The 57,671-nt window shown below is 62.0% G+C and carries 41 protein-coding genes and 1 pseudogene (1 of these 42 running past the window's edge); 24 read left to right on the plus strand and 18 right to left on the minus strand.

Annotation, left to right across the window (positions count from 1 at the left end; genetic code table 11):
* Positions 1–119: 119 nt before the first annotated feature.
* The 5 genes from LCH64_RS27540 to pvdM form a co-directional block, all read right to left on the minus strand.
* On the minus strand, positions 120–2,600 hold the full coding sequence (locus LCH64_RS27540) for a TonB-dependent receptor (protein WP_226501897.1): 2,481 nt from the start codon (positions 2,598–2,600) through the stop codon (positions 120–122).
* A 114-nt stretch (positions 2,601–2,714) separates the two neighbouring features.
* On the minus strand, positions 2,715–4,364 hold the full coding sequence (locus LCH64_RS27545; RefSeq protein WP_226501898.1) for a cyclic peptide export ABC transporter: 1,650 nt from the start codon (positions 4,362–4,364) through the stop codon (positions 2,715–2,717).
* A 108-nt stretch (positions 4,365–4,472) separates the two neighbouring features.
* Entirely contained in the window at positions 4,473–5,360 is an 888-nt protein-coding gene (locus tag LCH64_RS27550) for a formylglycine-generating enzyme family protein (RefSeq protein ID WP_226501899.1), read from the minus strand.
* A 36-nt stretch (positions 5,361–5,396) separates the two neighbouring features.
* A complete protein-coding gene (locus LCH64_RS27555; RefSeq protein WP_226501900.1) occupies positions 5,397–6,683 on the minus strand; it encodes an aminotransferase class V-fold PLP-dependent enzyme in 1,287 nt (428 codons plus the stop codon).
* Positions 6,680–8,050, minus strand: a complete 1,371-nt coding sequence (pvdM, locus tag LCH64_RS27560; protein ID WP_226501901.1) for a pyoverdine-tailoring dipeptidase-like protein PvdM — start codon at positions 8,048–8,050, stop codon at positions 6,680–6,682. The genes LCH64_RS27555 and pvdM overlap by 4 nt, the downstream gene beginning before the upstream one ends.
* Positions 8,051–8,257: 207 nt before the next feature.
* Here pvdM and LCH64_RS27565 point away from each other — a divergent pair, with 207 nt between their 5' ends.
* The gene (locus tag LCH64_RS27565; RefSeq protein WP_226501902.1) at positions 8,258–9,883 is read left to right on the plus strand and encodes a PvdJ/PvdD/PvdP-like protein; all 1,626 of its coding nucleotides are present in this window, start codon (positions 8,258–8,260) and stop codon (positions 9,881–9,883) included.
* Positions 9,884–10,002: 119 nt separating this feature from the next.
* Here LCH64_RS27565 and LCH64_RS27570 read toward each other — a convergent pair whose 3' ends face one another.
* From LCH64_RS27570 to LCH64_RS27580, 3 genes are read right to left on the minus strand one after another with little or no spacing between them, the layout of a single operon-like run.
* Positions 10,003–11,397, minus strand: coding sequence for an efflux transporter outer membrane subunit (locus LCH64_RS27570; protein WP_226501903.1), 1,395 nt, complete (start codon positions 11,395–11,397; stop codon positions 10,003–10,005).
* Between the two features lie 7 nt (positions 11,398–11,404).
* Positions 11,405–13,378 carry a MacB family efflux pump subunit gene (locus LCH64_RS27575; RefSeq protein ID WP_226501904.1) on the minus strand — a complete coding sequence of 658 codons (1,974 nt, stop codon included), beginning with the start codon at positions 13,376–13,378 and terminating at the stop codon, positions 11,405–11,407.
* A complete protein-coding gene (locus tag LCH64_RS27580) occupies positions 13,379–14,542 on the minus strand; it encodes an efflux RND transporter periplasmic adaptor subunit (RefSeq protein ID WP_003223449.1) in 1,164 nt (387 codons plus the stop codon). It abuts the gene before it with no gap.
* A 324-nt stretch (positions 14,543–14,866) separates the two neighbouring features.
* Between LCH64_RS27580 and LCH64_RS27585 the strand changes: the two genes are divergently transcribed.
* From LCH64_RS27585 to LCH64_RS27625, 9 genes are all read left to right on the plus strand, one after another.
* Positions 14,867–15,349: a sigma-70 family RNA polymerase sigma factor gene (locus tag LCH64_RS27585; protein ID WP_045122362.1), complete on the plus strand. Its 483-nt coding sequence runs from the start codon at positions 14,867–14,869 to the stop codon at positions 15,347–15,349.
* A 131-nt stretch (positions 15,350–15,480) separates the two neighbouring features.
* Positions 15,481–16,815, plus strand: a complete 1,335-nt coding sequence (locus tag LCH64_RS27590; RefSeq protein WP_226501905.1) for a SidA/IucD/PvdA family monooxygenase — start codon at positions 15,481–15,483, stop codon at positions 16,813–16,815.
* A gap of 581 nt (positions 16,816–17,396) precedes the next feature.
* Positions 17,397–20,096: a magnesium-translocating P-type ATPase gene (mgtA, locus tag LCH64_RS27595; RefSeq protein WP_103484486.1), complete on the plus strand. Its 2,700-nt coding sequence runs from the start codon at positions 17,397–17,399 to the stop codon at positions 20,094–20,096.
* Positions 20,097–20,237: 141 nt separating this feature from the next.
* Positions 20,238–20,954: an MgtC/SapB family protein gene (locus LCH64_RS27600; RefSeq protein WP_103484485.1), complete on the plus strand. Its 717-nt coding sequence runs from the start codon at positions 20,238–20,240 to the stop codon at positions 20,952–20,954.
* A 229-nt stretch (positions 20,955–21,183) separates the two neighbouring features.
* Positions 21,184–21,549: a hypothetical protein gene (locus LCH64_RS27605; protein ID WP_103484484.1), complete on the plus strand. Its 366-nt coding sequence runs from the start codon at positions 21,184–21,186 to the stop codon at positions 21,547–21,549.
* A 67-nt stretch (positions 21,550–21,616) separates the two neighbouring features.
* Entirely contained in the window at positions 21,617–22,825 is a 1,209-nt protein-coding gene (locus tag LCH64_RS27610; RefSeq protein ID WP_177434676.1) for an EAL domain-containing response regulator, read from the plus strand.
* An 87-nt stretch (positions 22,826–22,912) separates the two neighbouring features.
* On the plus strand, positions 22,913–23,347 hold the full coding sequence (locus tag LCH64_RS27615; protein WP_226501906.1) for a chemotaxis protein CheY: 435 nt from the start codon (positions 22,913–22,915) through the stop codon (positions 23,345–23,347).
* Positions 23,348–23,490: 143 nt separating this feature from the next.
* On the plus strand, positions 23,491–24,117 hold the full coding sequence (locus LCH64_RS27620) for a response regulator transcription factor (protein WP_226501907.1): 627 nt from the start codon (positions 23,491–23,493) through the stop codon (positions 24,115–24,117).
* A gap of 8 nt (positions 24,118–24,125) precedes the next feature.
* Positions 24,126–27,344, plus strand: coding sequence for a transporter substrate-binding domain-containing protein (locus tag LCH64_RS27625; protein ID WP_226501908.1), 3,219 nt, complete (start codon positions 24,126–24,128; stop codon positions 27,342–27,344).
* 4 nt (positions 27,345–27,348) lie between these two features.
* Here LCH64_RS27625 and dkgB read toward each other — a convergent pair whose 3' ends face one another.
* Positions 27,349–28,152 carry a 2,5-didehydrogluconate reductase DkgB gene (dkgB, locus tag LCH64_RS27630; RefSeq protein WP_103484479.1) on the minus strand — a complete coding sequence of 268 codons (804 nt, stop codon included), beginning with the start codon at positions 28,150–28,152 and terminating at the stop codon, positions 27,349–27,351.
* A gap of 289 nt (positions 28,153–28,441) precedes the next feature.
* On the opposite strand from dkgB, the gene LCH64_RS27635 reads away from it, so the two are divergent.
* From LCH64_RS27635 to LCH64_RS27645, 3 genes are all read left to right on the plus strand, one after another.
* On the plus strand, positions 28,442–29,308 hold the full coding sequence (locus tag LCH64_RS27635; protein WP_226501909.1) for a pirin family protein: 867 nt from the start codon (positions 28,442–28,444) through the stop codon (positions 29,306–29,308).
* A 208-nt stretch (positions 29,309–29,516) separates the two neighbouring features.
* Positions 29,517–30,959, plus strand: a complete 1,443-nt coding sequence (locus LCH64_RS27640) for a mechanosensitive ion channel domain-containing protein (RefSeq protein WP_226501910.1) — start codon at positions 29,517–29,519, stop codon at positions 30,957–30,959.
* 97 nt (positions 30,960–31,056) lie between these two features.
* Complete coding sequence (locus tag LCH64_RS27645; protein ID WP_003223476.1) at positions 31,057–31,497, plus strand: carboxymuconolactone decarboxylase family protein; 441 nt, start codon at positions 31,057–31,059, stop codon at positions 31,495–31,497.
* A gap of 132 nt (positions 31,498–31,629) precedes the next feature.
* Here LCH64_RS27645 and LCH64_RS27650 read toward each other — a convergent pair whose 3' ends face one another.
* The gene (locus LCH64_RS27650; RefSeq protein ID WP_003223479.1) at positions 31,630–33,222 is read right to left on the minus strand and encodes a DHA2 family efflux MFS transporter permease subunit; all 1,593 of its coding nucleotides are present in this window, start codon (positions 33,220–33,222) and stop codon (positions 31,630–31,632) included.
* On the minus strand, positions 33,219–34,340 hold the full coding sequence (locus tag LCH64_RS27655) for an HlyD family secretion protein (protein WP_226501911.1): 1,122 nt from the start codon (positions 34,338–34,340) through the stop codon (positions 33,219–33,221). The genes LCH64_RS27650 and LCH64_RS27655 overlap by 4 nt, the downstream gene beginning before the upstream one ends.
* Positions 34,341–34,694: 354 nt before the next feature.
* Here LCH64_RS27655 and LCH64_RS27660 point away from each other — a divergent pair, with 354 nt between their 5' ends.
* Together LCH64_RS27660 and LCH64_RS27665 are read left to right on the plus strand one after the other, a co-directional pair.
* Positions 34,695–36,422: a ShlB/FhaC/HecB family hemolysin secretion/activation protein gene (locus tag LCH64_RS27660; protein ID WP_226501912.1), complete on the plus strand. Its 1,728-nt coding sequence runs from the start codon at positions 34,695–34,697 to the stop codon at positions 36,420–36,422.
* A 113-nt stretch (positions 36,423–36,535) separates the two neighbouring features.
* Positions 36,536–41,005 (plus strand): hemagglutinin repeat-containing protein, encoded by a 4,470-nt coding sequence (locus LCH64_RS27665; RefSeq protein ID WP_226501913.1) that lies wholly within the window; start codon positions 36,536–36,538, stop codon positions 41,003–41,005.
* Positions 41,006–41,143: 138 nt separating this feature from the next.
* Here LCH64_RS27665 and nhaA read toward each other — a convergent pair whose 3' ends face one another.
* The gene (nhaA, locus tag LCH64_RS27670) at positions 41,144–42,352 is read right to left on the minus strand and encodes a Na+/H+ antiporter NhaA (RefSeq protein ID WP_226501923.1); all 1,209 of its coding nucleotides are present in this window, start codon (positions 42,350–42,352) and stop codon (positions 41,144–41,146) included.
* 225 nt (positions 42,353–42,577) lie between these two features.
* Here nhaA and LCH64_RS27675 point away from each other — a divergent pair, with 225 nt between their 5' ends.
* The 3 genes from LCH64_RS27675 (at position 42,578) to LCH64_RS27685 (ending at position 46,624) form a co-directional block, all read left to right on the plus strand.
* Entirely contained in the window at positions 42,578–43,078 is a 501-nt protein-coding gene (locus LCH64_RS27675; protein ID WP_003223490.1) for a sigma-70 family RNA polymerase sigma factor, read from the plus strand.
* Between the two features lie 40 nt (positions 43,079–43,118).
* Positions 43,119–44,102, plus strand: coding sequence for a FecR family protein (locus LCH64_RS27680; protein WP_226501914.1), 984 nt, complete (start codon positions 43,119–43,121; stop codon positions 44,100–44,102).
* A 98-nt stretch (positions 44,103–44,200) separates the two neighbouring features.
* Positions 44,201–46,624 carry a TonB-dependent receptor gene (locus LCH64_RS27685; protein WP_226501915.1) on the plus strand — a complete coding sequence of 808 codons (2,424 nt, stop codon included), beginning with the start codon at positions 44,201–44,203 and terminating at the stop codon, positions 46,622–46,624.
* Between the two features lie 117 nt (positions 46,625–46,741).
* On the opposite strand, the gene LCH64_RS27690 is transcribed toward LCH64_RS27685, so the two are convergent.
* A complete protein-coding gene (locus tag LCH64_RS27690) occupies positions 46,742–47,893 on the minus strand; it encodes an MFS transporter (protein WP_226501916.1) in 1,152 nt (383 codons plus the stop codon).
* A gap of 372 nt (positions 47,894–48,265) precedes the next feature.
* On the opposite strand from LCH64_RS27690, the gene LCH64_RS27695 reads away from it, so the two are divergent.
* Complete coding sequence (locus LCH64_RS27695) at positions 48,266–49,246, plus strand: diaminopimelate epimerase (RefSeq protein WP_226501917.1); 981 nt, start codon at positions 48,266–48,268, stop codon at positions 49,244–49,246.
* 128 nt (positions 49,247–49,374) lie between these two features.
* On the opposite strand, the gene codA is transcribed toward LCH64_RS27695, so the two are convergent.
* From codA to LCH64_RS27715, 4 genes are all read right to left on the minus strand, one after another.
* Positions 49,375–50,622, minus strand: coding sequence for a cytosine deaminase (codA, locus tag LCH64_RS27700; RefSeq protein WP_226501918.1), 1,248 nt, complete (start codon positions 50,620–50,622; stop codon positions 49,375–49,377).
* A gap of 14 nt (positions 50,623–50,636) precedes the next feature.
* Positions 50,637–51,908: a cytosine permease gene (gene codB, locus LCH64_RS27705; protein WP_226501919.1), complete on the minus strand. Its 1,272-nt coding sequence runs from the start codon at positions 51,906–51,908 to the stop codon at positions 50,637–50,639.
* A gap of 446 nt (positions 51,909–52,354) precedes the next feature.
* Positions 52,355–52,711, minus strand: coding sequence for a 6-carboxytetrahydropterin synthase QueD (queD, locus tag LCH64_RS27710; RefSeq protein ID WP_003223505.1), 357 nt, complete (start codon positions 52,709–52,711; stop codon positions 52,355–52,357).
* 95 nt (positions 52,712–52,806) lie between these two features.
* On the minus strand, positions 52,807–53,886 hold the full coding sequence (locus tag LCH64_RS27715) for a patatin-like phospholipase family protein (RefSeq protein WP_003223508.1): 1,080 nt from the start codon (positions 53,884–53,886) through the stop codon (positions 52,807–52,809).
* Positions 53,887–54,147: 261 nt separating this feature from the next.
* Here LCH64_RS27715 and LCH64_RS27720 point away from each other — a divergent pair, with 261 nt between their 5' ends.
* The 5 genes and pseudogenes from LCH64_RS27720 to LCH64_RS27740 all read left to right on the plus strand — a co-directional run.
* Complete coding sequence (locus LCH64_RS27720) at positions 54,148–54,456, plus strand: PepSY domain-containing protein (protein ID WP_003223509.1); 309 nt, start codon at positions 54,148–54,150, stop codon at positions 54,454–54,456.
* On the plus strand, positions 54,456–54,776 hold the full coding sequence (locus LCH64_RS27725; RefSeq protein WP_003223510.1) for a PepSY domain-containing protein: 321 nt from the start codon (positions 54,456–54,458) through the stop codon (positions 54,774–54,776). Before LCH64_RS27720 ends, LCH64_RS27725 begins: the two co-directional genes overlap by 1 nt.
* Before the next feature lie 3 nt (positions 54,777–54,779).
* Positions 54,780–55,448, plus strand: a complete 669-nt coding sequence (locus LCH64_RS27730; protein WP_003223514.1) for a response regulator transcription factor — start codon at positions 54,780–54,782, stop codon at positions 55,446–55,448.
* Positions 55,445–56,758: a sensor histidine kinase gene (locus LCH64_RS27735; protein WP_226501920.1), complete on the plus strand. Its 1,314-nt coding sequence runs from the start codon at positions 55,445–55,447 to the stop codon at positions 56,756–56,758. Before LCH64_RS27730 ends, LCH64_RS27735 begins: the two co-directional genes overlap by 4 nt.
* A pseudogene (locus tag LCH64_RS27740) lies at positions 56,755–56,871 on the plus strand (metal ABC transporter ATP-binding protein); the annotation flags it as partial. The gene LCH64_RS27735 and the pseudogene LCH64_RS27740, both read left to right, overlap by 4 nt.
* 30 nt (positions 56,872–56,901) lie before the next feature.
* Here LCH64_RS27740 and LCH64_RS27745 read toward each other — a convergent pair.
* Positions 56,902–57,671, minus strand: the 3' portion of a protein-coding gene (locus LCH64_RS27745; RefSeq protein WP_226501921.1) for a methyl-accepting chemotaxis protein. Its footprint extends 1,378 nt past the window's final position; the window shows 770 of its 2,148 coding nt (coding positions 1,379–2,148); its start codon lies beyond the right edge, outside the window; the stop codon is at positions 56,902–56,904.

Genomic DNA, 57,671 nt, shown 5'->3' on the forward strand with positions numbered 1-57,671 from the left:
GGCAACACCCGCAGCAACGGATATGCCCCCAATCCCAACCCCCATTAATCCCAACACCCCAACACCAGACAGACAAAAAAAAGCCCCGCCAAAGCGGGGCTTTCTCACAACCGAAGCAATCAGAAAACAGCCTTGACCGACATCACGAAATTACGCGGATCACCATAAAAGTTACCGAAACCTTCGGTACCAATGGTCGAGTAATAACGCTTGTCGAACAGGTTGTTACCGTTGAGCGCGACAGACCAGGTGTCGTCGATCTTGTAGCCGATGCGACCGTTCCACACCGCATAACCGGCACCGTTGATGTTGCCACCGCCAATCGGCGAGACGCGATAGTTGCCGCTCTGCGCGTTGACGCCGGCACCGACGGTGACGCGATCCAGCGGGCCGGTCAGGCTGTAGTCACCCCAGACACGCAACAGGTGACGTGGCACATAAGAGTTGTAGGCGGTGCCGTCCAGCGTGGTGTCGGCATCTTCCAGCACTTTGGTCTGGGTGTAGGTGTAGCCGGCCAGCAGTTGCAGGCGGTCAATCACTTCACCGCTGACTTCCGCTTCGAAGCCCTGAGCGCGGACCTTGCCGGAGTTGATCGAGCAAGAGCCGTCTTCGCAGCGCGGATCATCCTGTTGTGCATCTTTCTGAATGGTGCGGAACAGGCTGAAGGAGCTGTTCAGACGACCGTCGAACCACTCACCCTTGATCCCCAACTCGTAGCTCTGGCCGATCAATGGCTTGAGGGTGCTGCCATCGATGGTCTTGTAAGCGCCTTGCGGGGTGAAGATGTCGGTGTAGCTGGCGTAGGCGGTCAGGTTGTCGTTGAGGTCGAACAGCAGACCGGCGAACGGCGTGACTTGCCCGGTCTCGGTGGACTTGGTGTTGACCGGTGTGCCTTCGCCGCGGAAGTACTGCACCGAGTCGGTGTCGGACTTGTACCAGCTCACCCGGCTGCCCAGTACGAGGGTCAGCGGATCGGCCAGTTTGAAGCGGCCGATGGAGTAAGCGCCGTATTGCTTGATGTGCATGTCCACCGGGCCGCCACGGGATGCATTGGCCAGGTAATAGCTTTCATCCGGTTGCGGGATGTGGTGGTTCGGATCCAGCACGTTCTGACGTTGTGGCAACGCGGCCACTGCGTAGAAGTCGTCCTTGTTCGAACGGCTGGCGTTTACGCCGACGGTCAGTTCATGTTGCTGGCCGAACGCGTCGAATTTGCCGTCAACGTAGGTATCGAAGCCGTAGTCGACCTGGTCGTAATCGTAGGTGCTGCCCAGCATCAAGGTGCTGGACGAAGTGGCGCCGACCGGTACGGCGCCGCTCGGGAATGCGTATTCCATGTCCTGGGTGTTGCGCGAGTAGACGCCCGCGACCTTGAGCGACCAGTCATCATTGAACTGGTGCTTGAGGTCAGTGAAGTAGGTGGCGCGTTTGCTGCGCTGGTTGTTCCAGGATGTGTTCAGGCAGGTCGAGCGCTTGAGGTGCAGGTCGGAGCCGTCGGCGTAACGCGGCAGGCCGCCCCAGCAAGGCGTGGCGTCGACGTCTTCCCAGGCGACGCCCACACCCAGTGTGGTGTCGGGGCTGAGGTCGAAGTCCAGGGCGCCGTAGTAGATCTGATCCTTGCGGCTGGCGACGTCATAGAAATATTGACGGGTCTGCTCAGTGACCACGGCGCGACCACGGATGGTGCCCGAGTCGTTCAGCGGGCCACCGGTATCGACCTGACCGCGATAGTTGTCCCAGGTGCCTGCCGACAGCGAGAGTTCAGTGTGGGCGGTATCGCCGCCGCGCTTGCGCACGAAGTTGACGCCACCGGCGGTGCCGCCGGCGCCTTTCATCATGCCGGCGGCGCCACGCAGTACTTCCACGCGGTCGTAGATGGCCATGTCGCTGTTGAAGCTGTCGGCCTGCACGTAGCTGCTGCCGATATCCAGCGGTACGCCGTCGTACTGATACTGGCCGCTCATGCGGAAACCGCGGGAGTAGAAATACTTGCCGCCCATTGGCGAGTCGTAAACGGTGATGCCCGGGGTCTTCTCCATCACTTGTTCGATGGTGTTGAGGTTCTGGTCATCGAGCATCTTGCGCGTCATGACGGTGATCGACTGCGGTGTTTCTTTCAGCGAATGCGTGCCCTTGCCAATGGTCACGCCACCGGTGGTGTAGGAGTTGCTGCCTTCGGTGGTGGCGCTCATGCGTTGCGCGTTGACGTTGGTCGGCGCCAGTTCCATGGTATCGCCGGTGGCCGGGCCGAGCACGGTCACGGTGTTGCCGTCACGCTGATAGCGAATGCCGGTGCCTTTGAGGATCGCGTTAAGCGAATCATCACCCTGATAGCGCCCGCTGAGTGCGCTGGAGCGCAGACCTTGCAGACTTTCCGGGCTGTAGATGATTTGCAGGCTGGTCTGTTGGCTGAGGGTCTGCAGAGCCTGTGCCAGTGGCTGGGCCGGAATGTTCAGTGTCCATTCCTGCGCCTGGACATACGGGGTGGCAGCGACGGTCAGTGCCAGACCGAGACCGGTGCCGGCCAGTCGCGAACGTGTGACGCCCTGCATCAACAGGGCTCGAGTCAGGGGGCGAAGCATGAAACGGGATGCGGACATGAGGTTAAGACCTTGGCAGGTATAGTTGTTAATGGTTCTTATTCATCTCATTAAGACGAGGAAGCCGCGGCAAACCGGAAAACTATTTTTCCGGCCTGGCCGCGGCCCCGTGTTTCAAGCGGTCTGCAGTTCGCTTTTGACCTTTCCGGCCTCCATGCGCACCAGTTGGTCGGCAACGTCGAAGTAACGGTCATCGTGGGAAATCACGATGATGGTCTTGCCCAGGCGTTTGAGGTCGGGCAGCAACTCGGTGTAGAAAATCCGCCGGAACGTCGGATCCTGATCCGCCGCCCATTCATCGAACACCAGCACCGGGCGCTCTTCGAGCCAGGCGTTGACCAGCGCCAGGCGTTTGCGCTGGCCGGTGGACAGATCGGTGGTGCTGAAGGCGCCGTCGCGCACGCTGACCTTGTGCGCAATTTCCAGACGCTCGAGGTAGCGGGTGGCGTCCTGCGGCACCTGACGATCGCCCTGGATCAGGTCGTCGAACAGGTAGTAGTCGGCAAAGATCGTGGTGAAGTTCTGTCGGTAGTCATCGCGGTTGAGCGCAGTGATCGCTTGATCGTTGACGCGGATTTCACCCTCGGTCGGTGCGTACAGGCCGAGCAGCAATTTGATCAGCGTGGTTTTGCCACAACCGTTTTCACCGACGATGAACACGATGTCGCCTTGTTCGATGCGCAGGTTGACCGGCCCCAGACGGAACGGTTCGCTGCCTTCCACCGCCGGGAACGCGTAGCGCACGTTGCGCAGCTCCAGGCTGTTGACGGCTGCCGCTTTGCTGCCCGTGTCTTCCAGTAGCAGGTGCGGTTCCGGCGAGGAAAACTGTTCGCTCAGCTCGGCAATCCGGCGGAACGCAATCTGTGCGCGGCTGATGATCGGCAAGGTGCTGACCAGATGCTCCAGCGGGCCTTTCATGTACAGCAGCACCAGTACAAATCCACTCATGACCGCTTTGTCGGCGCTCGGCCAGAAGGATTGCAGCGCCAGAGCCATGCCGATCACCACGAAGAACAGCATCGAGCCGAACGACTTGGCGATCACGAAGGTGTTGATGGATTTGATCTGGGTGTCGCAGATTTTTTCCGCGGTTTTCTGAATGCCGGCGACAAACATGCGCTGGCGCCGCGGGCGGTGGATACGCAGCTCCTTGGCCCCTTCGGCAATCGCGTTGTAGTGCTTTTGCAGTTCGTCTTCGGAGTCGCGCGCGGCGTAGAACCCGCGCATGCCCTTGGCCCGGGCAATCGCCTGAATCGTGGTGCCGATGGCGATGGCCACCAGCATCATCAGGAACATCGGCCAGGACAGCATCGCCAGGTAACCGAGGCAGCCCAGGGTGACGGTCATGGAGATCGCCAGCGGCGCAAAGGCGAAGGCGAAGTCGCTGATGGTGTCGACGTCGTGGGTCAGCACCGGGATCAAGCGGTGACTGCGATAGCGTTCGATCTGGTCGATCGGCGCCGACAGCACCTTCTCCCCCAGTTCCTTGCGCAGCCTGGCAATGATGTGCTGGCCGACATAGTTGGTGCCGATGTCCGACAGAATCGTCGTCAGCAACGCCACGGCGCAGAGGCCGGCGAAGATCATGACCACCGTGCGGGTCAGGCCGTCATCGGAGTGCAAGGCATTGTTGATGGTCGCCAGCAGCACGGTGACGCTCAGGCCACCGATCATGCCGAGCACGATGGACACAGAGACGATCAGGCGGAAGGGCTTGAGCAGGGCGAACAATTCGTTGATCGCCCCACGCGTAGGCTTGGTCATGGAGGATTCCTGCTTCGGTGCGGAGGGAGTGCCGGTACTTAAGGAAAACGAATGGTCACGGAGTTTCTTTAAACGACCGCAGACGGGCTGCGGTCGTGGCGGGCAGGATCAGAGGTCACGCACTACGCGGAAACCGAGCCAGTCACCCTTGCTGGTCGGCCAGCTGCTGTTGCGGTTGCCGGAGCGGGAGAACACCGGCGCTTCGCCCCAGTCGTTGCCGCGCATGACCTGGCGTTCACAGTGTTCCTGCACCCACGGGCGCCCGTCGTCGGGTACCCCGGAATAGTCCTTGTGATAGCAATCGGCGGTCCACTCATAGACGTTGCCGTGGGCGTCGTAGACGCCGAAAGCGTTGGCCGGGAAGGTGCCGGCCGGCGAGGTGAAGTTGTAGCCGTCGGCGGCGCCATAGGTGTTGGCGTGTTTGGAAATCTGGTAGTTGTTGCCTTCATCGAACGGGAACGGGAAGGGCCCGGTGCTGCCGCCACGGGCGGCGTATTCGCGGATCGATTCGCTTTGCAGGCGATAGCTGTGGCCGGTCTTTTTCGACAGCCAATCGATATAGCCCTGAGCTTCGGCCACGTTCATGCACACCGCCGGGTCGCGCGCGGTCTGCTTGAACTCCGGTTTGCCGGCGGTGCAGCGGCGGCCCGGGCGATCATCGAAGTCGTAGGGCTTGTTGCCGGTATCGCGCACATACGCGTCCCATTCGCCGACCAGTACCTGGAAACGGCTGATGGCGAACGGTTTGCTGAAGGTCACCACGTGGCGCGGACCTTCATCCGGCTCGCGGCCGACTTCGTCCTCCGGGGTGCCCATGGTGAAGCTGCCAGTGGGCAGCACCACCATTTCCGGGCAGTCCTTGCAGTCCTTGAACACTTTGCCCGGAGCGGGCGGGGTCGCAGCCTGGGCGGCACCGGGCAACAGGCCGACGCAGAGCGCGGTCAGGACCAGTGCGGGGAGGGCCTTGAAGATGAATGAGGCGTGAGGCTTTTTCATGAGTCGTCTCTGTGAAAGGAAACCGGGGGCGAGCGCTCAGGCGCGCAGTTTTTTGCCGAGGATGTCCATGAACCGGTCGACTTCGGCTTCGCTGTTGAGCAGCCCGGGGGCGGTGCGGATCACCGGGCCGACATCGCGGCTGACGGCGTCGCAGATCACCCGCTGGTTCATCAGGTAGGCGGCGACCTCGTCGCTGTCCTGGCCCTTGACCCGGAAGAACGTGAAACCGGCAGAAAACTGCGGATCGAGCGGGGTCACCAGTTCGATGTTCGCGTGTTCCCGCAAGCGCTCTTTCAAATAACTGTTGAGCTGATGAATGCGTGCCTGAACGTCGGCCTTGCCCAGTTGCAGATGCAGTTTGAAGGCCTCGTCCAGTGCCCAGCGGTGTTCGAAAGCGTGGTAGCCGCCCGGGGTCATGGTGGTGGCGAACGTCGTGGCTTCGGAGAACGTTGGCACGCTCGGGCTGACGTATTTCACTTCTTCACTGCGGCTGCAGACGATGCCGGTGCCGCGCGGGCCGAACATCCATTTGTGGGTGCCGGCAATGAAAAAGTCGCAGTTCATCTGCGGGAAACTCAGGTCATCGACGCCGAAGCCGTGCACACCGTCGACCACGTAAATCAATCGGTCCTGATCTTCGCGCTGACGGTTGTGCTCATCGACCAGCCGCGAAATGTCGCCGATCGGCAACTTCACGCCACTGCCCGAATGCACCCAGGTCATCCCCAGCACGCGGGTTTCAGGGCGGATGTTGCGGTTGATGGTGTCGAGCACCTGATCCAGCGAAATGCTTTGCGGGGTTTCGAACAGTTTGAGTTTTCGCACCCGGGTGCCATCGCGGCGGGTGCGAAAATCGAGGATGTTGCGGGTCGAATAGTGCTCGTGCTCGGTGGTGAGGATTTCCTGATCCGGGCGCACATGCACGCCACCGTAAATCATCGCCAGGCCTTCGGTGGTGCTGCCGGTGAGGGCGATCTGGCTCGGTTTGGCCTGCAGGTATTTGCCGGCCCAGACCCGCACATTGTCTTCGCGCTTTTCGGTGACGCCCAAATCCCAGTCCATGGCCAGGCCCGGGTTCAGATCCAGCGCTGCACGATGGCGTGCGATGGCCTCGCGCACGGGTTTGGGGTGGGAGGTGACCAGAAAGTTGGCGAAGTGAATCGCCTGCGGATCCTGCTCGAACAACTGGCGCAGCTGCGTCCATTTGCTCCCGGAAGGCACGGCGGCGGGCGCGGCCATTGCTGGCGCAGCGAGCGTAGTGCCAAACGGCAGGGCGGCGGCGACCACGCCTGCCTGTTTCAGAAACGTACGGCGGTCGGTCATGGCTGGGCGCTGTCCTGGCGGGAGATCAACGCAGGTTTGGCGGCTTTCTGCACCTGATCCCAGACGCGCATGAAGTTGCCGCCCCACAGTTTGGCGATGTCTGCTTCGGAGTAGCCGCGCTGGATCAGTTCGGCGGTGACGTTGCGGATCTCCCCGACGTTTTCCCAACCCTTGATACCGCCGCCGTCGTTGAAGTCCGAAGCGATACCGACATGGTCGATGCCGATTTTGCGCACGGTGTAATCGATGGCGTCACCGAGGTCCTTGAGGGTCGCTTTCGGTTCTTCTTCAAGGATCGCGTAGAGGCCGCTGGCGTACTGGCCGAGTTTCTGTTCGGACCAGGCAGTGATGATCGGATCGCCGGGCATCAGCGCCATGGCCAGGTTCGGCAACGGCGGCAGGTCGAAGCGCGCGCGCAGTACGTTGAGTTTGTCCTGGGTGCCTTGGGTCAGCGGTTTGAGGTATTGCGAGAACCCGACCACCTGCACCACGCCGCCGCTGTTCTTGATCAGCTGCAATTCCTTGTCGCTGAGGTTGCGCGGAATATCCACCGCCGCCCGTGGCGCCGAGTGCGAAGCCACCAGCGGTGTGCGGCTCAGTTGTGCGACCTGCTCCAGGCCCTTGGTCGACATCTGCGAGACGTCGATGATCACGCCCAGATCGTTCAAGCGGTGCACCGCTTGCTTGCCGATGTCCGAAAGACCGTCGAGGGCATCGGGGGAATCATTGAAAAACGGTAGCGGGCGCGACGAGTCGGCCCAGCTGTTGTTGCCGATGTAGCTGAAGCCGAACATGCGCATGCCGCGCCCGGCCCACAGGTCCAGTTTGCTCAGGTCGTTGCCCAGCGGGTAGGCGTTGAGCATGCTGATGAAAATCGCAAACTTGCCTTCGCCATGCAGGCGGCGGAAATCATCCGGGGTGTAGGCGATGCCAACCTGATTGGGAAAATCGCGGACCATCCCGGAAATGATTTTGTAGCGCACTTCCTGCTGGTTGCGCGCTTCCTCGACATAGCCCTCGGTCGGGCGATGCGGCGCATTCGGGCCGTTCCACATTTCCGGCCAGCCGAACACGGTCAGTGCCGCGCCGGACAAGCGACCGCGATTGGCCTTGATCAGGTCGAACTGGCCCGAGCCGTCCTTGTCGGCTTCGTTGCCGTGCGCGCCGAAACTCAGGGGCACGGTGATGTGGCTGTCGAACGAGAGGATGCGATCCTGCAGCTCGGTTGCCTGTTTCATCACTTTGACCGGATAGCCGGGGTTGTCCCGAAACCAGTAATCCCAGGCCAGAAACCCTGCGCCGGCGCTGATCGCCAAGGCCAGCGGCAGGCCGATAAATAGAGCCTTTTTCGAACGCGGTTTTGTCATTGCCATCTCATTCAGGTTCGCCGTCGAAGTGCAGGCGCAGGGGCCTTTGCTATCTGGGAGGAACGAGTGACCGGACGGGTAATTTAGTGGTGCGGGTGAAAAGCGTTCACGGCGTGTAGTGATCTTTTGCCGGGGCCATAAATTTCCTCGGCGAGCAAACGTTCTAGCTTGGATAAAGCCTGCTTCATGGCTGACACAGGTAGGGCAATGACGATCTCTCGACGCTGGTTCATGGCGGGCATGGCACTTACGGGCGCCGCGCTGCCTGCCGCTTTTTATGCACATCGTGAGCTGACCCGTGAGGAGTTTCCGATCACACCGGGAGAGGCCACAGTGGATCTGGCCGATACGGCCGGTCAGCAGTTGGCGGACAACCTGCGCGGCGTGTGGGATATCCGTTTCAGCGGAGCCGCCGCAGGGCTGGACGGCCTGCCACACGAAGGTCTGGAATTGTTTCTCGACATTGCCCGTCGTGGCCGCGGCTTGCGCGGATTCCTCGATACCGGGGCCAATCTGCGTTCTGACGCGCCGGCACGCTATCAGGTGGTTGGCGATCTGGCGCCGGGCAATGGCGCCGAGATGTACTGGCGGCTGCTGCGCACCGACGCGCCGCAAGCACCGCCAGTCTATGAATTCAAAGTCAAACTGGACGAAGTCTGGGCGGCGTTCGGCAATGCCGGCAGCGGCACGCTTACCGGGCAGGTGTTGCGCCTGGATCGACCGTTGGGCTTGCCGGAACTCGACAACCATTTCATCGCCATCAAACGACGTTTTCCCGAGGCTCGCGAGCGCACTGGATTGAACCCGACACTGTTGGCGTGGCTGGTCGCTCCGGAACATCGCCTGTTCCACCAGCTCTGGCATGCGACCCGTGACAAGTGGCACAAACTCTCGGAGAAAAAACGCGAGGCCCTGCGCGGAATCGGCTGGCAACCCGGGCCGCGCGACAAGGAACGGGATGCCCGCGGGCCACGCAAGGATCGCAATGGTTCGGGCATCGACTTTTTCTTCATGCACCGGCACATGCTGGGCAAGGCCCGCTCGATGCAGGACTTGCCGTCGTGGCCGACGTTCCCCATGCCGCAACCGGAACTGGAACGCGACCGTCAGGGCTTCGCCCGCTACTTCGACAACCACGACGGCAACGCCTTGCCGCCGACCTGGGTGACCGACGGCGATGATGAGTACACCCAGTGGGTCAGCGACATCAAGGCGGCCGAGACTTACCACAGCAATTTCCAGGTCTGGGAATCGCAGTACCGCGACCCGCGATACTTGTCGAAACTCACCCTTGGCCAGTTCGGCTCAGAAGTAGAGCTGGGCCTGCACGATTGGTTGCATATGCGCTGGGCGTCGGTGGCACGCGACCCGTCCAACGATATTCCGGTGCCGATGGCGCGCGATCAGGCGGATTTTGCCGCGCGTTGGTACGCCCCGGAAAACGACTTTCTCGGCGACCCGTTTTCCTCCCATGTGAACCCGGTGTTCTGGCGTTTTCACGGCTGGATCGATGATCGCCTCGAAGACTGGTTTAGCGCCCATGAGCGTTTTCACCCGGGCGAAGTCAGTCGTCTTGAAGTCAATGGCGTGCCGTGGTTTGCCCCGGGGCGCTGGGTTGAAGTCGACGATCCGTGGCTGGGGCCGGACACCCATGGCTGCAGTACCGTGCCGGGCCTGCAAATCGGCCGCTCGGTGGAGATGGACCCGGAAACCATGAAGCTCGCGCTGCGCATCACCTTTGGCGATGAAGACCACATGGCCGACCTGTTCCGCAAGGTGCCGCAGCGACCGTGGTACGCCCGACATTTGAAGGTGAAGGGGCGGCAACTCTAAGCACAAAAAAATCGCAGCCCGGAGCTGCGATTTTTTTTGCCCTGAGGGATTGGTTTCGCCTGACCTGGCGCTTTCGCGAGCAGGCTCGCGAAGGCGTCGGGACAGTCGATAATGAACGGTCAGATGACTTGCCAGCCGCCGCCCAATGCCTTGTACAAGGCAATGCTGGCCTGCAAGCGCGACAGGCGCAGTTGCACGTTCATGTCCTGCGCCGCATACAGCGTGCGCTGGGTTTGCAGCACGGTGAGCAAGTCTTCGGCACCGGCCTGATAGCGACTTTGGGCGATGTCGAAAGCGGTTTGGGCCTGGCTCAGCTCTTCGCTTTGCCATTGCCGTTGTTCGTCGAGGCCGCGAATGCTGCTGAGGGCTTTTTCGACGTCGGCGAAGCCATTGATGATTGCCCCGCGATACGTCTCCAGCAGTTCGTCCTGACGGGCCTTGGCCTTGTCGCGTTCAGCGCTCAGACGGCCATTGTTGAAGATCGGCGCGGTCAACCCGGATGACAGGTTATAGAACGTCGTGCGCAGCAGATCCGCCGCCAGATCGGCGCCGGTGCCGAGGCTGGCGGTGATGGTGACTTTGGGTAGCATGGCCGCCCGGGCCACGGTGACATCGGCTTGCGCGGCCGCGAGTCTGGCTTCGGCGCTGGCGATGTCCGGGCGCCGGCTCAGCAGATCGCTGGGCACGCCACTGGCGATGTTCGGCCACTGCAATTGTTCGAATGACTGTTGAGGTGACGACAGCGTCTGCACCGGTTGGCCGAGCAGGGCGGCAAGGCTGATCAGTGCTTCGCGTGCCTGTTGCTGCACCAGCGGCAACTTGCGCTGTTGTTCGGCCACCAGGCTTTTCTGCTGGGCCAGTTCCAGTGCGGTGGCGCTGCCGGCGTCGAAGCGGGTTTGCACCAGGTGCAATACGTTTTGCGCATTGGCCAGATTGAGTTCGGCGATGCGCGCCTGCTCACGCAAAGCCAGGGCCTGGGTGTAGCTGGTGGCAACGCCGCTTTGCAGGGTCAGTTCGACGGTGGCGCGATCGAATTCGCTGGCCTGCACGCCGAACACCGCGCTGTCGCGGGCGGCGCGTTTGCCACCCCAGAAATCGATTTCGTAACTGGCGCTCAGCTCCGCGTCGTAGTAATCCAGCGAACGCTTGTCGGGGTTCACGTCCAGTTGGCTGTAGCCCTTGCCGTGCAACAGTTTCTGCCGATTGGCATTCAGTCCGGCCTTGATTTCCGGCAGTAGCGGGGCGCCGGCAATCGTCGCGCTGGCCTGCGCCTGCCTGACTCGGGCCACCGCGGCGCCGAGGTCATGGCTGCCCAGGCGTGCCTGTTCGACCAGTCGATCGAGTTCGGGGCTGCCGAACTGCGTCCACCATTGGCGGTTGCTTTGCACCGCACCGGGATGATCCGGCGACTGCCAGGCGGGCGGTGGCTGCACGCCGCTGTCGGGGCGTGGCGCAGGGCTGCTGCAGGCCGCCAGCATCAGGCTGGCGGCGAGGAGGGTCAGTGGCGCTTTCATAGATCGATCATTCACTGGTAAGGGCCGTGACCGGATCGAGCCGGGCGGCCTTGCGGGCAGGCATGAAGCCGAAGATGACACCGGTGATCAGTGCGCAGGCAAAGGCGCCGAGCACAGCCAACCATTGAAACGCGATCGCTACGCCACTGAACATCAGGACGCCGCCGACCAGCATTGCCAGGCTGATGCCGGCAATGCCACCGACCACCGAAAGCATCACCGCTTCGGTGAGAAACTGGCGCAGGATGTCGCGCTGACGGGCGCCGGTGGCCATACGAATGCCGATTTCCCGGGTGCGTTCGCGCACGGTCATGAGCATGATGTTCATCACGCCGATACCGCCCACCAGCAGCGAAATGGCAGCAATGGCGCCGAGCATCAGCGACAGCGTGCCCTGGGTGCGCGCCTCGGCCTGGATCATCGCGGCGTTGTTGGTGAGTTCGAAGTCCTTCTTGCCGTTGTGCCGGCGCAGCATCGCTTGTTCGATGGCCTGTTCGGCGTCCTTGACCTTGCGCGCATCCCTGGCGGCGATCACCACGTATTCCGGATTGCGGCTGCCGAACAGACGCATGCTGGCCGCGGAGTAGGGCACGGCGATGCGATTGTCGCTGTCCGAGTCGCCCGAGCTTGAGCCTTTTTCGGCGAGAACGCCGAGGATCTGGAACGGCACGTTTTCGATCAGGATGTACTGGCCGATCGGATCGGCGACATCCTTGAGCAACTTGTCGCGCACTTTGGTACCGATTACCGCCACAGCGGCGGCACTGTCTTCGTCGGCCTGGGTGAAGTAACTGCCCTGGACCACCGGCCAGTTGAAGATGATCGGGAAGTTGGTGTCGTTGCCACCGACATAACTGCTGTGATCGGCGTTGCCGAAACGCACGCCGGCGGTCGAGCCGTTGACCGGCATGATGCGTTCGACCTGGGGCAGGGCGGCCAGCTCGGCGACGTCATCGAGCGTGATGATCCCCGGTGGCGTGCGCGGGTTGGGCGCGGCGCCGCTCAGATAAATGATGTTGGAGCCGAAGGCGCCCATCTGCGCCATCACCTGGCGTTTGCTGCCTTCGCCAACCGCCAGCATCACCACCACCGAAGCCACGCCGATGACGATGCCGAGCAGCGTCAGCGCGGTGCGAAACCGATTGATCCACATGACTCGCCAGGCGGCTTGCACCGCATCCACCAGTTCGCCTTTCCAGGCGCCGGTCCGGGTACTGCCGGCGCTCAGGCGCTGGCGCAGATCGACCGCTTGCAGGGCGCCGGGGTTGGCGGTACGGGGCGCGGCTGACGGATGCTCGGCGGTGTCGCTGATGATCAGGCCGTCGCGGATTTCGATGATGCGTTTGGCGCGTTGCGCCACTTCGCGGTCGTGGGTGATGAGAATCACCACATGGCCCTGACTGGCGAGTTCGTCGAGCAAGGTCATGACCTCGGCGCCGCTGTGGCTGTCGAGGGCGCCGGTGGGTTCGTCGGCGAGAATGATGTGGCCGCCGTTCATCAGCGCCCGGGCAATTGACACGCGCTGCTGCTGACCGCCGGAAAGCTGATGCGGGCGGTTGCCGGTGCGACTGGCCAGGCCGAGGCGCTCCAGCAATGCGCTGGCCCGCGCGTGGCGCTCCGCTGCCGGAGTGCCGGCGTAGATGGCCGGCATCTCGACGTTTTCCTGGGCGGAGCCGGACGGAATCAGGTGATAGCCCTGGAACACGAAACCGAACGCCTCGCGGCGCAGCCACGCCAGTTCGTCGGTGTCCAGTTGCGCGACATCTTCACCGGCAAAACGATATTCGCCGCTGGTAGGGCGATCGAGGCAGCCAAGGATGTTCATCAGCGTCGATTTGCCGGAACCGGACGCGCCGACGATGGCCACGAACTCGCCGGCATGAATCGACAGATCGATGCCGCGCAACACCTCCACCAGCGGACTGTCATTGCCGCCGTAGGATTTGCGGATCTGCCGCAGGTCAATCAGGGGCGTTTGCATTCAGCCTCCGCTGCCGGTGGCCGGAGCGCTGAGGACGTGATCGCCCTCGACCAGACCTTCGAGCACTTGCGTGCGCAGGCGATCGCTGATGCCGGTTCGCACGTCGCGGGACTGGATTTCGCCGTTGGCGGCAACGACCTGCGCCCGTTGCCACTGCGCCCGCGTGCCCGGCTGCAGGGCGGCGCTTGGTACGGTCAGGGTGTCCCTGGCCTGTTGCGCGACAAAGAACACCTGCGCAGTCATGTCGGTCATCAGGCTGTTGTCAGCGTTGTCGACATCGAGCAGCACGGTGTACAGCACCACCCGTTCGCTGCCGCTGCGCCCGCTGGTGGGGCTGCCGCCCTGATTCTGTTCGAGGGGGCGCGGTGGCACCGGCAGAATCTGCCGCACAGTGCTGTTCCAGCGCCGGCTGCCACCACTGAGGGTGGTGAAGTAGGCGGTCATGCCGGGTTTGACGTGGCCAATGTCCGCTTCGGAAACCTCGGCCCAGACCGTCATTGGCGATAGCCGCGCGATGCGCAGGATCAACGGTGTCTGTTGCTGCGCATTGAGTGTCTGGCCTTCCCGCGCGCCGACGGCCACCACCGTGCCGCTCATCGGTGCATAAATGCGGGTGTAGCCGAGCTCGGCCTCGTCGCTGCGCAGGCTCGCCTGGGCCTGGCGGATCTGCGCCTGGAACATGTCGATGCGCGCCTGCGTCGCGCGAACTTCGGCGCGTGCGGTCTGCACATCTTCTTCACGGGTCGCGCCACCGGCGGCGAGCTTCTGCTGGCGCTGGTATTTCTGCTGTGCGAGATCGTGCTGGGCGCGCTGCTCCTGCAGTTGCGCCTTGAGGTTTTCGATCGAGAAACGCCCGGCATCGAGTTTGGCTTTTTGCGTGGAGGGGTCGATCTCCACCAGCAACTGGCCTTCCTTGACCGTATCGCCAGCCTCGACATGGATCTTCTGGATCTGCCCGGAAGCCTGCGCGCCGACATCCACATAACGACGCGGCTGCAAAGTGCCCAATGCGGTCACGCTGTTTTCGATATTGCTGCGGGTCACCTGAACGGTGGCGAGGGCGTCCCGCCCGGGCGGCAAAACCTGCCACGCGGCAACCGCGATCACGGGAATCAGACAAAGGGCGGCAAACAGGGCGCGTCGGGCGGAGCGGGGACGTTTCATGCAGGGTTCCGGCCAGTAGGTTCGGCCCGTCGTTCAACCGCGGCGGCGCAGTGCGCGGGGGGTTGAACGCTGTCGCAAGGCGCGACAGATACGGGGAGCTGTCCTGTAAACGATGAGTGCGCAAGGGAATTTAAGTGCGCACACATCAAGTAACAGGTAGCCGCAGAGGACTATTTGGCCCGGATGTGGAAACAGCTCTTTAAATCTATATGAGAATTACTATAAATTACGCAACTCAAGTTGCCACCATCTTGCTACTGCGGATCGCGGGCGGCGGAATCCGTGTGCTCAAGGACAGGAACTGCATCGATGCGGTCGGGAGTCATGTTGGAAAACTACTATCGGGAGCTGGTGTGTTTCCTGAACGCCAGGCTGGGCAACCGTCAGGTTGCCGAAGATGTGGTGCATGACGCTTATTTGCGGGTGCTGGAGCGTTCCAGTGACACGCCCATCGAGCAACCCCGGGCGTTTCTCTATCGCACCGCCCTGAACCTGGTCATCGATGATCATCGGCGCAATGCCTTGCGTCAGGTCGAGTCGCTTGATGTGCTCGACAGCGAAGAGCGATATTTCACCCCGTCACCCCATGGCACCCTCGATCACGGCCAGCGTCTGGAAATGCTCCAGCGTGCGCTGGCGGAGTTGCCGCCGTTGTGCCGCGACAGCTTTTTGCTGCGCAAGATCGAAGGCCTGTCCCACCCCGAAATTGCCGCGACCCTCGGGATCTCCAAGGCGTTGGTGGAAAAACACATCGTCAATGCCATGAAGCATTGCCGGTTGCGAATCAAACAATGGGATGCCCATTGATCCTGGCTGGTTAAATTTCCTTTCATCGTCCTCGTTCCTACTCAACAGACGACCTGCTGACCTGTTTCAGGCCGGTCAGGCCACCCAGGCTTTATCCCCGTGTTGAGGGGTTCATCCAGAGGACACTGGAAATGACACAGGCAATTGCATCGCCCATCGTTCACGACCTGATCGGCGTCGGTTTCGGCCCTTCCAACCTGGCCCTGGCCATCGCTCTGCAAGAGCGCGGCCCGACCCACGGCGAGCTGGATGTGCTGTTCCTCGACAAGCAGGCCGACTACAGCTGGCACGGCAACACCCTGTCGACCCAGAGCGAGTTGCAGATTTCCTTCCTCAAGGATCTGGTGACCCTGCGCAACCCGACCAGTCCGTACTCGTTCGTCAACTACCTCAAGCACCACGGGCGTCTGGTGGACTTCATCAATCTCGGCACCTTCTACCCGTGCCGCATGGAGTACAACGACTACCTGCGCTGGGTCGCCGGGCAGTTCACCGAGCAGAGCCGCTACGGCGAAGAAGTGCTGACCATCGAACCGGTGCTGCACAACCATCAGGTTGAAGCGTTGCGCGTGATCTCCCGCGACACCGAAGGCCAGCAGTTCGTGCGCACCGCGCGTTCGGTGGTGGTCAGCGCCGGCGGCACGCCGCGTATTCCCGAAGCGTTCAAGGCGCTCAAGGGCGACAGCCGCGTGTTCCACCACTCGCAGTACCTGTCGCAGATGGCCAGACAGCCGTGTGTGAACAATCAACCGATGAGCATCGCGATCATCGGTGGCGGGCAGAGCGCGGCGGAAGCCTTCATCGATCTGAACGATTCGTTCCCGTCGGTGCAGGTCGACATGATCCTGCGCGGTTCGGCCCTCAAGCCTGCGGACGACAGCCCGTTCGTCAACGAAGTGTTTTCGCCGGAGTTCACCGATCTGGTGTTCCAGCAAAACAGTGCCGAGCGCGAGCGCCTGGTCAACGAGTACCACAACACCAACTACTCAGTGGTGGACATCGACCTGATCGAACGCATCTACGGCATCTTCTATCGGCAGAAAGTCTCGGGCATCGCCCGTCATGCATTCCGCACCCTGACCACCGTTGAAAGCGCCACCGCCACCGAGCGCGGCATTGAACTGGCGGTGCGCAACAACGCCACCGGCGAAGTTACCGTGCGTGTCTATGACGCCGTGGTCCTGGCCACCGGTTACGAGCGGCAGATGCACCGCAAACTGCTGGCTCCGCTGGAGGAGTACCTCGGTGATTTCGAGGTCGATCGCAACTACAGACTGATCACCGACGAGCGCTGCAAGGCCGGCCTGTACATGCAGGGCTTCTGCCAGGCCAGCCATGGTCTGAGCGACACCTTATTGTCGGTGCTGCCGGTGCGCGCTGATGAGATTGCCGGCTCGCTGTACGAGCATGGCAAGCACCGTGGGCATCGTTCGATGGCGGATCTGTTGTTGGCAGCTGCCAGCTGACTCATCGGTGCCTGATACACCGCCTTCGCGAGCAGGCTCGCTCCCACAAGGGATCTCCAGCGAACACAGAAGTTGTGTTGAATGAAGATCCAGTGTGGGAGCGAGCCTGCTCGCGAAGGGGCCATTTGAAACACCACAAATCCTCAATCCTGAACCCTTCCTGAACATCCCCGACACACCACCTTTCACGGGTTTACTCATCCATCATCGAGGCGTAAGCTTCGCGCGTTTTCATCAATAGCGGAGACCCACAGTGGGTACTTGTTCGAGTGACAGTTGTCGGCCGGTCTCGGTAACCGGCAGATTCTCGGCAAGATAACGCGCAGCCTTTCTCTGCCGTTGTCTCGCCGTAAAAGCGAGCAGCGGCATCCCGATCATGGTCAGTTGAGACCATGTCCCGACGTCCTTCTCATCGACACTGAACGTGTGTGGTTCCGACCGTGTGGTCGTGATCGCAAACCTATCGACACGCCTGTCTTTTCTGACCGGCGCGCCAAGCCTTGCCGTGCCGGATTTTCCGGCGCACGAGGCATGGTCGTACCTGCTCGACGGTTTCCCGGCTGACCATAGGGGCAACAGCCATGAAACTTACGCTCAAGGAATTTTTCGCAGGCTTCCTGCGCACACGCCACATCGCCCGGCACTTCCGCCGTCTGGCGTTGCTGGAATCGATCAACGACACCACGGTCAGCCGTGAAGTGCCGCCCACCCTGGCCAACACCCTGGTCGATGCGGCCCATCGCGACAGCAGCGAACTGCTGTCTTCGCTGGGCACCCACACTGACGGTTTGACCGATTTTGAAGTCGACGCACTGCGCGCGCAGTACGGCCTCAACGAAGTCGAACACGAGCAGCCGCTGCCATGGTGGACCCACTTGTGGCACTGCTACAAAAACCCGTTCAACCTGCTGCTGACCCTGTTGGCGGTGATCTCGTGGCTGACCGAAGACCTCAAAGCCGCCACGGTGATTTTCTCCATGGTGGTGCTGTCGACGCTGCTGCGCTTCTGGCAGGAAAGCAAATCCAACCGGGCCGCCGACGCGCTCAAGGCCATGGTCAGCAACACCGCCACAGTGATGCGCCGCGATGAGCCACGGATCGAACTGCCGATCAAGCAACTGGTGCCGGGCGACCTGATCGTACTGTCTGCCGGCGACATGATTCCTGCCGATTGCCGGGTGCTCAGCGCCAAGGATCTGTTCGTCAGCCAGGCGGCGATGACCGGTGAATCGATGCCGGTGGAAAAATTTGCCCGCCAGGCCGACCGCGACACGCGCAATCCGCTGGAGCTGGAGAACATCCTGTTCATGGGCACCAACGTGGTGTCCGGCACGGCGATGGCGGTGATTCTCACCACCGGCAACAGCACCTATTTTGGTGCGCTGGCGCAACGGGTCGGCGCGACTGACCGTGCGGTGACCTCGTTCCAGCTCGGTGTGAACAAAGTCAGCTGGCTGCTGATCCGCTTCATGTTCGTCATGGCGCCGCTGGTGCTGTTCATCAACGGTTTCACCAAGGGCGACTGGACTGAAGCCCTGTTGTTCGCGCTGTCGATCGCTGTTGGCCTGACTCCGGAAATGTTGCCGATGATCGTCACCTCGACCCTGGCCAAAGGTGCGGTGTTCCTGTCGCGCAAGAAAGTCATCGTCAAGCGTCTGGATGCGATCCAGAACTTCGGTGCCATGGACGTGCTGTGCACCGACAAGACCGGCACCCTGACCCAGGACAAGATCTTCCTCGCGCGCAATGTCGACGTCTGGGGTGAAGACTCGGATGACGTGCTGGAAATGGCCTACCTGAACAGCTATTACCAGACCGGGCTGAAAAACCTGCTCGACGTGGCGGTGCTCGAACACGTGGAAATCAACCGTGAGCTGAAGGTCGGCACGGCGTTTCGCAAGGTCGATGAGATCCCGTTCGACTTCAATCGCCGGCGCATGTCGGTGGTGGTCGAAGGGCGTGGTGAACCGCATCTGCTGATCTGCAAAGGCGCGGTAGAGGAAGTGCTGGCGGTGTGCACCCGTGTGCAGCACGGCGAAGTCGAAGAAGCCTTGAGCGATGAATTGCTGACCCGGATTCGTCAGGTCACCGCAGCATTCAACGCTGAAGGCTTGCGCGTGGTGGCGGTGGCTGCCCGCTCGATGCCGGAAGGTCGCGACACTTACAGCCTGGCGGATGAGCAGGAATTGACGCTGATCGGTTATGTGGCGTTCCTCGATCCACCGAAGGAAAGCACCGCGCCGGCGCTCAAGGCTTTGGCCGAACACGGTGTCGCCGTCAAAGTGCTGACCGGTGACAACGAACTGGTGACTGCGAAGATTTGCCGCGAAGTCGGTCTGGCCCAACAGGGCCTGCTGATGGGCAATGACATCGAGCGCATGAGTGATGCCCAACTGGCAATCGCCGTGGAGAAGACCAATGTCTTCGCCAAGCTGACCCCGTCGCACAAGGAGCGCATCGTGCGCATTCTCAAGGGCAACGGGCATGTGGTCGGCTTCATGGGCGACGGCATCAACGATGCGCCGGCACTGCGCACGGCCGACATCGGTATTTCGGTGGACAGCGCGGTGGACATCGCCAAGGAAGCCGCCGACATCATCCTCCTGGAAAAGAGCCTGATGGTGCTGGAGGAGGGCGTGCTCGAAGGGCGCCGCACCTTCGCCAACATGCTCAAGTACATCAAGATGACCGCCAGCTCCAACTTCGGCAACGTGTTCTCGGTACTGGTCGCCAGTGCGTTCATTCCGTTCCTGCCGATGCTGCCGATGCACCTGCTGGTACAGAACCTGCTCTACGACATTTCGCAGATCGCCATTCCGTTCGACAACGTCGATGACGAGATGCTGAAAAAGCCGCAACGCTGGCAGCCGGCTGATGTTGGACGCTTCATGCTGTTCTTCGGTCCGATCAGTTCGATCTTTGACATCCTGACGTTCGCCTTGATGTGGTATGTGTTCGATGCCAACACCCCGGATCACCAGACCCTGTTCCAGTCCGGCTGGTTCGTGGTGGGCTTGCTGACCCAGACGCTGATCGTGCACATGATCCGCACGCCGAAGATTCCATTCCTGCAAAGCCGTGCAGCCATGCCGCTGTTGGTGATGACCGGGATCATCATGGCGGTCGGGATCTTCCTGCCGATGGGGCCGCTGGCCGACTACTTCAAACTGCAGGCGCTGCCGTCGATGTACTTCGTGTTCCTGCCGATGATCCTGTTGGCGTACATGGCGCTGACCCAGGCGGTGAAAGGCTTCTACATCCGCCGGTTCGGCTGGCAATAACAGCAGGGGCAACACTGTTCCCTGTAGGAGTGAGCCTGCTCGCGATAGCAATCTGTCAGTCAAAATTTCAGCGACTGACACACCGCTATCGCGAGCAGGCTCACTCCTACAGGGGATTCGGGTGTTTTCAAGGACAAGACTATGCAAGCCATCAACAACCTCAACCTCACCTCGCTGCTCGACACTCTCGTCAGCCTCAGCGCAGCGTTCATCCTCGGTGGCCTGATCGGTTTCGAGCGCCAGTACCGGCAACGCACGGCGGGTCTGCGCACCAACGTATTGGTGGCGGTCGGCGCGGCGATTTTCGTCGACATGGCCAACCGCCTCGGCGGTGCTGATGGCGCGGTGCGCGTGGTCGCCTACGTGGTCTCCGGCATCGGCTTTCTCGGCGCCGGCGTGATCATGCGCGAGGAGGGCAACGTCCGTGGCCTCAACACCGCCGCGACCCTGTGGACCTCCGCCGCCGTCGGTGCCTGCGCCGGTGCCGACCTGCTGGCCGAAGCGGTGCTCGGCACGCTGTTCATCCTCGCCGCCAACACCTTGCTGCGGCCGATCGTCAACAACATCAACCGCCAGCCACTGGATGTTGTCTCGGCCGAAGTCACCAACATCGTTTACGTGATCGCCCGACGCTCGCAACAGAAAGCCGTGTTCGCCCTGCTCGAAGCCGAGCTGGAGCGCAGCAACTACCCGGCCAGCGATGTCGATGTACACGCCTTCGGCGCCGACGAAATCGAGATCGAAGCGACGCTGGCGACCACCTCGGTGGACGGTGACGAACTTGATGCACTGGTGGCGCGGATCTCGACCTCGGCGCTGGTGGTGCAGGCGTTCTGGAGTCCGAGTACCACGGAATAAGGCAACAACTCGAGCCGCCATTCGGCGTGGCTCTCGGCGATCGCTATCGCCGCCTCTGGCAAGAAAATCGCCGCTTTGGCCAGTGTCCAGGCGGCGTCCTGTCGGTTTTCGAGAGGTTTCCTCCTGCTTTTAGGACTTTTCCTACATAGGTTCTGACGACTTCTGGTTAGCGTGTTCAGCACATTTTCTTACGCCGTTAAACCTTATGTCCTACAAGTGCAGGCGAATCGTGATTGTCGAAGAGCAGCAGGCTCTGCAATCCAGAATCGCCAGAGTCTTCAACGAGCTGGGCTACCGCCACCTCACGCCAGTGCGTTCGTTTCGTGAACTGTTGGCGTTGACGCATTACTCCCATGAGCCGTTCGAGCAATTCGACCTGATGATCATCAATGGCGAACTGATTGCTGCTGCGGGTGTTGATCCGGTGCGGTTCTTTCAGGGCAATCCACAGATTCGCCACGGTGTGATCCACGATGTCCGGCGTGGTCAGCCGCAGGCCGAGGCGATTTATGCCACCCAGCGCCGGCAGCTGTTCATGCTCCATACGCCGGACCGGCAGACCCTTGGCACCGTGCTGGAGCATCTCGATGGTTAAGCAATCGCAGACGCCCCCTCGCGAGCTCCACACTCATCCGCATTTCACCCACAGCGAGCCAACCCTCATGCCCGATCTGCCGCTCCGTATCCTGGTGCTTGAAGACCACGCTTTCCAGCGCTCCGTAGCGGTGAACATGCTGCAAGGGCTGGGGTGTCGGGAGGTGCTGGAAGCCAGCGATGGCGCGCAGGCGCTGGCGTTGCTCGATGAAGTCGGCTCGGTGGACATCGCCCTGTGCGACTTGCAGATGGAGGGCATGGACGGCCTGGAGTTTCTGCAGCGGGTCGGCGCGTCGGGGCAGGTCAGGTCGGTGATCATCAGCAGTTCGCTGTCGGCGGATCTGCGGCGGGCAGTGCATCAGATGGTTGCGCTGCTTGGGCTGCACCTGCTCGGTGATGTCGGCAAACCGCTGCACGCCCAAGTGTTGGCCGAGTTGCTGGAGAAATTCGTCAATCGGCAGATCAGCCCGGCGCAGCCGGTTCGCACCACAACGCTGGCCAGTGAAGCGGCGGTACGCCATGCGCTGGCCGAGGGCCAATTGCATGCCTGGTATCAACCCAAGTTCAACCTGCAGAGCGGCGAAGTCTGTGGCGTTGAAGTGCTGTGCCGCTGGCTGCATCCGACACGCGGGCTGATTTCGCCGGCGCTGTTTGTGCCGGTACTTGAACGTTGCGGACTGCTCGACGAGATGCTGTTCGCGCAGATCGATCAGGCCTTGCGGGTACAGCACAGTGCCCGGGCTCAGGGCTTTGTCTTGAACATGGCCTTCAACCTGCAAACCGTGCAATTGGCCAATGCGCAACTGACGTCCACTTTGAAAAGCCTTTTGGCTGAACATAAAACCTGCGGTTCGAGCCTGACGTTCGAGCTGACCGAAAGCGGTCTGCTCGAAGCGCCGGCCACCAGCCTCGAGAGTCTGGTGCGGTTGCGCATTATGGGTTGTCGCTTGTCGATCGATGACTTCGGCGCGGGGTTCTCCTCATTGCAGCGCCTGTGTCAGCTGCCATTCAACGAGATCAAGCTCGACGCCGATTTCATTCGCAACCTTGCGCACGAACCCCGTTGCCGCGCCGCCATCAGCAGCACCCTGGCACTGGGCGAAGCCCTGGGCATGAGCGTAGTCATCGAGGGCATCGAAACCGATGCGCAACGTCGTGAACTGCTGGCACTGGGCTGCACGCAAGGGCAGGGCTACTGGTACGCACGACCGATGGCCGGGGCCGATTTGCTCAACTGGCTGCAACGGCGCAACCACGGGAAAAACGCGGATGAATGAGCGGATTTTTAGGAAAGATCCTACAGAGTTGTTCCTGCGGCTTGCGTAGCCTTGGCGCATCCACCCGTGACCTCCAGGAGATCGAGCATGATCAATAAAACCCTGCGCATCCTGATTGCCGATCCGCAGCATTTTCACCGGATGAAAATCGAGCGCCTGTTCAATGGCCTTGAATACTTCCGCATCGCTCCGGTACAGAGTCTGCTTGAGCTGCTGACCCTGGTCGAGTACGGCTGTGAACCCTTCGATGCGGTGGTCATCAACGCCGAGCTGGCGGCCGGATCGCTGGACCTGCCGGGGTTTTTCCTCAACAACCCGCATGTGCGCCACGCGCTGATCTATAACGAGCCCTCGGCGCCTGCGCTGACACCCGCCGGCTTCGCTCAGGAAAACCTGCAGATCAGCCATGTCGCCTTGCCCAATGCGGCCGCGATCAAGCATCTGATGGCGCGCGTCGATGTTGCCCCGGTGTGTGCGGCTGACACCTGGAGCCCGCTATCAGCCCTGCAGCGTCGGGCTTGAGCACGGATTCCCCTTTGGCGCAACTGTCAGATCTGACAGGTAGATACGGTTTGACTCCCGTGTAACAGTCTTTGCGCAGCCACTGCGGCAGGAACAGCCGATGCCAGTGGCGCCATCGTCATGTTTTTGCACTGGGAGCGGTCATGAAGTCAGCGCTGATCGTCGATGATCATCCGGTGGTACGGGCGGCCGTGAAACTCGTCCTCGAAGCCGAACGGTTCAAGGTTATTCACGAAGCATCGAGCGCCAGTGAAGTCATGGCGCTGCTCCGCAAGCACCAACCCAAACTGGTGATACTCGATCTCAAGTTACCGGGGCTCGGCGGGCTGGAGGTGTTGGAGCGGCTGAAGTCCGCCAACCCCGAGTGCAAGGTGTTGATCTTCTCCTCCCAGGACCCGCTGCATTATCAAAATCGATGCCTGCGGGGCGGGGCCATGGGCTACGTGACCAAAACCAACCAGTTGCTGCAATTGCACAAGGCAATCCAGGCACTGATGTCGGGCTACTCATACTTTGCAGCGTTGCCCGACACCACCCATACATCGTCCCCGCTGGGCCACAGTGAAAAACAGCTGATCGATCAGCTCTCCAACCGCGAACTGAGCATTCTCGAGCAATTGGCACTGGGCAAATCGAACAAGGCGATCGCCGAAGACATGCACCTGAGCCATAAGACCGTCAGTACCTACAAGACCCGCCTGATGAAAAAACTCGCGATCAATTCCACGGTGCACTTGCGCGAATTCGCCAAGCGCAATCATTTGATCTGAGTGGCAAAGTGAGTCGGCAACGCGGGTGGTGGGTTCTGTGGTTGAGTATCACGGCCACCTGCTGCGCCAGCGAGCCGCCACAACCCCTGGAATTGTTGAGCCAGGCAGCACTGGAAAATATTCAGGTCGCGCTCGACGAGCAGGACCGCCAATGGCTGCGCCAGCACCCGGTGTTGCGCATGGGTATTTCCGGAGCCGATTACCCGCCGTTCGAAATCACCCGCAATCGGCAGGAGCTGGAAGGCCTCACCGCCGATTACGCCGAGCTTCTGGCGCAACTGCTCAATGTGCGGATCGACGTTCGACGCTTCACCCATCGCGCCCAGGTGATGGCCGCACTCAAACGCGGTGAACTGGACCTGCTGGGGACCTCGAACAATTTCGAGCTGGCCGACCCGGATTTCATGCTGTCGCGCCCCTACGCCGAAGACCAGCCGATGCTGGTGACCCGGCTTGACGAAACTCTGCCGGCGGATCTGGCGGGCCGACGCATCGCCATGGTCGAGGACTATCTGCCGTTGGCCAGCGTGCAGGCGTTCTATCCCGGGGCGGACTTGCAGCGTTACCCCTCGGCGATGGATGCGTTGGGTGCGGTGGCATTCGGTGTCGATGACGGCTATCTCGGCGATCTGATCAGCGCCAATTACCTGATCAACACCAACTACCGTAATGACTTGCAACTGGCCGGTCCGTCGGGCCTGGATGCCAGCCCCTTCGGTTTCGCCATGCTGCGCAGCGAAGTTCGCCTCAAACGCATCATCGACAAGGCGCTGGCGGTGATTCCCCTGGAGCGTCGTCAGCTTATCGAGCAGCGCTGGAGCGCGGGGCGTGCGCAAATGGCCGCGCAGTCACGGGTGCGCCTCAGTGCCGGCGAGCAGGAGTGGCTGGAGCAACATCCGCTGGTGCGGGTCGGTGTGATCGAGGATTTCGCACCGCTGACTTTTTTTGACGCCAGCGGGCGATTCAACGGTCTGTCAGCGCAATTGCTTACCCTGATCAGTCAGCGCACCGGGCTGCATTTCGAGGTGGTCCGGGGGCGTTCGCTGGATCGCCAGATCGAACAGCTCAAGGCCGGTGAGCTCGACGTGTTGCCGGTGGTGACCCCGAGCAGCGAGCGGGAAGCAGAGCTGCAATTCACCCGTGCGTACCTGAACAATCCGTTTGTACTGGTCAGTGCAATAACGGCGGGCAGTCCGCGCAGCCTTGCCGATCTGCCGGGCAAGCGTCTGGCGATTTATCGCGGTCATCCGTTACGCGGTTACATCCTGCAGCGGGTGCCGGGGGTACGTCTGGTGGACGTCAGCAGCCCGGCCGAGGGCATGGAGCTGATCGCCAAGGGGCAGGCCGACGCGACCGTCAGCTCGTTGCTGGTCGCGCGTTTTCTGATAGCCCGCCATTACCGTGAGCGCCTGCGCATCACCAATACCATCGGCGATCAACCGGCGCGCATCGCCTTGGCCACCGCACCGCAGGATACGGCGCTGCACACGATTCTGAACAAGGCGCTGCTGAGCATCGCGCCGCAACAGATGGACGAGCTGGTCGAGCGCTGGAGCCATGATGTGTTGGTCGAGGAGAGCTATTGGCAGCGCTATCGCCGGGAGATTCTCCTGGCTTTTGCCGCTGCCGCGAGCCTGCTGTTGTTGGCCTTGGCCTGGATCGGTTTGCAGCGCTGGCAGTTGCGCCAGCGTCAGCAATGGCTGCGGCAGTTGCAGCAGGCCAAGGAGGCCGCCGACGACGCCAACCGGGCCAAGACCACGTTTCTGGCGACCATGAGCCATGAAATCCGCACCCCGATGAATGCCTTGATCGGCATGCTTGAACTGGCCCTGAAGCGGGCCGAGGAGGGTGTCACCGACAAGCTGGCGATCGAAGTCGCATCCGGCGCTGGCCAGCAACTGCTCGCGCTGATCGGCGACATTCTCGACATCGCACGCATCGAGTCCGGGCATCTGTCCCTCGCACCGGAACGGGCCAATCTGCGCGAACTGGTGATCTCGGTGTGCCGGGTGTTCGAGGCACTGGCGCGGCAGAAGCGCCTGTTGTGGCATGTCGAACTGGATGCACAGAGTGGCGTTGACGTCATGGTCGACCCGACACGCTTCAAGCAAGTGCTGTCGAACCTGTTGAGCAACGCGATCAAGTTCACCGAGCACGGCCAGGTGAGCGTGCAACTGGTTGTGACCAGGACGGCTCCCGATCAATTGGCCGTGAAAGTCGTGATTGAAGACAGTGGCATCGGCATCAGCGCCGATGACCGGCAACGCCTGTTCAGCCCGTTTGTCCAGGCCGGCAACCATGGTCAGTCGGCGCGCAGCGGCTCGGGGCTGGGACTGGTGATCAGCCGCAACCTCTGCGAAATGATGGGCGGAACGCTGCACCTCGACAGCGAGCCGGGGCTTGGAACGCGGGTCGACATCAATCTGCAGTTGCCGTTGTTGGCCGCGCTCGCCCCCGAACCGGCAAGCCCTGAAGTGGTAGACACGCCGGCGCGTTCATTGAGTGTTCTGGTGGTGGACGATCATCCGGTCAACCGCTTGCTGTTGTGCTGGCAACTGAGCGAACTCGGCCACCGTACGGTCGACATCGAAGACGGTGAACAGGGGCTGCAACGCTGGCGAGCACAAGCATTCGATGTGCTGATCACCGACTGCAACATGCCGCAGCGCAACGGTTACGAACTCGCCCGGACGATCCGTGACGAAGAAGCAGCGAGCGGCCGGGCGCGTTGCCTGATCCTCGGTTTTACCGCCAACGCGCAAGTCGAGGAGAGGGTTCGTTGCCTTGAGGCCGGCATGGACGATTGTCTGTTCAAGCCGATTCGCTTGCACGATCTGCAGCAGGCGTTGAAGGCGGCCAGTCACGGCGAAAGCGATCACTTGCCGACCCCGGCTCTGACGTTGACCGAGATCGACCTGAGCGCGCTGGAGCAGATGGCTGGAGACGATCACTCGGTGATGCAACGCCTGCGCGAACAAGTATTGCGCAGTCTGCAGGACGATCTGCAACGGCTGGATGCGGCGCGCCAGCCCCAGGATCTGGACGGGTTGCGGACGCTGGCGCATCACATCAAGGGCGGTGCGCAAATGGTCGGTGCCGCGCGGGTGGCGGCGGCGTGCGCGGATCTCGAACAGGCGTGTCGAGACGCCGAAACACTGGCTGTCCACCGCTCGGCGGATGCGCTGCGCACGGCCATGCTCGGCCTTGCGCAGCATCTTCAGGGCTGAGCGCTCAATCCCACTGCGGGGCAATGCCTTTCGGGCTGGTCAGGCGATGGCCGCGCTCCAGACCGGCGATCAGCGCCATGTCTGCTTCGCTCAACGTCAGCGCGGTGGCGCCGAGGTTGCTTTGCAGGTTGGCGCGCTTGGTCGACGATGGAATCACCGCGTAACCCGACTGCATCGCCCAGGCCAGAGTGACTTGCGCCGGGGTCGCTTGCAGGCGTTCAGCAATCTGCTGGATCACCGGATCCTTCAGCACTTCGCCATAGGCGAGGGTCATGTAGGAGGTGATCTGGATGCCCTGGCTGCGGGCGAACTCGACCACTTTGCGATTTTGCAGGTACGGGTGCAGCTCGATCTGGTTGGTGGCGATGTTTTCCGCGCCGACCGCTGCGATGGCTTGTTGCATCAAGTCGATGGTGAAGTTGGACACCCCGATCTGCCGGGTCAGACCCAGACGCTTGGCTTCGAGCAGCGCGCCCATGAATTCGGCGACCGGCACCTGATCTTCCGGCGACGGCCAGTGGATCAGCGTCAGGTCGAGATAGTCGGTCTGCAACTTCTGCAGGCTTTCCTTGAGGCTGTCGATCAGACGGTCCTTGGCGAAGTTGGCGATCCAGATCTTGCTGGTGATGAACAGCTCTTCGCGAGCAATGCCGCTGGCGGCGATGGCCTGGCCGACCTCGGCTTCGTTCTCGTAGATCTGCGCGGTGTCGATGGCGCGATAGCCAAGTTCAAGGCCGGTGCGCACCGAATCGATGACCACCTGACCTTGCAGGCGAAACGTACCCAGACCAAAAGCGGGAACAGACATTGATGACTCCAGGGTTGCAGTGGGAATGGGCAGGAGTATCCGTGTCTGCGTCCTTGAGAAAAACCGCTGGTGGGGCAAAGCACTGTTGAGCAGAAGTCATGAATCTTTTCCAATAGTCGTGTTGTCTGGACTGGCCTCTTCGCGAGCAAGCCCGCTCCCACAAGGGACGAGATTCAAAGGTGGGACTGTTCTAAATATGGAACACTAAAGCCGGTTTTTGCCGGCTATTCCTCCAGCCGTCATGGATTTAAGCTCAATCCATTGAGTCACCCACCTTTTGGAGGCAACCATGAAAAACATCATCGGTATCTACACCAGCCCTCGCGGCCATTGGGTCGGCGATGGCTTCCCGGTTCGCACCCTGTTTTCCTACGACAACCTGGGCAAACACATCAGCCCGTTCCTGCTGCTCGATCACGCAGGACCTGCCGAATTCACCCCGACCACCGAGCGCCGTGGCGTCGGCCAGCACCCGCACCGTGGTTTTGAAACGGTGACCATCGTCTACGACGGCGAAGTACAGCACCGCGACTCGACCGGCAGCGGCGGCACCATCGGCCCCGGCGATGTGCAGTGGATGACGGCGGCGTCCGGGATCCTGCACGAAGAGTTTCATTCGGATGATTTCGCCAGAACCGGCGGCAAGCTGGAAATGGTGCAACTCTGGGTCAACCTGCCGGCCAAGGACAAAATGGCCGCGCCCGGCTACCAGACCATTCTTGATCTTGACATTCCGAATATCGCGCTGAAGGACGGCGCCGGCAGCCTGCGGCTGATTGCCGGTGAGTTCGAAGGGCATAAGGGGCCGTCGCACACCTTCACGCCGATCGATGTCTGGGACCTGCGGTTGAACGCCGGCAAGTTGCTGACACTGGATCTGCACGAAGGGCGCAACACCGCGCTGGTGCTGTTGAAAGGTTCGGTGACGATCAACGGTGCGCAAACGGCGGGTGTCGGGCAGTTGGTGCTGTTCGAGCGCGACGGTCGTCAGTTGACCCTTGAGGCCGGCGAAGACGCGGTGGTGTTGCTGCTCAGCGGCGAGCCGATTGATGAACCGATTGTCGGCCACGGCCCGTTCGTGATGAACACCGAGCAGGAAATTCATCAGGCATTCGCCGACTTCCAGTCCGGGCAATTCGGCCGAATGCACGGGTAACTACCCCCCCTGTGGGAGCGGGCTTGCTCGCGAAAGCGGAGTGTCAGTCGATGCGTGTCTGACTGATCCACCGCCTTCGCGAGCAAGCCCGCTCCCACATTGGTTTTTGGGTGTTTTTGCGCGGGCGTTCATCCTCTGAAATCAATTGCTCCTACACTTGCCCAATCTGTGCGATCTTCTCGCGATTGGCCCCTGTCGGAGTGGTTTGATGTTGTCTTTTTTGAGCGAACATCCGTTGTTCTGCGCGTTGATCCTGATCCTCCTTGATCTCGGGCTGTGGCGCCTGATCAGCTCGCGTGGCAGCGAGTGGAAGCTGCTGGTGCGAGTGCTGATTTTCAGCCTGTTCAGCGTGCTGTTGTTCAACGAAGGCCTGAATCCGATGGAGCCGGCGCCGTGGGCCGACAACGTGCCGCTGCATCTGGCGGCGACCGGCTTGCAGATCGGTTGGTGGCTGTTCGGCGCGCGCACCCTGACCGTGCTGATCGGCGCGGTGATGATGCAGCGGGTCGGCCACACCGGGCGGCTGTTGCAGGATCTGCTCGGTGCGGTGATTTTCCTGATCGCGATTATCGCCGCGCTGGCCTATGTGCTGGATCTGCCGGTCAAAGGCGTGCTGGCGACGTCCGGGGCCTTGGCGATCATTGTCGGTCTGGCGTTGCAGAGCACCTTGAGCGACGTGTTCTCCGGGATTGTGCTCAACACCACCAAGCCCTATCAGATCGATGACTGGATCTCCATCGACGGTACCGAAGGCCGGGTCGTCGATATCGACTGGCGCGCCACGCGCCTGCAAACCAGTCAGGGCAGCATGGCAGTGATTCCCAACTCGCTGGCGGCCAAGGCCAAGATCATCAACTTCAGCCGACCGAGCAACATGTTCGGGGTGGCCGTCAGCGTCCAGGTCAGCCCGCACGCTCGCCCCAACACGGTGATCGACGCGCTGGAACGGGCGATGCAGGGCTGCCGTCCGCTGCTGGACAATCCTTCGCCGAGCGTCGCGCTGAAAAGCTCCAGCAGCGCCGGTGCGGAATATGAGATCAGCGGTTTCGTCTCGTCGATGGATCAGAAGCGCTCGGTGCGCAATCAGCTGTTCGATCTGGCTTACCGACACTTGCAGGCGTCCGGGATCAATCTGTTGTCGAGTGTCGAACCGATCGTCACCGGCAACCTCTCGCGGCCACGGGCGTTGCTCGACAGTTCGCCGATTTTCTCCACGCTGCGTCAGGAAGAAAAAGACACCTTCAGCCAGAACATGACCCTGCAGACTTTTCGCGCCGGGGAGACGATTCTCGATGCCGGGGAGGTCAGTGATCATTTGTTCATCATCGAATCCGGCGTGGTCAGCGTGACCTTGACCCGCCATGGCACGCCGTTCGAATCCGGGCGCATGGGGCCGGGGGAGGTGATCGGCGAGGCCGGCATCCTTTCCGATTCCTCGGTGCCGGCGACCTTCGCGGCGAAAACCTTCTGTGCGCTGTACCGCATCGAGAAGACCTACCTGAAGCCGTGCCTGGATGCTCGTCATGACATCAACGAGGCGATGAAGGCCTTGCTCGATTATCGCCTGCACAAGGCCCAGACCCTGACACAGGACGTGCCGACCGTGGTGGCGAAAACCGGGTTCCTGCACTGGTTGCGTAATCGCGTGTGACGCGGTGGTCTACTCGTCTTCCGGGAGATTGGCTATTTGTCCGGGGCAGTGGCGGGACTACCTTAGTCACACATTCACTGGCCCCGGAAACTCCATCATGAAAGCTCGTACCGATTTCTACACCGCCTCCCCAGACGCCCTGAAAGCGATGATCGCGCTGGAAACCGCGGTCTCGAAACTGCCGCTGGAAAAGACTCTGGTCGAACTGGTCAAACTGCGTGCTTCGCAGATCAACGGCTGCGCATTCTGCATCGACATGCACACCGCCGACGCGATCAAGGGCGGCGAGACTCCGCGCCGTCTGTTCGCCGTGACCGCGTGGCGTGAAGCGCCGTTCTTCACCGACCGCGAACGTGCGGCGCTGCTGTGGACCGAATCGCTGACCCAACTGAGCCTGACCCACGCCCCGGACGAAGACTACGACATCGTCGCGGCGCATTTCACACCCAAGGAAATGGTCGATCTGAGCGTGGCGATCAGCACCATCAACAGCTGGAACCGTCTGGCCGTGGGCTTCCGCAAAACCCCACAGCTCTAAGCGTCTGGAACCATCCCTTGTAGGAGTGAGCCTGCTCGCGATAGCGATTATCCGTTCAACATCAATGTTGACTGAACTGGCGCCATCGCGAGCAGGCTCACTCCTACAGGGGGCATGCATGACAGATCTGGATCAATGCGCATCCGCACTCGGCGCGGCCGGTGGTTGCACCTTGCGCATCAAGGGCACCATCGCCGTGGCGACGATGAAGCACAGCATGATCATCAAAAAGGTATCGCCGTAGGTCTGGGTCTGCGCCTCGCGGTAGGTCAGCAGCCACAGCTGATGCAGGGCGGCGGTGATCCCGACATCACCGCTCTGACCCAGCGTCGCCAGGTTGCCACCGACCTGCGACAACCACTGATTCATCGCCTCGTTGCTGCTGTTCAAATGCTCGGCCAAGCGGGTGAAGTGCAGGTTGGTGCGATCATTGAGAATGGTCGCGCACGCGGCAATGCCAATGGCCCCGCCCAGATTACGCATCAGGTTGAACAGCCCCGAAGCGTGCTTCAAGCGTGCCGGTGCCAACCCTCCCAACGTCAGCGTCACCGCCGGCGGTACTGCCAGTTGCTGGGCGATTCCGCGCAACGCTTGCGGCAGCATCAACTGGCCCGCGCCCCAGTCGTGGGTGATCGGACTGAATTCCCACATCGACAATGCAAACAGCCCCAGCCCGATCATCATGATCCAGCGCAAATCCATGCGATTGGCGAGAAAGGCGTACAGCGGAATCGCCATGATCTGGAACACCCCGGTGGAAAAAACCGCCAGACCAATGTCCAGCGCGCTGTAGCCGCGTACCCGTCCGAGAAACAGCGGGGTCAGGTAAATCGTCGCGAACAGGCCGATCCCGGTGACAAAGGAAAAGAAGCAGCCCAGGGCAAAATTGCGATCCTTGAGTGCACGCAGATCGACGATCGGATTGGCCACGTGCAAGGTGCGCCCGATAAAGGCCAGACCCGCCAGACCGCTGATCCACGCGGTGGTCAGGATGGTGCTGTCACTGAACCAGTTCCAGCGCGGGCCTTCTTCGAGGGTGTATTCCAGGCAGCCGAGAAACAGTGCGAGAAACACCATGCTCAAATAGTCCGCGCCCTTGAGCAGCGCCAGTTCCGGCTGGTCGATCTTCACCAGCATCGGCACTGCGACAGCGACGAAAATTCCCGGCACCAGGTTGATATAGAACAGCCAGTGCCACGAGGAAATGTCGGTGATCCAGCCGCCGATCACCGGCCCCAAGGTTGGCGCCAGCGAAGCCACCGCACCGATGGTCGCGGCGGCAATCACCCGTTGTTTGCCGGTGAAGAAAAAGAACGCGGTGGTGAACACCAGCGGAATCATCGAGCCGCCGAGAAAGCCTTGCAGCGCACGAAAGGCGATCATGCTCTGGATGTTCCAGGCCACGCCGCAGAGCAGGCTGGCCAGGGTGAAGCCGACCGCTGAGGCGCAGAACAGCCAGCGCGTGGAGAACACCCGCGACAGCCAGCCCGACAGTGGAATCACGATGATTTCGGCGATCAGGTAACTGGTCTGCACCCACGCGGTTTCGTCGGTGCCGGCCGAGAGTCCGCCGCCGATATCACGCAGCGACGCCGAGACGATCTGGATGTCCAGCAGCGCAATGAACATGCCGATGCACATCGTGGCGAAGGCGAACACTTTGGTCGCGGTGGCCATGTCGGCGGCGTTGAACGGTTGCGCCGGGGCGGTGAGAGCGGTACTCATGGCGCGACGGCCACGGCGCTGGTTTCGGCTTGCGCACGGGTGTCGACTTCAGCGGTCACCGACAGCCCCGGCCGCAGATGACCGAGCACACCGTCGGCCGGATCGAGGAGAATCCGCACCGGCACCCGCTGGACGATTTTGGTGAAGTTGCCGGTGGCGTTCTCCGGCGGCAGCACGCTGAATTGCGAGCCGGTGGCGGGAGCGAGGCTGTCGAGGCGGCCATGGAACTCCTGGCCGGAGAGCACGTCGGCACGGATGCTCACCCGTTGCCCGGGTTTCATCCGCGCCAATTGGTCCTCCTTGAAATTGGCATCGACCCATAGACCGCTGGCCGGCACTACCGACAACTGTTGTGAACCGGCCTGGGCGTATGCGCCGACCCTCGCGCGACGGTTGCCGATCACGCCGTCGACCGGCGCGCGCAGCTCGGTGTAGCCGAGGTTCAGTTGTGCCAGATCACGCTCGGCCCGGGCTTGTCGCAGGGCGGCGCGGGCCTGTTGTTTCTGGGTGTCGATCACTGCCAGTTGGCGTTGTGCGGCGAGCAGTTCGGCCTGGGCGCGGGCACTCAGGGCCTGGGCGGTCTTGAAGGTGGCGTCGGCGCGTTGGGCGCTTTCCACCGACACGGCATTGGTGCTGACCAGGCGTTTGTAGCGCGCATTGTCATCCCGCGAGCGGGCGGTTTCGGCACCGGCGGCATCGATGCCGGCGCGGGCCTGGCCGATCACCGCTTGCTGCAATTGTTCGGTAGCGTCGAGGTTGGCCAGCAGCGCCTCCTCGGCGGCAACGGCGCCCTCGGCTTTGGCGAGGTTGGCGCGGTAGTCACGTGCGTCGAGGCGGATCAGCACGTCACCGGCCTTCACTGGCTGGTTGTCACTGACCAGCACTTCTTCGATGTACCCGGCGACCTTCGGCCCGATCACCGTGACGTCGCCACCGATGTAGGCGTCGTCGGTCTCCTCCAGAAAGCGCCCGGTGCCCCACCAGTGAGCGGCGTACACGCCAACCACCACCAGCGTGATCAGCCCGGCACCGGTCAGCAGCAGACGTTTGCGCAGTGGCGGCTTGGCAGGGGTGACCGGAACAGACAGCTCGGGCTCAAGGGTGGGCATGCTGGTCATGACGTAATACCTGTGGAGGAGGATCGTTATTACGGGCGTAATATGACGCAAGTAATATTTTGTGGCAATTGAGTTTTTGTGCCGGTCGTCAGTTGCCTGTTTGCGACTCAGGTTTTGGAGCGGTTCCGCTAAACAGTTCCGACGGGAAAGTGGGTCGAGCGCTGGAGAACTCGATATCCGCCCTCGGGGAAACCCTTATGCCTTGCGCCTTTGCTGGCGGTGAGCGCAGCAAAATCAATTGTTTAAGAAATGTAAGCACTGTAGGAAGCGTCTTGCATTTGTGTAGGAAGGCTCTGACTATCACTCGCATTGATGGGGTGGCATTACGCCATTTTATGATTGCAAGGATGTTGCGTGCCGTATTCGCTTTGCGCTGTTTTCCGTCGTCGTTCCACGCTTTGCCCGCTGTTGTCGGCCTTTGTGTTGAGTGTGTGTGCTTCCTCGATTCAAGCGGCTGACCCTGTTGCGCCGGGCCAGGAAGTGCTGCGCCAGCAGCAACAGCAACAGCGCGATTTGCAACAACTGCAGATGGAACAACGCAAGCGCCAACTGGAGCGCGGTGCGTTCGGTCCGGCACCGGCCACGCCGGCCATCCCGCAAACTGTCACCCCCGATGAACGCTGCTGGCCGCTGAGCGGTACGCGCATTGGCGGCGTTACGCTGATCGACAGCGACAAACTCAACGCGCGGATCGAGCCGGCGCTGGCGCCGTGCATGGGCGTCGGCCAGATCAACCATCTGCTGGCGACCATCACCGCCGCGTATGTCGAGCAGGGTTACATCGCCAGCCGCCCGTACCTGTTGAGCGCGCCGGCGGCGGGGCAGTCGCTGGACATCATGGTCGACGAGGGCTACATCGAGTCCATCGAACTGGCCGATCAGAGCCTGCCCGTTTCGCTGGGCGGCGCGTTCCCGCATATGCTCGGCCAGCCGCTGAACCTGCGTGATCTGGAGCAAGGCCTGGATCAACTGAACCGCTTGCGTTCGATCGACCTGACCGCCGACATCGCCCCCGGCAGCCAACCGGGTGCCTCGCGCATCATCCTGCGCTCGCGCACCTCCGGGCAGTCGCGCTGGGCGTTGGGTCTGGGCATGGACAACCTTGGCAGCGCCAGCACCGGGCGTGACCGCGATACCGTCAGCCTGAGCTTCGACAGCCCGTTGCAACTCAACGATCTGTTGAGCCTCAGCGCCAGCGACACGTTGAATCAGGGCGACCGCTACAGTCGCAACGCCAGCCTGTATTACGCAATTCCCTACGGCTACTGGACCTACAGCGCGTTCGCCAGCCACGCCGAATACCGCGCGCCGTTCAAACTGCCCAGCGCGACCTTGTACAGCACCGGCATCACCGATCAACTGAGCCTGCGCGCCGACCGCGTGTTGTGGCGCGACCAGAGTCGCCAGCTCAGCGCCAATCTGCAGTTGGCGCACAAGGACGTCGACAGCTATCTGGAAAATGTCCGCCTGGGCATTCAAAGCCCGACCCTGACCGTGGCCGAAGCCGGACTCAACCTGTTCTGGCTCGACCGTGCGGTGTGGAATCTCGACTTCAGCTACTCACAAGGCTTGCGCTGGCTGGGCGCCGATGACGACGCCAATCATGCAGTCAGCAACCTGCCCAAAGCGCAGTTTCGCAAGTACCGCGCCGGCCTCAGTCAATGGCGCAACGGTCAGTTCGGCGCGCAAGCGTGGCAGTGGCAAAGCCAGCTCAATCTGCAATACAGCCCCGACCCCTTACCGGCCATCGAACAGTTGCTCGGCACCGATGATTCGGCGGTGCGCGGCTACCGGGTCAGCAGCGCCTCCGGCGCCAGCGGCGCGATCTGGCGCAACACCCTGCGTCTGCCGCTGCGCAGTGATTGGCCGGTGCAGATCACCCCGCGCGTGGGCCTGGACAACGGCTGGCTCAAGGCTGACCACGGCGCCCAGGGCCAACGCCTGAGCGGTGCCAGCGTCGGGCTGAATCTGGGCTGGAAGAATCTGCAAGTGGACATCGATTACCAACGCGCCCTCAACACCCCCAACGGTTTGCAGCACGAACCAGAGACCTGGCTGATGCGCGTGGGGTTGCAGATATGAGCACTACCGAGACTCATCAAGCAGTGAACAAACAGCCGTCGGATCTGAGCGCGACAGCCACGGCCAAGACCAAATCGCGCGCCGTGATGCCGTACTTACATGGAGACGTTTTTATGCCAGCACACACCTTTGCATTCCATCTTTCTCCTCGGGGCAAATTGCGCTGGGCGATCGCCAGCCTGTTCTTCGCCGTGCACCTGCCCAGCGCCATCGCCGGCGGTGTGGTGGTCGCTCCCGGCCCCGGCGGCACCGCGCAGTTGCAGACGCAGGGCGGCGTGCCCATCGTCAATATCGTCGCGCCCAACGGCTCGGGCCTGTCGCACAACCAGTTCCTCGACTACAACGTCGACCGTCAGGGCCTGGTGCTGAACAACGCCTTGCAGGCCGGGCAATCGCAGCTCGCCGGGCAACTGGCGGCCAACCCGCAACTGCAGGGCCAGGCGGCGAGCGTGATCCTCAACGAGGTGATCAGCCGCAACCCTTCGGCCATCAACGGCGCTCAGGAAATCTTCGGCCGCGCGGCCGATTATGTGCTGGCCAACCCCAACGGCATTTCGGTGAATGGCGGCAGTTTCATCAACACGCCGAACGCCAGTCTGCTGGTCGGGCGTCCGGAATTGAACGACGGCAAACTGCAAGCCCTGAGCAGCCGCGACGCCAGCGGTCAGTTGCAGATCCAGAGTGGTGGCCTGCGTAATGCCGAGGGTTCGGTCAACCTGATTGCTCCGCGTATCGACAGCCAGGGCCGCATCGACGCCCGCGATCAGCTGAACCTCACGGTCGGACGCAATCAGGTCGATTACGCCAGCGGTCAGGTCAAAGCCGTGGACCCGGCGGGCAACACTCAGGATCAACGCATCGACGCCAGCCTGTTCGGCGCGATGCAGGCCGGGCGCATCAATATCGTCAGCACCGCCGAAGGCGCGGGCGTGCGTGTGGGGGCGGTGCAAGTGGCCGGGCGTGACGGCGTGCAGATCCGTTCCGCCGGCGACCTCAGCGTCAGCGGTGAAGCCATCCCCAACAGCCTCGAAGTGACCCGTGCCGGCATTCGCAGCAGTCAGGGCGATGTCGGCCTGCACAGCGGCAACGATCTGTCGCTGGCCGCCACCGATGTCAGTGGTCGCGACGTCAACGTCAATGCCAAGCGCAACCTGACCCTGAGCACCGTCGAAAGCCGCAAGCTTCAGGAAAAACGCGAGAACTGGAGCAACAGCACCATCGGCATCACTTGGGAAACCTACGATCGGACCCAGACCGACAGTGAAACTCGCCAGCACGGCAGCCAGATCGTCGCCAGCCGCGACGCCAGGCTGACCTCCGGCAAAGATACCGAACTCAAAGCCGCGAAGGTTGAAGCGGCGAAAAATCTCGATGTGCAAAGCGGCGGCGATCTGCGCCTGACCGCCGCCACCGAAAGCCACACCCAGACCGATCAGGGCAACCATCGCAAGCATCTGTGGAAGGCTGACTGGAACAACAGCAGCGAAGAACAGCGCAGCATCAGCAGCCAGTTGAAGGGCGGCAATATCGCTCTGCAAACCGCCGCATTGTTGCGTTCCGAAGGCGCTGAATTGAACAGCGCCGGTGATGTGAAACTGGCGGGCAAACAGGTGGAGGTCACCACGGCCACCCGCACCAACCGCAGCAATAACAACAGTTATTCTGGCGACCTGGTCGGCGGTGGTTTCTTCGGCAAGACCGGTGACGCCGACAAGGGCCAGACTCAGCATCAGGGCAGCAAAATCAACGCCGCCGGTAAACTGATCGTCAAGGCCGACGATGTACGCATCAGCGGCAGCCAGGTCCGTGGCGGAACCGAGGCCAGCGTGATCAGCGATCAGGGTTCGCTGGTGATCGACGGCGTGCAGGACACCTCGCACAGCAACAACCACGACAAGGACAGCAAGTTCTTCGGCATCACCAAGGACGAGTCGCGGCAGAATGCCAAGGACAGCACCACGGTGCGCAGCGAGCTGGTCTCCGACAGCAACCTCAAGCTCAAGAGCGCCAAGGACATCGAAGTCGCCGGTTCCACGGTCAAGGCCGGCGGCGCGCTGACGGCGGACGCTGCGGGGGATGTGAACGTGCATTCCACGCAGAACACCCTCGACAGCAGTTCGACCACCGAGACCCGTGGCTTCGATGCCTACGCCAAAGAGCAAACGCCGGAGCAATACCGCGCCGGAGTGCACTACGAAGACAAGCAGCAGACCGTCACCCGTAACGACGTCAACCAGCAAGGTTCGAGCCTCAGCGGCGCCAGCGTGCAAGTGAAGGCCGGCGGCGATCTGACGATCAAGGGCGGTGAAGTCAAATCCACTGCTGGCGATACCACGCTGAGTGGCAAGAATGTGTCGTTGCTGGCTGAACAGGACAGCCACAAAACTTCGACCGACACCTCCAGCACTGGCGGCGGTTTTTACTACACCGGCGGCCTCGACCGCGCTGGCAGTGGCATTGATTTCGCCCACAGCTCCACGCAAGACAGCAGCAGCAAAATCACCGCGCAAACCACCCACGTGCAGAGCAGCGGCAGCCTGAACATCAACGCCGACAAGCTGCTGACCGAAGGTGCGCAGGTCAAGGCTGGCAACGGTCTGAACGTCGCGGCCAACGAGATCGACAACCGCGCGGCGAGCAACACCGAAAGCAGCAGTCACAATCAGAGCAACTGGTCGGCGGACATCGGCGCCAACGTCGAGTACAAGGACATCGCCCGCCCGATTGCCGGTGCGGTCAAGGATGTGCTCAACGCCAAAATTCCGGACAAGGAAGCCCTGAGCAATCTCGGCCAGCCGAACGTCGGCCTCGACGTGGCGATCGGTCACGGCAGCGCCGACAAGACCGAGCAGAGCAGCAACGCCGTGGTCAGCCGTTTCGACGGTGGCAGCGTCGACGTGAAAACCGCCGGCATCCTGCACGACGAGGGCACCCAGTACAGCGCCAGCAACGGCAAGGTCAACATCAGCGCTGACAAACTGGTTGCCGATGCCGCGAGCAACACTCACAGCAGCACCGATAACTCGGTGGACGCCAAGGTCAACGTGCGCGTCTACACCAAGACCGGCGAGGACGTGAACGTTGCCGCCAGCGGCGCGGGCGGCAACAGCTACGCCAGCAAGGACAGCAGCACGGCGGTGGTCGGCGGCTATGCCGGCAATCAAGGCGTGAACATCAACGTCGGTGCTGACGCGCAGTTCGCTGGCAGCCGTTTCGACGGCGGCCAGGGCGGTGTGAACATCAAGACCGGCGGCGATCTGGCGCTGAATCAGGCCAACGACCGCCAGAGCAGCAGCGACTCCAGCCTGCGCGGCAACGGCTCGCTGACCGTCGGCACCTTGCCGGGCACCGACGGCACCAACGTCGACCTTGGCGCTGGCTTCCAGCTCGATCACACCGGCAAGCAGACCTCTGACACGCAGGCTCACGTGGCGAGCATCAGCGGCAACGGCCCGGTGCAACTGAGCAGCGGCGGCAATCAGGTTCAGCAAGGCACCAAGATCGACAGCGCCGGTGGCATTGAGCTGCACGCTGACGGCAAACTCGATCTGCAAGCGGCCATTGATACCCACACCGCGACTGGCAGCAATCTCGGCGGCGGCTTGAAAGGCGGCGGCAGCAAATCCAGCAGCGAGAAGAGTCGTGATCAGGGCGGTAATCTGAGCGGCAACTTCAACATCGGCCGCACCAACGAAAACTCGCAAACCCTGACCGGTGGCCAGCTCAACAGCCAGAGCAACGTCGCGTTGAGCGGTGACGCGGTGCACCTGCAAGGCACGCAAGTCGGCGCGCCGAACGTCAGCATCGATGCGCAGAAGGGCGGTTACGTTCAAGAGTCGGCGCAGTCCACCGAGAGCCGCAATAACTGGAACGTTGCGCTGAATGCCGGTGGCAACCTCAGCAGCAAGACCCCGACCGCAACCGATGAAAAGGCCAGCAGTGATCACGGCTTCAATACCGGGGCCAAGGTCGGCGTCGATTACCTGCAAGGCACCACCCAGCAGAACAGCCAGATCAAGGCTGACAGCGTGGTGCTCAACAGCGCAGGTGATGCACAACTGTCGGGCGCGCGGATCGACGCGAAAAATGTCAGCGGCAAGGTTGCCGGTGACCTGACCGTCGAAAGCCGTCAGGACTCGCAGACGCAAGCCAAGGTCGATGTCGATCTGGGCCTGACCGCGAAGAAAAACCCACCGAGCGACAAGGAAAAACTCGCCGGCACTGACTACAAACCAACGTTGAAAGCGCAGGGCGAATACGCGCAAAAGGACAGCGTGGCGCTGGCGTCCGGCATCAGTGGCAGCCAAGGCGTAAACCTCGCGGTGGGCGGCGCGACACAGCTGACCGGCGCGCGGATATCGGCGAGCGAGGGGAAAGTGGATCTGGGCGGTTCGAAGGTCGGTAGCAGCGATCTGGTCAACCGTGACTACGGGCTAAAAGCCGGACTGGACCTGCCGCAGAAAACCGAGGAGAACGCACCCAAGGTGTCGTTCGATAACGGCAATCTGAAAGTCGGTCCGGTGACCCTGAGCGGCAATCTGGACAGCCAGACCCTGCAGGCCGGGATCGACGAAAAAGGCTAAGCATCACCGCTGTAAAAACTGTGGGAGCGGGCTTGCTCGCGAAGGCGGTGATTCAGTCGATAAATTAGCTGACTGAATTGACGCTTTCGCGAGCAAGCCCGCTCCCACATTGGTTTCTGTCTCGACCAGATCCGGCGATCAGTTCGAAGCCTTCGCCTTGCCCGCGCTCATCAGCACGACCACCGCCAACAGCGCGGACAGGATCGACCCCAGCAACACACCCACCTTCACCGAATCGACCAGGTGCGCTGCGCCCGGGAACGCCAGTGCGCCGATGAACAGGCTCATGGTGAAGCCGATCCCGCAGAGCAGGGCGACGCCGTACAGTTGCAGCCAGCTCGCGCCTTGCGGCAGCTGCGCCAGACCACTGCGAATCGCCAGGGCGCCGAGGCCGAGGATGCCGATCTGCTTGCCGAACAACAGCCCCAGCGCCACGCCCAGCGGCACCGGCTCAAGCAGGTTGCTTGGAGAAATGCCGGCCAATGACACGCCCGCGTTAGCGAAGCCGAAAATCGGCACCACGGCGAACGCCACCCAGGGGTGCATTTTTTCTTCGAGGTACAGCAGTGGCGAGTTGTGCTCGTCTTCCGGGTTACCCAGCGGAATGCACAGGGCCAGAATCACCCCGGCGAGGGTCGCGTGGATCCCCGATTGCAGCATGAAGAACCACAGGAAGGCGCCGGCGATCAGGTATGGCCAAAGCTTTTTGACACCGCAGCGGTTGAGGATCACCAGCAGTGCAATCACCGCCAACGAGGCCAGCAGCATGCTTATCGACAGGCCGCTGGTGTAGAAAATCGCGATGATCACCACCGCGCCCAGGTCATCAAGAATGGCCAGCGCGGACAGGAAGATTTTCAGCGACACGGGTACCCGTTTGCCCAGCAGCGACAGCACGCCTAAAGCGAAAGCAATGTCGGTGGCCGCGGGGATCGCCCAACCGCTCAGGGTCTGCGGATTACCCCAGTTGATCGCGACGTAGATCAGCGCCGGGACCAGCATCCCGCCCAGCGCGGCGAAGCCCGGCAGCGCGCGCTGACCCCAGGTCGACAACTGACCGGCGAGCATTTCGCGCTTGATCTCCAGGCCCACCAGCATGAAGAAGATCGCCATCAGGCCATCGTTCACCCAATGCTCGATCGACAGGCCGGCGACTTTGATGTGCAGGGTAGAGAAATACGTGGCCGCCCACGGCGAGTTGGCGACCAACAGTGCGGCGAGGGCCGCAGCCATCAGGATCAGACCACCGGCGGACTCGGCGGCGAAGAATCGGGAGAGAAAGGCCAGGGCAGACGGCGACTCCTGGCGGGCAGGGGCAGTATGCAGGCGTGACGGATCGTGGCTCATAGGCACGGCAACTCCGCGCGGCGGCCCGACCTGCGCTGAATTAAACCTGCCCTGCCGCGTTGTTGCGGTGGCACCCGGGCGGCATTTTACACAATAGGTGGGGTATAGGGGGGGAAGGCGCAGTTTTACTGACGATTGCCCTTGAAATCGAGGGTTCCCAAGGAATGAATTGCCGGGCTTAATAGGAAGCATTACTATTCACACCCCTTTCCACCGCACGCTGCCATGAACCCCATGCTGCCCCGCAGACCCGGCTTTTTCGAGCATTACGAAGAGTTGATCGGCACCTGGACCCGGCGTCTGCGCAATCGCGCACAGGCCGAGGATCTGGCGCACGACACCTTTGTGCGGGTGCTCGAATCCGATTCGGCAGCGGTGCAGCAGCCACGGGCGTATTTGCACCAGACCGCACGCAACATCGCGGTCGACGGTTATCGGCGTGAGGATCGGCGGGAAGCCATGGAGTCGCAGGCGATCGATCACAGTGTGTCGTCCACCGGCGACCCGGAGCATTACATGCAGGCGATCCAACTGGCCGACTCCATCGAAAGGGCGCTGCAGGAACTGCCGCTCAACTGCCGGAAGATTTTCGTCTGGCAGAAGATCGAAGGGCTGACCCAGGCGGAAATCGCCGAACGCCTGGGGCTGTCCAGAAACATGGTCGAAAAGTATATGATCCGCACCCTGCGCCACTTGCGCGATCGTCTCGACGGCATGCAGTCATGAGCGGCCGCCGCTTTTCATCCCCAGCCCGACAGGACATTCCATGATGGATACCCGTGATTGCGCGTGCGGGCAAACAACGGTGCGCGATGAGGCGGCACGCTGGTTTGTGCGTTTGCAGGAACCGCTGATCAGTGCCGACGAACAGCAGCGCTTCGACGCCTGGCTGAACCAGCATCCGCAACACCGTGACGAATTCCAATTGCTGCAAGGCTTGTGGACGGCGGCTGATCTGCTGCCGGCGCCACGTCTCAAGGCCCTCGTCGAAACCCCGCCGGCCCGTCGCGAACGTCGCCCACTGCTGCGCTATGCCGTGGCCGCCAGTGTGCTGGCGGTGGCGCTCGGCCTCGGTTTGTTCAGTGGCTTGAATCACCCGGACGGTTATAGCGCCGAGTTCGCGACGGCGTTGGGTGAGCGCAAGCATGTGGCGCTGCCGGACGGATCGGTGATCGACCTGAACAGCCGCAGCCGTCTGCAGGTGCGTTTTGAGAAGGATCGGCGGCTGATCGAATTGAGTGAAGGCGAGGCGATGTTCAGCGTTCAGCACGACACCGCGCGCCCGTTCGTGGTCGAGGCCGGTAGTGGCAAGGTCACGGTCACCGGCACGCGTTTCGATGTGCGCCGCGATGTCACGCAAACCCGGGTCGCGGTGGAGCAGGGCACGGTCAAGGTGCAGGGGCGCAATGCAGCGGACAATCAATTCATCAGCCTGACCGCAGGCCTCGGCACCCATGTCGATGCCGAGGGCAAAGTCGCTGCCGCCTACGCGGTCAACCCCGCTGAACTGACGGCGTGGCGCGGCGGCAAACTGGTATTCAACAACGCCAGCCTCGGCGAAGTGGCGGCGGAAGTTTCGCGTTATCGCGACAAGCCACTGACGGTCAGCAACCCGGCCGTGGCCGGTCTGCGCCTGACCAGCGTGTTCAAATCCGACAACACCGACGCCTTGCTCAAGGCCCTGCCGAGCATCCTGCCAGTGGCCGTCCGCACCCTGGCCGATGGTAGTCAGGAAATAATTTCAAAATAAAATTCAGGTTTTTTTCGAGTTCATCGTCTTCCTGTTCAACTGCAACTGGTTTGCATTAACAGACGCACACTCTTGCGATCCACAGGACTACGTTCGACGTGAAAAATCCCTCAGCCCACAACAAAAAATCCCCCTGGTTACCGCTGGCTCTGACGCTGGCGGTCAATGCGGCGATGCCGCTGGCCTATGCCGCCGAGGCCATTCACATCCGCGCCCAGCCGTTGGGCCAGGCCCTGAGCGAGCTGGGTCAGCAAACCTCGCTGCAGGTGTTTTTCAGCCCGGATCTGGTCGCCGGCAAACAGGCTCCGGCGGTCGATGGCGACATTTCTCCCGAGCAGGCGTTGCGCCAATTGTTGCAGGGCAGCGGCCTGGACTATCAGATCAACGAAGGCTCGGTGACCCTGTCGCCGGCCGCAACTGCCGCCAGCAATGGCCCGCTGGAACTGGGCGTGACCGACATCAAAGTGGTCGGCGACTGGCTCGGTGACGCCGACGCTGCGGTGGTGCAGAACCACCCGGGCGCACGCACGGTGATACGCCGCGAAGCCATGGTCGAACAGGGCGCGATGAACGTCAGTGACGTGCTCAAGCGCGTGCCCGGTGTGCAGGTGCAGGACTCCAACGGCACCGGCGGCAGCGACATCGCGCTGAATGTCGGCGTGCGTGGCCTGACTTCGCGCCTGTCGCCACGCTCCACGGTGCTGATTGACGGCGTGCCCGCCGCGTTCGCGCCGTACGGTCAGCCACAACTGTCGATGGCGCCGATCTCCTCGGGCAACCTCGACAGCATCGACGTGGTACGCGGCGCCGGTTCCGTGCGTTACGGCCCGCAAAACGTCGGCGGGGTGATCAACTTCGTCACCCGCGCCATTCCGGAAAAAGCCACCGGGGAAATCGGCACCACGCTGGAGACCACCCGTTACGGCGGCTGGAAGCACATCGACACGGCGTTCCTCGGCGGCACTGCCGACAACGGCATGGGCGTGGCGCTGTTGTATTCCGGGGTCAACGGCAACGGTTACCGCGAGCGCAACAACGACAACGACATCGACGACGTGCTGCTCAAGACCCATTGGGCGCCGACCGATCAGGACGATTTCAGCCTCAACTTCCATTACTACGACGCCAGTGCCGACATGCCCGGCGGCCTGACGCAAAAGCAGTACGACGACAAGCCGTACGACTCGGTGCGCGATTACGACAACTTCAGCGGGCGGCGCAAAGACGTGTCGTTCAAGTGGATTCGCCAGATCGACGAGCGTACTCAGGCAGAAATTCTCACTTACTACACCGACAGCTTTCGCGGCAGCACCATCGCCGCGCGCGACCAGAAAACTCTCAGCTCGTACCCGCGTTCCTACTACACCCTCGGTGTCGAGCCGCGTGTGTCGCGGGTCTTCGACGTCGGCCCGACCACTCAGGAAGTCAGCGTCGGTTATCGCTACCTGAAAGAGGCGATGCACGAACAGTCGAGCCGTCTGGCGCTGGTCAACAATCAGCCGGTGGTCACCCCGACGTCCGATGGTCATGTGTTCCAGGACCGCACCGGTGGCACCGAGGCCAACTCGGTGTATGTCGACAACAAGATCGACGTCGGCAACTGGACCATCACCCCGGGCATTCGCTTCGAACACATCAGCACCGACTGGCACGACCGCGCCGTACTCGACACCTCGGGTAAACGCGTGCCGGAGAAAAACCGCAGCATCGAAAGCAACGAACCGCTGCCGGCGCTGAGCGTGATGTATCACCTGTCGGACGCGTGGAAACTGTTCGCCAACTACGAAACTTCGTTCGGCAGCCTGCAGTATTTCCAGCTCGGCCAGGGCGGCTCGGGTGACCAGACCGCCAACGGCCTGGAGCCGGAAAAGGCCAAGACCTACGAGATCGGTACGCGTTACAACGATGACGTGTGGGGCGGGGAAGTGACGCTGTTCTACATCGACTTCGATGACGAGCTGCAATACATCAGCAACGATGTCGGCTGGACCAACCTCGGTGCGACCAAGCACCAGGGTATCGAGGCGTCGGTGCATTACGACATGGCGGCGCTCGATCCGCGTCTCGACGGTCTGACCGCCAACGCCGGTTTCACCTACACCCGCGCCACCTACGAAGGCGAGATTCCGGGCTTCAAGGGGCGTGATCTGCCGTTCTATTCGCGGCAGGTGGCGACCGTGGGCTTGCGTTACGACATCAATCGCTGGACCTACAACATCGACGGTTTCGCCCAATCGAAACAGCGCTCGCCGGGCACCGGAGTCAACGCCGATGGCAGCTTCAACGGCAATTACATCACCGAAGGCACGGCTGACGGGCAGTACGGCGACATCCCGGGTTACGTGACCTGGAACGTGCGCGGCGGGTACGACTTCGGGCCGCAGGTGTCGAACCTGAAGCTCGGCGCCGGGGTGAAAAACATCTTCGACAAGCAGTATTTCACCCGCTCCAGCGACAACAATTCGGGGATGTATGTGGGCGCACCGCGCACGTTCTTTGTGCAGGCCAGCGTCGGTTTTTGATAACGCCTGACCCTGTGGCGAGGGAGCTTGCTCCCGCTGGACTGCGCAGCAGGCCCGATTTTTGGGGGCGCTTTGCAACCCGGCGGGAGCAAGCTCCCTCGCCACAATGATGGGTGTTCAGACCTTGAGGACTTTGCCGCCAATGGCCACGGCCACCAACAGCACCGCCATCAAGCCGAAAGCAAAACTCAAACTGCTGGCATGGGCGACAAAGCCGATCACCGCCGGCCCCGCCAGAATGCCTGCGTAACCCAGCGTGGTGATCGCCGGCACCGCGATGCTTTCCGGCATCACCGTCTGCTTGCCCACCGCCGTGTACAGCACCGGCACAATGTTCGAACAGCCGGCGCCGACCAGCGCATAACCCAGCAGCGCGGCTTCCCAGCTCGGGGCGAAGGTCGCCAGAAACAGGCCTGCCGCTGCCAGCAGACCGCCAAACAGAATCACCCGTGTGGCGCCCAGACGCCGGACAATCCGGTCACCCAGCAAACGTCCGGCCGTCATGGTCAGGGCAAATGCGGCGTAACCCAATCCTGCATACGCCGTGTCGATCCCGCGTTCCTGCGCGAGGAACACCGCGCTCCAGTCCAGCGCCGCGCCTTCGGTGAGGAACACGATGAAACACATCCCGCCGATGAACAGCACGATACCGTGGGGAATGGCGAATGCCGGGCCGGAACTTTCACTGCCGTAGGGCAACATGTGTGGCACCGCTTTGAACAGTGCGCCGATCAACACCGCCACCACCACCAGCATCGCTGCCAGCGGCGTCAGCCCGAGGCCGAGCAGGGCGCTGACGCCTGCCGCGCCGACGATCCCGCCGAGGCTGAACAGGCCATGAAACCCCGACATCATGTGCTTGCCGCTGGCCCGTTCGACGATCACCGCTTGCAGGTTGACGGTCGAATCCACCGTGCCCAGGCCGGCGCCGAACATGAACAGCGTGGCGATCAGCGCCGGTATCGACGACACCGTTGCCAGCAATGGCAGGGCCGCGCAAATCAGCAGGGTGCCGCCCGTCGCGACTTTGCGGCAGCCGAAGCGCGTGGCGAGAATCCCGGCCAGCGGCATCGCCAGAATCGAGCCGACTCCCAGGCACAGCAGCAACAGGCCCAGCGTGCCTTCATCGAGTCCGGCGCGGGCCTTGGCGTACGGCACCAGCGGCGCCCATGCGGCGATACCGAGGCCGGCGATGAAAAAGGCGATGCGCGTCGACATCTGTTGCAGGCGTCCGGGGACGAGGGTGTCTTGGGGGTTGAGGCTGGTCATATCGATCCTTGGCAAAAAACGTCGCGTCCCCGAATGACCGTGATCGCGCGTCGAGGTTCGATCGCAGGTCTCGGGGAAGTGCAGTCGACATCCTAACCTGTAGGGATGAGTCTGCTCGCGATAGAGGTGTGTCAGCCAAAGAATATAGTGACTGACACACTGCCTTCGCGAGCAAGCCCGCTCCCACATTAAATGGCGGGCGCTCACAAATCTGCTGTCATGCGCAGATCACTGTGGGAGCGGGCTTGCTCGCGAAGGCGGTGGCTCAGGCAATGACCAGGGCGCCTGACACTGCGCTATCGCGAGCAGGCTTACTCCTGCAAGGGGTCGCGGTTTACAGTGATGGCTTCGACAAGGTGAGTGAGGCCGGTGATGACGCAGTTCTACGATGCGCGGGGCAATATTTACGGGGTGATTTCGCCCCAGGCACTTCGTGAGGCGGGGATCGATTTGCCGGTCGGTGCCGCGCAGTGTGCTGTGTCGAGACCGGCATGGAGTCAGGCCGCCATTGCGCTGTGCTGCGACTGGCCGGAGGGCCAGCGTCCGGCGGGGAGCAAATCGCACCGCAGCGATGGTCTGTTGATCGGCCCGTTTCAGTCGGCAGCGCCGTTCGACGTGCTGATCGTCAACACCGACGGCACCTTGGCCGAACGCAGTGGCAACGGCCTGACGATTTTTTCCCAGTCTTTGCTGGAGCAGGGGCTGATGCCGGCGGAAGGGGCGTCGCTGCGAGTGCATCACGACAAGGGTGATGCCGTGGAAACTTCGGTGAAAACAGCCACAGTTGAAGGCGTGAACGGCTTCTGGCTGAACCTCGGTCAACCGGGCTTCGGGCCTTCTGCAGTGGGTGCGCAGCAGGTTGAAAAACGCACGTTCAATGGCAAGGACGTCAGCCACGTAGAGCAACTGGCCGGGCTCAACCCAGCGTGGCAGCACAGTCAGTTCGTGCGCATCGGCAATCCGCATTGTGTGACGTTGTTGAGCGACGTCGCCGATCTGCCGAGCAACCCGCAAATGCGCGAACCGCCATGGGCCGAAGGCCTGACCCGAATCGCCTACGCGATGCCGGCCGGCGCCGGCCAGCCATGCCCGGCGGGCGTCAATCTGCAATGGGCGGTGCTTGAGTCAGCGCAGCGTATCGTCGCCCGGGTGTTCGAGCGTGGCGAAGGGCCGACGGCGTCTTCCGGCACCAGCGCCAGCGCAGTGGCGTGTGCGGCGTGGGCGGTGGGCTGGGTGTCGAGTGGGGAAGTGCAGGTGGTGATGCCGGGAGGAACGGCGCCGGTGTTGCTTGAAGAGGAGCGGGGTGAATTGGTGCGGGTCAGGTTGTTTGGTACGGCTCGATTGATCGGCTGAAGCGGCAATCGCCTTCGCTGGCAAGCCAGCGCCCACAGGGTTGTGTGGTGAACACAAATCACGCGTTCACTGCTGAATACTGTGGGAGCTGGCTTGCCAGCGATGAGGCCATCAGCCTGACAACAGTTTCAGATTTGTCCGCTGCTGAACGCCACCACCGGCATCTGCCGCTGCATCAGCACCTTGCCGCCGCGAATCGAATACAGCGGCAAGCCCTGGCTGCGGATCATTTCATAATCGCTGTCCGCCGACAGAATCAGCAGGTTGGCCGGGCGTCCTTGTTCCAGGCCGTAACGCTCGCCCAGATGCATGGCCTTGGCACTGTTATCGGTGACCAGATCCAGCGCGTTCTGCAGGTTGCGATAACCGAGCATATGGCAGATGTGCAACCCGGCCTCAAGCACGCGCAGGATGTTGCCGTTGCCCAGCGGATACCACGGATCGACGATCGAGTCCTGGCCGAAACACACGTTCATTCCGGCCTCCAGCAGCTCGTTGACCCGGGTCACGCCCCGGCGTTTCGGGAAGTTGTCGAAGCGCCCCTGCAGGTGAATGCTTTCGGTCGGGCATGAGACGAAACTGATCCCGGAATGCCCGAGCAGGCGGAACAGCTTGGCGCAGTAGGCGTTGTCGTAAGAACCCATCGCCGTGGTGTGGCTGGCCGTGACCCGCGCGCCCATGTCGCGGCTGCGTGCCTCTTCGGCGAGCACTTCGAGAAAGCGTGAGTGCGGGTCGTCGGTCTCGTCGCAATGCACATCCACCAAGCAACCGGTGCGTTCGGCCAGGTCCATCAGAAATTTCACTGAACTGACGCCCTGATCACGGGTGTACTCGAAATGCGGAATGCCACCGACCACATCGGCGCCCATGCGAATCGCTTCTTCCATCAGCTCGCGACCGTTGCGGTACGACTCGATGCCTTCCTGCGGGAACGCGACGATTTGCAGGTCGATCAGATGCCGGGATTCTTCGCGGACTTCGAGCATCGCCTTGAGCGCGGTGAGCTGCGGATCGGTGACGTCGATGTGGGTGCGCACGTGCTGGATGCCGTGGGCGGCCAGCGCCTGAATGGTTTTCTTGGCGCGGGTCTTGGTGTCTTCTTCGGTGATGGTGACCTTGCGCTCGCCCCAGCACTCGATGCCCTCGAACAGCGTGCCGCTCATGTTCCAGCGTGGCTCGCCGGCCGTCAGCGTGGCGTCGAGGTGGATGTGCGGCTCGACGAAGGGCGGCACCACCAGATTGCCGCCGGCATCGAGGTCGCCGGGGTTGAGGGTCGGGGCTTCGGTCTGGCGACCGATGCTGCGGATCAGACCGTCTTCCAGGTGCAATTCGTGCAAACCTTCCTGGTTGCGCAGTCGGGCGTTGATGATGTGCATCAGGCGAATCCTTCTTATAGGTCTTGTAATGGCACGGTGGCGCGACGGGCGCCGAGCAGGCCGGTGACGATGACATACGTTAGCGCGGCGGCAGCAATCCCTACCAGCGGCGCAACCCACGGCGAGTGGAACGCAGCGAGTGTGCCGACGGCGTAAGCCCCCAGCCCCGGCCAGTTGAACGCCGGCAGCCGTGCGTCGGCCAGTCGCGGATAGCGCCCGCGCCAACGGAAGAAAAAGTCAGCCATGATCACCCCGCCAATCGGCGGAATCACCGTACCGAGCAGAATCAGGTACGGCACCAACATGTCGTACATGCCCAGCAGGGCGAGCAGGGTGCCGATCACCGCGCCCGCCAGGGTCACTGTTTTGCGTCGGCCGGTGCGCAGCAGGTTGCAGCCGGCGACGGCGAAGTTGTAGATGGTGTTGTCCTGGGTGCTCCAGATATTCAGCAACAGCATGGCCATCGCGGCCATGGCGAAACCTTGCAGCAGCAACACTTCAACCACGTCCGGCTGTTGATAGACGATTGCGCCGTAGGCACCGATCAGCACCATCAGGCCATTGCCGATGAAAAAACCGATCAGGCTCGCCAGCACGGCAACCCGTGCCGACCGCGAGAAGCGTGTCCAGTTGGTCGCCTGGGTCGCGCCGCTGACGAAGGTGCCGAACACCAGCGTGATCGCGGTCGACCAGTCCAGCGAACCCGTCGGCACCACGGCCAGCAAACCATCGAGGCCGCCAACTTTCACCGTCGCCACCCACATCGACAGCATCAGCAGCAACATCATCGCCGGCACTGCGATGTACGACAGGATCTCCAGGCCGCGATAACCGACATACGCCGTGGCGCAGAACACCAGGCCGAACAGCACCATCAGGCCGAGCACCGTGCCTTCATCGAGATCGAAGTATTTGCCGAGCACCACGGCGGCGGTCGCGGTACCCCAGGCGTACCAGCCGATCTGGGTGAAACCGAGGATCAGGTCGCTGAGCTTGCTGCCGACCTCGCCGAAACAGAAGCGCCCCATCAGTACCGAATTCAGGCCACTTTTGAACGCGATGTAACCCAGCCCTGCCGCGTAGAGCCCGAGCAGCAGATTGCCGATGATGATTACCGCGAGCATCTCGCCAAAACTGAACGCCACGCCGAGCTTGCCGCCGGCAAACATGGTGGCGGTGAAGAAGGTGAAACCGAGCAGCACCATGGCGGTTGAGGCCAGGCCTTTGCGTGCATGCATCGGGACTTCGCTGAGGGGGTAGTCGTTGCCGGGATCGTTCTGCGTCATGGGGCGTTCCTTGCTGGATTGGGGAGACGCGGGGTGGGTTGCAGTGGTCGTGCCAAAGACCGTTATGCGGATTATGTATAGCTGAGTCAGGGATTTCGGGACGAAAGCAGTGCACCAGAACACATACAGGCCCAATGTGGGAGCGGGCTTGCTCGCGAATGCGCCCGGTCCGCCGATGCAGATGGCGACTGATACACCGCTTTCGCGAGCAAGCCCGCTCCCACAGTTTTGAACTGTGTTGGGGTCAGAGTCGGGGATGTCGCGGTAAGCCAAAAAGCATAGGCATAAAAAAACAGCCTCGGGGGCTGTTCTCTATTTTCCTGACAAAACACCAATCCTTTGTAGGAGTGAGCCTGCTCGCGATGGCATCGGCACATCTGAAATCAATGTGTCTGACAAACCGCTATCGCGAGCAGGCTCACTCCTACAGGGGGGATTGTGTTGAATCACTCACCGCGATAAATGCAACCGCTGGTGCAGGTCTCGTGAATGCGGATCGCGCTGAGTTCCGGCAGCAGGGGCTTCATTTCATTCCAGATGAATTTGGCCAGGACTTCGCTGGTCGGGTTTTCCAGGCCGGGAATGTCGTTCAGGTAGTTGTGATCCAGACGCTCGTACAGCGGCTTGAAAATCGCCTTGATCTCGGAGAAATCGCGGATCCAGCCGGTGTGCGGATCGAGGTCGCCGCTCAGGTGAATCGCCACCTTGAACGAGTGACCGTGCAGGCGCCCGCACTTGTGGCCGTCCGGTACGTGCGGCAGGCGGTGGGCGGATTCGAAAGTAAACTCTTTGAAAATTTCCACAGTATTTTCGGCTCTGTTCAGGTGGCGTTCGCCGCAGCGATTCGGGCAGGCGGCGAGTTTACCAGCTTGTGTTTGGCGATGCGGGAAAACACTGACTAAAGGGTCAGCAAGCGCTCGGCGAGGCGACCGTTGGCAGCCAGTTCAAGAAACTCGTCGCCGAGGCGGCGGCTTTCGTCCATCGCCGCGTGCCAGTACTTTTGGCGGCTCGGCGCATCGCCCATGAAGCGCTTGAAGTCGTTACGATCCGGCAGTTTGCCGTAGGGCAGGCGCGCCAGATATTCCTTCGACGGTGCCAGTAACAGCACGTCCTGCAAGCGCTCGACCGAGGCCTTGCGCCAAGGCAGAGTCTTGTCGAACCAGCCCGGAATGACCCGGTCGGTGAAGTGCGGATAGAGCACGATGCCGTCGCCGCTGTAGGGCAGGTCGAGGTGATAGTCGAGCAGCCCGCCGTCGCGGAAGGTGCCGGCACCGGCACCCGGCAGGTCGCGCACGCCTTCCATGACCATCGGGATCGAACCGGACGCCAGCAGTGCCTGTCGCAGGTTGCCGGCATTGAGGGCGACGAAGCGCGACGGGAAGTCGTGCAGCGCATTGACCGGCGGGGCGAGGCGTGGGTCGTGAATGATCAGCCGTTCGAAGTGTCGCGACAGGCGCGCGCGACCGCGCAGGTTATCGGCGATCACCGAGCCCAGCGCCAGGCCGAGGCGGCCACGATGATCGTCGGCCAGGCGTCCGTGGCTTTTGACCACCATGATGTTCAGGCGGTAGTCGGCATTGTTGAGGATGCTGGCGTCGCGGCCGTCGAGCAGGTCATTGAGCATGCGCTGCGAGCTCGCGCTGATCTCGGCCATGGTCACGCCTTTGTTGAAGTTCTGCTCGGCATACAATTGGCCGAGGCGGCGAATGCCTTCGGCGGCATCCGGCAGGCAGGCGCTGGCGAAGCGCCAGGAGCCGACCGACGCACCGATCAGCGAGCGCTCGCGTGGCGCGCTCGGCAGCCATTCGCCGAACAACGCCAGATCAAGCCCCTGAATCCCCAATGCCTTCGGCCCGCCGGCCGCACCGGGCAGGGTGCCGACGTCGGCGGCGTTCAGCCCCTGGGCACGAATGCGTGCCATGGCCCGAGGGCCGGCCTTGAGGGTGAGGGCGGGGAACTTGATGTGGATGGCGGTCATACCGGTCTCGATCGTTAGCAAGCTTTGGATTATAGGCGCACTCCTTGACCCTGTGGGAGCGGGCTTGCTCGCGAATGCGCTGTGTCAGTCGCCATCATTATTGCTGACCCACCGCATTCGCGAGCAAGCCCGCTCCCACAGGGTTTTGCATGAATCTGCAAATGTGGTTGGGGCCATGCGCAATGATGGCAATTCAGTTTCAGTTAAGTTCATCCCGCTAAGGTGCCCACCGTAGCTGCACATAAAAATACGGAGACACCCATGAAAACCCTGACTGCCCTGTCCATTGCCGCGATCATCGGCCTGACCGCCAGCCTCGCCCATGCCCGCGATCTTGGCCCCGATGAAGCCCTGCGCCTGCGCGACGCTGGTACTATCGTGTCCTTCGAGAAGCTCAACGCCACGGCGCTGACCAGACATCCGGGTTCGACCATCACCGATACCGAACTGGAAGAGCAGTACGGCAAGTACATCTACCAGATCGAAATGCGTGACCCGCAAGGGCTGGAGTGGGACCTGGAACTGGACGCGGTCAGTGGGCAAGTGCTCAAGGATCATCAGGATACTTAATGAAGCCGTATTTGTTACAGCCACGCACCGGCAGCCGACTGGCCCTGGTGCTATTGGCATTCTGCTCGGTGGCGGTGGCCCGTGATCTTGGCCCCGATGAAGCACTGCGTCTGCGTCAGCAGGGGGTGATCCTGCCGCTGGAACAGGTGCTGCAACAGGCGCTGGATCGCTACCCCGGAGCGAAACTGCTGGAAGTCGAGCTGGAGGAAAAGCACGACGTCTATGTTTATGAAGTCGAGTTGCTGACGGTCGAGGGTGTGGCGCGCGAACTGCACCTGAAAGCCGATTCCGGCCAATTACTCAAAGACAAGGAAGATTGACCGATGCGTTTGCTTCTGGTGGAAGACCACGTGCCGCTCGCCGACGAACTGATCGCCGGCCTGCAGCGTCAAGGCTACGCGGTGGACTGGCTGGCGGACGGGCGCGATGCGGTTTATCAGGGCAGCAGCGAGCCGTATGACCTGATCATTCTCGACCTCGGCCTGCCCGGCGTTCCCGGTCTGGAGGTGCTGGCGCAATGGCGCGCGGGTGGGTTGTCGACCCCGGTGCTGATCCTCACCGCCCGCGATTCCTGGGCCGAGCGCATCGAAGGCCTGAAGGCCGGCGCCGACGATTACCTGACCAAACCGTTCCATCCCGAAGAGCTGCATTTGCGGGTGCAGTCGTTGCTGCGCCGCTCCAAGGGCCAGGCCAATCAGCCGACGCTGAAAGCGGCCGGCCTGCATCTGGATGAAGGTCGCCAGTGCGTGATCCGCGACGGCAGCGAGATTCAGCTGACTGCCGCCGAATTCCGTCTGCTGCGTTATTTCATGCTGCACCCGGAACAGATCCTGTCGAAAACCCACCTCGCCGAGCACCTCTACGACGGCGAGACCGAGCGTGATTCCAACGTCCTCGAAGTTCACGTCAACCACCTGCGGCGCAAGCTCGGTAAAGCCGTGATCGAAACCCGTCGCGGCCAGGGTTACCTGTTCGGCGGGCAAGCTTCGTGAGGTCGATCCAGCGCCGTTTGAGCCTGGGCTTGATCAGTGTGATGGTGATCGTCGGCGTGGTGCTGGCGCAAACCAGTCTGTGGTTGTTCGAAGTCGGTTTGCAGCGCTATCTCGAAGCCGGACTGCGCAACGACAGCGAAAGTCTGCTGGTGGCGCTGGTGCGCGGCCCGCAGGGTTTGCAACTGGATGAGCGCCACCTGTCGCCGGCCTATCAGCGGCCGTTTTCCGGGCATTACTTCCGCATCGATTTTGCCGACAGCCACTGGCGCTCGCGTTCGCTGTGGGATCAGGATCTGCCGCTGCTGGAACACCCCGGTTTGCACAGCAACCTGCAACTGGGGCCGGACGGTCAGCAGTTGCTGGTATTGCGCTCGGACTATCGACGTCTGGGGCAGTCGATCTCGATCAGCGTCGCCCAGGATTACACCCCGGTGCGCGAGAGTTTCCAGCGCATGCGCCAGATCGGCCTCGGTCTGGGGTTGGCCGGGTTGCTGCTGATTCTGCTCCTGCAACGGCTGACGGTGCGCCGCGCGTTGAAGCCGCTGGAACGCGCTCGCGAGCAGATCGCCCAGTTGCAGCAGGGCCAACGCTCGCAACTGGACGATCAGGTGCCGGTGGAACTGGAGCCGCTGGTGGCGCAGATCAACCATTTGCTGGCGCACACCGAGGACAGCCTCAAGCGTTCACGCAATGCACTGGGCAATCTGGGGCATGCGCTGAAAACGCCGTTGGCGGTACTGCTCAGTCTGGCGTCGAGCGAAAAACTCGATGCCCATCCGGAGCTGCGCAAGATCCTCAAGGAACAACTGGAGCAGGTGCAACAGCGGCTCAATCGCGAACTCAATCGCGCGCGGTTGTCCGGTGATGCGCTGCCGGGTGCGTTGTTCGACTGTGACGCGGAATTGCCGGGCCTGCTGGCGACGCTGAACATGATCCACGGCGAGCACCTGGCGTTGAGCTACGTCGCGCCGCCGGGGCTGCAACTGCCGTGGGACCGCGAGGACTTGCTGGAACTGCTCGGCAACTTGCTGGACAACGCCTGCAAGTGGGCGGATGCCGAGGTGCGTCTGAGTGTGATCGAACGAACTGACGGCTACGCCCTGAGCGTTGAAGATGACGGGCCGGGGATTCCCGAAGAGCAACGCACTCAGGTATTCAGCCGTGGCACGCGGCTCGACGAGCAGACTGACGGGCATGGTCTGGGGCTGGGGATTGTGCGCGATATCGTCGAGACGTGGGGCGGGTTGCTGGTGTTGGGCGAGAGTGAGTGGGGCGGGTTGAAAGTGGTGATCGAGTTGCCCAAGCGCTGATCCCTCAAAACACCCAAAATTCCCCTGTGGGAGCGGGCTTGCTCGCGAATGCGGAGTGTCAGTCGACATCTGAGTTGACTGACACTCCGCATTCGCGAGCAAGCCCGCTCCCACATTGAAGTCCAGTTGAATTCAAGTCCGAATCAGACCCGGAACTGATCCATCAGACTCTGCTGCTGATTCGCCAGGCTGTTCAGCGACTGGCTCACCCGCGCCGACTCATTGGCCTGCCCGGACAGCGATTCGGTCACGTCGCGAATGGTCGCCACGTTGTTGTTGATCTCCTCGGCTACTGCGCTCTGTTCTTCCGCCGCGCTGGCGATCTGCAGGTTCATGTCGCTGATCACCGTCACCGCATCGCCGATCTGGCGCAGTGCGGTCACGGCTTGCCCGACCTGTTCGACACTGCCCTGAGCCTGACGATGACTGTTGCCCATCGAACCGACCACATCCTGAGTGCCGGTCTGCAGTTGTTCGATCACCTGACGGGTTTCTTCCACCGACTCTTGGGTGCGGCGGGCGAGGTTGCGCACTTCGTCGGCGACCACGGCAAAACCGCGCCCGGCTTCACCGGCACGGGCGGCTTCGATCGCGGCGTTGAGGGCCAGCAGGTTGGTCTGTTCGGCAATGGCGCGGATGGTTTCCAGCACGGTGCCGATCTTCTCGCTGTTGGCGGCCAGGCCTTCGACTTGAACCATCGCCGCGCTCATGTCGGCGGCAAGGGTGTCGATGCTCGCGGTGGTGCGGTCGATCACGGTCAGGCCCTGACGGGTGGCGCGGTCGGCGTCCTTCGCCGCTTCGGCGGCTTGCGCAGCACTGCGTGCGACGTCCTGCGCGGTGGCGCTCATTTCGTGGGACGCAGTGGCCACCTGATCGACCTGACGGTATTGCTGCTCCATGCCGGCGCTGGTCT

It is taken from the genome of Pseudomonas sp. MWU16-30322 (assembly GCF_020515535.1).
GTDB lineage: Bacteria > Pseudomonadota > Gammaproteobacteria > Pseudomonadales > Pseudomonadaceae > Aquipseudomonas > Aquipseudomonas fluorescens_H.

Excerpts from the sequence above, each read along its gene's own strand:
- LCH64_RS27540 (WP_226501897.1), bottom strand. The coding sequence starts at position 2,600 with ATGTCCGCATCCCGTTTCATGCTTCGCCCCCTGACTCGAGCCCTGTTG.
- pvdM (WP_226501901.1), bottom strand. The coding sequence starts at position 8,050 with ATGACAAAACCGCGTTCGAAAAAGGCTCTATTTATCGGCCTGCCGCTG.
- LCH64_RS27650 (WP_003223479.1), bottom strand. The coding sequence starts at position 33,222 with ATGAGTACCGCTCTCACCGCCCCGGCGCAACCGTTCAACGCCGCCGAC.
- LCH64_RS27575 (WP_226501904.1), bottom strand. The coding sequence starts at position 13,378 with ATGCAAACGCCCCTGATTGACCTGCGGCAGATCCGCAAATCCTACGGC.
- LCH64_RS27610 (WP_177434676.1), top strand. The coding sequence starts at position 21,617 with ATGCCCGATCTGCCGCTCCGTATCCTGGTGCTTGAAGACCACGCTTTC.
- LCH64_RS27675 (WP_003223490.1), top strand. The coding sequence starts at position 42,578 with ATGAACCCCATGCTGCCCCGCAGACCCGGCTTTTTCGAGCATTACGAA.
- LCH64_RS27635 (WP_226501909.1), top strand. The coding sequence starts at position 28,442 with ATGAAAAACATCATCGGTATCTACACCAGCCCTCGCGGCCATTGGGTC.
- LCH64_RS27555 (WP_226501900.1), bottom strand. The coding sequence starts at position 6,683 with ATGACCGACCGCCGTACGTTTCTGAAACAGGCAGGCGTGGTCGCCGCC.
- nhaA (WP_226501923.1), bottom strand. The coding sequence starts at position 42,352 with ATGAGCCACGATCCGTCACGCCTGCATACTGCCCCTGCCCGCCAGGAG.
- LCH64_RS27590 (WP_226501905.1), top strand. The coding sequence starts at position 15,481 with ATGACACAGGCAATTGCATCGCCCATCGTTCACGACCTGATCGGCGTC.
- LCH64_RS27585 (WP_045122362.1), top strand. The coding sequence starts at position 14,867 with ATGTTGGAAAACTACTATCGGGAGCTGGTGTGTTTCCTGAACGCCAGG.
- LCH64_RS27690 (WP_226501916.1), bottom strand. The coding sequence starts at position 47,893 with ATGACCAGCCTCAACCCCCAAGACACCCTCGTCCCCGGACGCCTGCAA.
- LCH64_RS27720 (WP_003223509.1), top strand. The coding sequence starts at position 54,148 with ATGAAAACCCTGACTGCCCTGTCCATTGCCGCGATCATCGGCCTGACC.
- LCH64_RS27715 (WP_003223508.1), bottom strand. The coding sequence starts at position 53,886 with ATGACCGCCATCCACATCAAGTTCCCCGCCCTCACCCTCAAGGCCGGC.
- codA (WP_226501918.1), bottom strand. The coding sequence starts at position 50,622 with ATGCACATCATCAACGCCCGACTGCGCAACCAGGAAGGTTTGCACGAA.
- LCH64_RS27640 (WP_226501910.1), top strand. The coding sequence starts at position 29,517 with ATGTTGTCTTTTTTGAGCGAACATCCGTTGTTCTGCGCGTTGATCCTG.
- LCH64_RS27680 (WP_226501914.1), top strand. The coding sequence starts at position 43,119 with ATGATGGATACCCGTGATTGCGCGTGCGGGCAAACAACGGTGCGCGAT.
- LCH64_RS27695 (WP_226501917.1), top strand. The coding sequence starts at position 48,266 with ATGACGCAGTTCTACGATGCGCGGGGCAATATTTACGGGGTGATTTCG.
- codB (WP_226501919.1), bottom strand. The coding sequence starts at position 51,908 with ATGACGCAGAACGATCCCGGCAACGACTACCCCCTCAGCGAAGTCCCG.
- LCH64_RS27600 (WP_103484485.1), top strand. The coding sequence starts at position 20,238 with ATGCAAGCCATCAACAACCTCAACCTCACCTCGCTGCTCGACACTCTC.
- LCH64_RS27615 (WP_226501906.1), top strand. The coding sequence starts at position 22,913 with ATGATCAATAAAACCCTGCGCATCCTGATTGCCGATCCGCAGCATTTT.
- LCH64_RS27665 (WP_226501913.1), top strand. The coding sequence starts at position 36,536 with ATGCCAGCACACACCTTTGCATTCCATCTTTCTCCTCGGGGCAAATTG.
- mgtA (WP_103484486.1), top strand. The coding sequence starts at position 17,397 with ATGAAACTTACGCTCAAGGAATTTTTCGCAGGCTTCCTGCGCACACGC.
- LCH64_RS27550 (WP_226501899.1), bottom strand. The coding sequence starts at position 5,360 with ATGAAAAAGCCTCACGCCTCATTCATCTTCAAGGCCCTCCCCGCACTG.
- LCH64_RS27620 (WP_226501907.1), top strand. The coding sequence starts at position 23,491 with ATGAAGTCAGCGCTGATCGTCGATGATCATCCGGTGGTACGGGCGGCC.
- LCH64_RS27580 (WP_003223449.1), bottom strand. The coding sequence starts at position 14,542 with ATGAAACGTCCCCGCTCCGCCCGACGCGCCCTGTTTGCCGCCCTTTGT.
- LCH64_RS27645 (WP_003223476.1), top strand. The coding sequence starts at position 31,057 with ATGAAAGCTCGTACCGATTTCTACACCGCCTCCCCAGACGCCCTGAAA.
- LCH64_RS27570 (WP_226501903.1), bottom strand. The coding sequence starts at position 11,397 with ATGAAAGCGCCACTGACCCTCCTCGCCGCCAGCCTGATGCTGGCGGCC.
- LCH64_RS27730 (WP_003223514.1), top strand. The coding sequence starts at position 54,780 with ATGCGTTTGCTTCTGGTGGAAGACCACGTGCCGCTCGCCGACGAACTG.
- LCH64_RS27655 (WP_226501911.1), bottom strand. The coding sequence starts at position 34,340 with ATGACCAGCATGCCCACCCTTGAGCCCGAGCTGTCTGTTCCGGTCACC.
- LCH64_RS27545 (WP_226501898.1), bottom strand. The coding sequence starts at position 4,364 with ATGACCAAGCCTACGCGTGGGGCGATCAACGAATTGTTCGCCCTGCTC.
- LCH64_RS27565 (WP_226501902.1), top strand. The coding sequence starts at position 8,258 with ATGACGATCTCTCGACGCTGGTTCATGGCGGGCATGGCACTTACGGGC.
- LCH64_RS27725 (WP_003223510.1), top strand. The coding sequence starts at position 54,456 with ATGAAGCCGTATTTGTTACAGCCACGCACCGGCAGCCGACTGGCCCTG.
- dkgB (WP_103484479.1), bottom strand. The coding sequence starts at position 28,152 with ATGTCTGTTCCCGCTTTTGGTCTGGGTACGTTTCGCCTGCAAGGTCAG.